The sequence below is a fragment of the Streptomyces sp. 3330 genome, assembly GCF_031456635.1.
GTDB lineage: Bacteria > Actinomycetota > Actinomycetes > Streptomycetales > Streptomycetaceae > Streptomyces.
Map to the genome: position 1 here is coordinate 1 of NZ_JAVDVA010000024.1, position 57,025 is coordinate 57,025.

Genomic DNA, 57,025 nt, shown 5'->3' on the forward strand with positions numbered 1-57,025 from the left:
GGGCGGCGCCGGGGGGGGGGGGCGGGGGGGGGGGGGGGGGGGGGCCCCCGGGGGGGGGGGGGGGGGGGGGGGGGGCGGGGGGGGGGGGGCCCCCCCCCCCCCCCCCGGCGCGGGGAGCCGACGCGGCCCCCTCGCCCACGGCATCGGGACATGACCGGCACGGGGCACGGGGCACGGGACACCGGGCAGGCTCGTGCTCCGGCGCCACACGTGGCCGAGGACCGGGCGCAGGCGCTCAGGTGCAGTCGAGCGCCGTCAGGTCCACCGCGTCGGCCATCGCCTGCATCCCCTTGTCGTTGGGGTGCAGATGGTCGCCGCCGTCGAAGAACGGCAGGATCCGCTCGGGGTCGTAGGGGCTGCGCAGGACGCGGTCGAAGTCGGTGACGGCGTCGAACCCGCCGCCGGTCCGGATGAACGCGTTGACCTCCTGGCGTTCCGACTCGGCGTCCGGGTCCCACTCCGACCAGCCCTCGAAGGGGCCCACGGTGGCGCCGACGACACACTTTCCGGCCGCGTGCGCCCGGCGGACGATCTCCCGGTATCCGGCGATCACGTCCCGCGCGGTCACCCCGGTGTGCGCCTTGATGTCGTTGACGCCCTCGAAGAGGAACACGGTGCGCACCCCCGGCTGGGACAGCACGTCCCGCTGGAGCCGGTTCAGCGCGCTCTGGCCGGCTCCGTCCGCGAGGACCTTGTTGCCGGAGATCCCCTCGTTGGCCACGCCCTTGACCTCGGTGTCCGCCCCTCGGAGCCGCCGCGCCAGGTAGTCGGGCCAGCGGCGGTCGAGGTCGGTGGTGGACTGCCAGCCGTCCGTGACGGAGTCGCCGAGCACGACCACCGCGCCCGTCGGCGCCTTCGGGCGGACGGAGACGGAGTCGAGGTAGAACCAGGATCCGGTCGTCGCGCTCCACCGGTCGCCGCTCTCCTGCGCGGCGTGGTCGCCCTGGGTGAGGTAGGAGGTCTGCATGGCCATCCCGTGACCGCTCGCCGGGCCCTGCGCGTCCGGCGAGTACAGGCTGACCACCAGGGCGGTCGCGGCCGGCAGCCGGCCGGGCAGCGCGTCGCTCAGCGCCGTGCCCCCGGCGGGGAGCGTGACGGAGGGCGCGCCGTCGAAGCTCAGCCGCCGGTTGCTGCCCGGGACCAGGGTCGCGCCCTCCCGCCGCACGCCCGCGTACACGCTGTCGAAGGTCACCGGCCGGTCGCCGAAGGCGTTCGTGAGCCTGATCCGCAGGTCGTCGCCGCCGACGCTGGTGCGGACGACGAGCCGGTAGCCGCGGTCCGCCACGCCCTCCCCCAGCCGGTCGGCGGAGGCCGCCCAGGTGACGACGTCCCCGGTGTCCGCCGCGCGGGCGACCGCCGGGAAGGCCTGCGGCAGGGCGGCCGCCGACAGGAAGGCGAGGACGGCGAGGAGCACGCGGACGGGCCTGCGGCGGGCGGTCACCGTCCGAAGCCCTTCAGCGTGACGGACTCCCCCGGCCGCAGGTCCACCGTCCGGGAGGTCTTCCCGTGGGCCACCGTCGTGGTCCGGCCGCCGACACTGCGCACCCGCGCCGAGGTGGGCGTGCCGTCGCGCCAGCGCAGGTCGACGACGAACCCGCCGCGCGCGGGCAGACCGGTGACATACCCGGAGGCGGCCCAGGCGTCGGGGAGCGCGGGCAGGAGTTCGAGGTGCCCGGGGCGGGAGTACAGGAGCATCTCCGTCATCGCCGCCGGGGTGCCGAAGTTGGCGTCGATCTGGAAGATGCCCCGGCCCTGTTCGACCTCGTAGATGTCGAACAGGTTGAAGGCGGTGCCGTTGGCGCCGCCGGTCGACGGACGCAGGTTGGTCGTGACCAGCTCGTACGCCTTCTCCGCCTGCTTCAGTCGGGCCCAGCACAGCGCCCGCCAGGCGTTCGCCCAGCCGAAGCTGTCCATGCCGCGCGCGGTGAGGAGGGCGGTGGCTCCGTCGACGATCTCCCGCGGGGTGGAGCCGTCGGGGCGGATGCGGTCGCCGGGGAACAGGCCGACGAGCGGGGAGAGGTGCCGGTGGGTGGTCTCCCCGAGGTTGTCGGGTGACATCCACTCCTCCAGCCACCCGGTCTTCGGGCTCACCTGCGGCAGGTACAGCCGTGCGCGCAGGCCGGCGACGGTGTCCGCGTAGGCGGCGTCCCTGTCCAGCTCCCCCGCCGCGGTCCGGTAGTGACCGAACAGCTCCCACACCAGCTCCTGGGCGTAGGTGATGCCCCGGGCGTCGAGCGGGCCGTGTTCGGGCGACCAGTCGCTGTCGGCGACGAGGACCTCACGCGTGCTGCCCGGCGGGGTCGTGGGCAGCAGCCGTGCCTCCCAGAACTCGCAGGCGCCCTTCAGCAGCGGGTAGATCTTCTCCAGGTGGGTGCGGGAGCCGGTGAACTCGTAGTGCTCCCAGAGGGTGTTGGCGAGCCAGGCGTTGCCCGCGGGGTGCCACCACCAGCCCATCCCGCCGTGCGGGTTGGTGGAGATCGCCACGGTCCAGCCGGCGTTCTTTCCGCTGGAGTTGCGGTAGCGGTTGCGCGGGTCGTCGAACAGGGACCGGGTGAGGGCGGTCCAGGAGGGCAGTTGGGCGAGGCAGTAGTCGGTGAGGGCGTCGAAGCACGGGGACAGGCCGGTGCGGTCCGCCATCCAGTAGTTCATCTGGAGGTTGATGTCGGTGTGGTAATCGCCCATCCAGTCCGGGTCGTTGCCGTCCAGCCACAGTCCCTGGAGGTTGAGGGGAAGGCTGCCCCGGGATCCGGAGATCATCAGGTAGCGGCCGAACTGGAGGTACGCGGCTTCGAGTTCGGGATCGGGTGTGCGGTCGCGGGCGCGAGCGGCGAGGCGCTCCCAGGTGTCGAGGGCGCGCTGTCGCGCGGTCGACGTGCCGAGCGAGAGGTCGAGTCGGCCGTAGAGGGCGCGGTAGTCGGCGACGTGGGTGCGCAGCAGGGTCCCGGCCGGGTGGGCGGCGGCCGCCCGGACCTTCGTACGGGCCAGCTTCTCGGGGTCGAGGGAGAGGTCGCGGTACTTCGCCCGGGCGTCGGGGACATAGTTGGTGCCGCCGCTGACGACCACCGTGAGCGCGGTGCAGCCGGAGAAGTCGACGCGTGCGCCGTTCACCCGCACCCGGCCGCCGGTTCCGCGCGCCGTGACGGCCGCCCCGTAGCGCAGCCCGCCGGGGAAGGAGCCGCCGAAGGACTCCGCGTCGCCACCGGTCTCGCCGTGCGTGCCGTCGAGGGTCACGGACCCGGTGTACCGGCCGCCGCCGCTCTGCGTGAAGTGCAGGACGATCGCGTCGTCGGGGCGGCTGGCGAAGATCTGCCGCCGGTAGGTCACCCCGGCGCGGACGTACGTCGTCGTGAGGAGGGCCTGGGAGAGGTCGAGGGCACGGCGGTAGTCGTCGACGGCGGACAGGTCGTGGTCGGGGACGTCCACGGTGAGCCGGGCCAGCAGGGTGAAGGAGCCGAAGTCGGCGCGGCCGTAGGGGAACTGGCCGTCGGCGTCCAGCCGGTCGTTGAGGCCGCCGGTCCACAGGGTCGCGTCGGTGATCAGCAGCAGCTCCCGGCCGGGGTCGTTGCTCGCGAGGGCGCCGAGACGGCCGTTGCCGACCGGCAGGCCCTGTTCGATCATCGAGCGCTCGTCGGCGGGGGCCCGCCACCAGAGCCGGTGCCGGGTGTCGTCGGTGGGCGGCGGCGCGTCGGTGGGCCGCACGGGCGCGGCGGAGGCGGTGAAGGCGGGCAGGCCGGCCAGGGTCGCGGCGGTGAGACCCGCGGCGAGGAGGGCGCGTCTGCCGGGGTGCGTCGGGCGGGGGTTCATGGCGGCTCCGGAGGTCGGAGGGGGCCCGGCCGCGGTGCCGGGCCCCCGGGTGTCGTCAGGGGGTCTTCGGCACGTCGATCCGGTCGATGTCCGGCGCGTAGCCCGAACCGCTGTCGAAGGTGACCGTGTTGGCGCCCGCCTTCAGCGTCACGGGCACATGGACGCGGGCGACGGTCCCCCAGTCGCCGGTGGCGGGGAAGGTGTGGCGGGTGGCGCCGCCGCCGTTGGCGGAGACCGCGGCGGTCCGGGCGTCACCGCTGATGTACGCGACCTCGATCTGATAGGTGCCCGGCTTGTCGACGACGACGTCGGTGAAGGTCAGCGCGCCGCCGAGGTAGAGGTTGCCGACCTTGCGGTCGCCGGAGCAGGTGGAGCAGTCGGCCACGGAGGCGTTGCCCGCGAGGGTGTTGGCCGGGGCCTCGGCCTCGTGGCCGGTGCGTTCGACCGCGCCGCCGCGCGGGGTGACGGTGAACAGGCGGGAGCCGTGGGCGGGCAGTGCCTGGGTGATCCGGTTCCGGTAGGTGCCGAGGTCCTCGTGGTTCCACAGGTCCCGGACGGCCGCCTTGCCGGTGAAGCCGAGCGTCGTCCAGTCGGCGCCGACCGAGGCCGGCGCGTCGGCCAGGTTGAACAGGGCGACGGTGTAGGTGCCGTCGGGGTTCCGTGCCGCCCACACGCGCTGGGGATCGGACGGGGTGACCGGGTGCGCGGGCGGCGCGGCACCCTGGTTGACGGCGATGACCTCCCGGTTGGTCAGCAGGGACAGGCCGTAGGAGTCCAGGCGGGTGAGGTCGTCGCCGGTGTAGAGCGGTGACTTGGCGATGGCCCACAGGGTGGCGTAGGTCTGCCGTTCGGCCTTGGTCAGGCCGTCCATGGCGCCGTTGCCGACGTCGAGCGAGTCGAGGTCGTTCCAGCCTCCGGGGCCGGCGTGGCGGGCCCAGGCGGGGAGGTCGTCGAAGCGGTCGTCGACGGAGTTCTCCCACGAGACCAGCGTGTTGCAGTAGCACTCGACGTCCGTGTCGATGCGCCAGCCGTCGGAGTACTTCTTCCAGTCGGCGGCGTGTCCGATGTCGAGGGACCAGGACACCTCGAGGTGGATCGGGCGTCCGGTGGCGGCGATCGCCTTCTGCCAGGAGGCCACGTCGGCAACGTTGTCGTAGTTCTCGCCGCTCTTGAAGGAACCGGGGCCGACGCCGTCCAGCTTGAGGAAGTCGTAGCCCCAGTCGGCGAACATCCGCGCCTGGGAGTCGATGTACTTCTGCGCGCAGGGGTCGGAGAAGTCGATCTTGTAGGCGCTGTCCCAGCCGTTGGTGGTGCGCAGGTCGTCGTGGACGATGTCGGCCGTGGTGCAGCCTTCGGCGTTCCAGATCGGGGCCTTGCCGTCGGCGTAGGCCTCCTTCTCCAGGCCTACGGGGAGGTAGATCCCCGCCTTGAGGCCCTTGGCGTGCACGTGGTCGGCGACGGCCTTCATGCCCCGGGGGAAGCGCCGCGGGTCGGCCTTCTGCCGGGCGTACCCGTCGAACCCCGGCTTCCAGGCCTGGTCGCGCCACCAGCCGGCGTCGATGTTGACGTACTCGTAGCCGTACTTCTTGAGTTTCGCGGCCAGTGCGTCGGTCTGCTTCAGGACGTTGGCCTCGGTGAGGTAGCTGTAGTCGCCGTCGGGGTTGAGACCCGGGTACTTGGAGGACTGCATGCTCCAACTCGACCAGCCCATGTACGGCTTGGCGGCCGGCTCCGGCGCGGCGGTCTCGGCCGTCTCGGCGTGCGCGGCGGGGACGGCGGTGGCGGTGCCCACGGCGAGCGCCAGGACGACGGCGGCTCTCAGGGCGCGTGCGGGCAGGGCGGAGTGCGAGGGTGACCGCATGGGTCTGACCTCCAGGGGTGGGGGTGGGGCGGGGTTCGGCGGAGCGGCTCGGGTCGGCCCGGTTCACGCCCCCGCGCCGACGGCAGGCTCGCTGCCGAACCGCGCCGGAGCGGGCGGGGACGCTGCTCGTGCGGTCAGTTCGGCTCGGTGATGAAGGACTGGATGGCGGTCGCCGCGGCGCCGCGGGCCCACTCCTCGAAGGGCAGTGGGCGGGTCTGCAGGTCGCACTGCGCGGCCGAGCCGAAGGCGGCCGCCGCGAAGGCGCCGCGGATCTGGTCGGCGAAGAGGTCGTAGGCGGCCAGGCCCTCACCGGAGATGAGGACGCGTTCCGGGCCGAGCAGGTTGGCCACGGTGGCGATGCCGCGGCCGATCGCGTCCCCGGCCCGTGCGTAGGCCTCGCGGGCGTGGACGTCGCCCCGGCGGGCGAGGCCGACGGCCTCGGCGGTGTCGGTGACCTCGACGCCGGTCCGCTCGCGGATCCGGGTGAGGATCGCCGGGTCCGCGGCGATCGCCTCGACGCAGCCGCGGTTGCCGCAGTGGCAGAGCGGTCCGTCCGGGTCGACGGTGACATGGCCGATCTCGCCCGCCACTCCGTGCGCTCCGGCGACCACCCGGCCGTGGACCACGAGGCCGCAGCCGACGCCCGCGCCGACGGTCACCACGGCGAAGTTCGACAGACCCACGCCGGCGCCGAACCACTGCTCGGCGACGGTGAGGGCCCGTACGTCGTTGTCGACGGTGACCGGCAGACCGGTGACGGCGGAGGCGAGTTCGGCGAGCGGCACGTCACGCCAGTCCAGGAACGGCGAGTAGCGCACCACGCCCGCAGCGCGGTCCACGTCGCCGGAGACGGCGACGCCCAGCCCCATGACGCGTACGCCGTAGCCGTCCGCCTCGGTCAGCAGTTCCCGCACGACCTCCGCGGTCGACGCCAGGACCGCCCGGGCGGCACGGTCGCTCAGCGGTGCCCGGCGGGCGAGCAGGATCCGGCAGCGCAGGTCCGTGAGCACCGCGAAGACCGCGTCTCCGGTGAGCTTGAGTCCGAGGAACAGCGCGCGGCCCCCGTCGACCCGCACCAGGTTCGCGGGTCGGCCGAGGGCCGTGCGGGCCTCCGTGTCCGCGTCCTCCACCAGGTACCCCGACTCGATCAGCGGCCGGACCGCCTTGGTGACGGCCGCCGCCGACAGTCCGGCGCGCCGGGCCAGTTCCAGGCGGGTGAGCGGGCCCCGGGACAGGACGGTGGTGAAGATCTGCGAAGCGGCCGGTGTTGCGGCGGGGAACGTCTCGGCGGGGTGCGCGGCGAAGGACGAGGGCATGGCCGGGAACCTAGGGCCCTTATTTTCCACTGTCAATGAAAGAAGCAGGAATCAGCTGAAGGTCCCCTGTGAGCCCTGAGTTCCTTGCAAAAGACCTACGACGCCTAGGTATTGACGTGTGATCGAAGCCGATCATCCCCTAAAGGCTCCGCCGCAGTCAGCGTCGCGTCCGCAGACGGGCCAACAGGCCGCGCGCCTGGGCCCGACGGCGCGGGTCGGCCGCCGCACGCCGAGCCTGCTCCATCGTGCGCCGCCCCTGCGGGCTCCTGCTGAACTCCTTGATGCGCTGAATGACGCCCATCTTCGTCCTCCCCTTGTCTGTCGGCTCGCCTGCCGGCGTAGCCGTCGGCGTGCTGTGTCCGCTGTCGTGCGGTTACCCCCGAACGCGCCGTTCAGGCGGGCCGGCCGGGCGGACCGGCCGCGTCCCCGTCTGCCGTCCGCTCACGCCGCGCGTCCCCGGGCCGCCGTCGTCCGCACCGGCACGGCCGCGGGACGGGCGGCCGGGGTGCGCGCGCCCGCGCTCTGGGTGCGGGCGGCGCGGACCCGGTAGGTGGTCTTCGTCGGGTCCGTGACGGGCTCGCCGACCGTGATCCGGCCGGCCGCGTACAGCTCGTCGCACTCGGTGGCGGACAGGGCGACGTAGCAGCCGCCCCGGCCGCTGTCGGCGTCCAGCGGCCGCCAGTAGCCGTACACACGGCGTCCGCCGGCGTGCTCGGTGACGAACACGGGGGTGCGCGGGTCGGAGATGATGCGCAGCACATCGACCCCGGCGCGGCCCGGCGACACCCCGGCGCGACCTGACGACACAGCGGGGCGGGCCGGCGTCACACCGGGGCGACCCGTCGACACACCGGGGCGGGCCGGGCGTCCGTCGCGGACCGTACCGCCGTCGTCCGGGCGGGCGGGGCGCGGGGCGGGACGCGTCGCCGGGCGGGGCTTCTCCTCGCGGCCGAGCGGAAGCGGGCCGCGCTGACGCGGCACGCCCGCCGCCGTGCCGATCGTGCCCGCCGCGCCGGGTGCCTCCTCGTGCCGACGCCACCAGGGGTGCGCGTCGGAACGGACGTCGAGGATCTGCGGCTGGACGGCGGTGGGCGGCATGATCGGTGACCTTTCCTCGGCGGGGACATGAGACCGACTACCCGGTTGAGGCGAAGTTGATCTCATGTGGGGCATCCTTCATGACGGCACTGACAACGGGTGGGTTCACCGGCGGCGCGACCTGCCCTCCCTGCGGTTGGCCTTCGGCGATACGGGCACTCGGCGAGCCATGTGTCAGCGACTGCGGGAGGTGCACGGTGGCGGTGAGGCATCGGCTGGTCAAGGCGAGTCCGCAGACGGTGTGGGACGTCCTCGCCGACGGTGACCGCTACGCGGAATGGGTGGTGGGCACGTCGTCGACCCACGAGAGGACGGGCGAGTGGCCCCACGTGGACGCCAAGATCTCCTACCAGATCCGGGTAGGGCCCGTCACCTTGTCCAACGAGACGGTCGTACGGCGTTGCCGGGAGCCGGACGTGCTGGAGCTGGAGGCGCGGGCGGGGGCGTTGGGAACGGCCAGGATCGCGTTCGAGCTGCGGCCGTGGGGCCGCCACTGTCTGGTGATCCTGGACGAGCATCCGCTGCAGGGCGTCGGCGGACTGCTGCACAACGCCGCCGTGGAGGCGGTGACCCAGATCCGCCACCGGGCCATGCTCGGCCGGCTGGCGAAGGTGTGCGAGGCCGAGCCCGAGGCCGGACGCTCCGAGGGCGCCCGCGCGACGCCGGCCGCGGCGCGCCCGCAAGCCGGGGGAGGCGGCCGTGCCTGACGCCGTAGTCATCGGCGCCGGACCCAACGGGCTGGTGGCGGCGAACCTGCTGGCGGACGCGGGCTGGAGTGTGGCTGTCCTCGAGGAGCAGCCGGAGCCGGGCGGCGCGGTGCGGCACGACCGCTCGGTGGATCCCGAGTTCGTCAGCGACCTCTTCAGCTCCTTCTACCCGCTGGCCGTCGCCTCCCCGGTCCTGTCGGGGCTGCGGCTGCACGAGCACGGTCTGCGCTGGAGCCACGCGCCCAGCGTCGTGGCCCACCCCCTCACCGACGGCGGCTGCGCGGTCCTCGATCGCAGGGTCGAGGTCACCGCGCGCTCCCTGGACGCCTTCCACGCCGGGGACGGAGCCGCCTGGCGCCGCCTGCACGAGGTGTGGGAGCAGCTTCGCCCGGACATCCTCGAAGCGCTGTTCACCCCGTTCCCGCCGGTGCGGGCCACGGCCCGGCTGGCGGTCCGGCTGCGCGCCGCGGGCGGCCTGCGCATGGCCAGGACGCTGGCCCTGCCGGTGCGGCGACTGGGCGAGGAGGAGTTCGCGGGCGAGGGAGGCCGGCTGCTCCTGGCCGGCAACGCGCTGCACGCCGATCTCGCTCCGGAGGCCGCGGGCAGCGGCGGCTTCGGCTGGCTGATGGCCATGCTCGGCCAGTCCTACGGCTTTCCCGTGCCGGCCGGCGGCTCCGGCGCCCTCACCGAGGCCCTGGTCCGGCGGCTGCGCGCCCGTGGCGGCGAGCTGCACTGCGGACGGCGGGTCAGCCGGATCGAGGTCCGGGACGGGCGGGCCGTGGGGGTGCGCACCGCCGACGGCGAGCGGGTCGCCGCGGACCGCGCGGTGCTGGCCGACGTCTCCGTCCCCGCCCTGTACGGCACGCTGCTGGAGCCGGCACACCTGCCCTCCCAGCTGCTGGCCGACCTGGAGCGCTTCCAGTGGGACTTCGCGACCTTCAAGGTCGACTGGGCGCTGAACGGGCCGGTGCCCTGGCAGGCGGAGGCGGCGCGCCGGGCCGGGACCGTGCACCTGGCCGACGGCGCGACCGAGCTCACGCGGTTCGCGGCCCAGATCGCCATGGGCCAGGTCCCCGACCGTCCCTTCGCGCTGTTCGGGCAGATGACGACCGCCGACCCGGGGCGCTCCCCCGCCGGCACCGAGTCCGCCTGGGCCTACACCCACGTGCCCCAGCGGGTGGACGGCGACGCGGGCGACGAGGGGCTCATGGGCTCCTGGGACGCGAGCGAGCAGGAACTGATGGCCGACCGGGTCGAACGCCAGGTCGAGCGGTTCGCTCCCGGCTTCCGCTCCCTGATCCGCGCCCGCCGCGTCCTCGCCCCGCCGACGCTCCAGTCCCTCGACGCCAATCTGCACGGCGGCGCGATCAACGGCGGGACCACCGCGCTGCACCAGCAGCTCCTCTTCCGGCCGCTGCCCGGCAGCGGGCGCCCGGAGACCCCGGTGCGCGGCCTGTTCCTGGCCTCCGCCGGCGCGCATCCCGGCGGCGGCGTCCACGGCGCGCCGGGCGCCAACGCCGCCCGCGCCGCACTGCGCCGGCACCGCCCGCCCGGCGGGACGCTCGTGCAGCGGGTGCTCGCCCGCCGGGACCGCACCGGCACGAAACAGCCGTCCACGGGCTGACCCGCGCCGTCCCCGCCGCTCGGCCGAGCACCCCCGAAGACGGAGAACCCGAGGAACGGAGCACGCCGTGCACGACAGTCACCTCGAAGGCCGCACCGCCGTGGTCACGGGAGCCGCCCGCGGAGTGGGAGCGGCACTGGCCCGGGAGCTAGCCCGGCGCGGTGCCCGGCTGGCGCTGATCGGCCATGAGGGGGCGGCGCTGCGGTCCGTGGCCGCGTCGCTGCCCACGCCCGCGATGGCCGTCGAGGCCGACGTCACCGACGGGGAGGCGCTGGAGAGGGCGGCCGAGGCGGTCCGGACGCGGCTGGGGCCTCCGTCGGTCGTCGTCGCGAACGCGGGCATCGCGGAGGCGGGCCCGTTCGCCTCCGCGGACATGGCCTCCTGGCGGCGGGTGGTCGACGTCAACGTCACGGGCAGCGCCCTGACGGCACGGGCCTTCCTGCCGGACCTGACGGAGTCGGCGGGCTACTACCTCCAGATCGCCTCGCTGGCCTCGATCGGGGCCGCTCCGCTGATGAGCGCCTACTGCGCCTCGAAGGCCGGTGTGGAGGCCTTCGCGCACACCCTGGGGGCCGAGACGGCGCACCACGGCGTGGCCGTCGGCATCGCGTATCTGAACTGGACCGACACCGACATGATCCGGGACGGCGACCGGCACGGGGTGCTGCGTGAGCTGCGTGCCCGGATGCCGCCGCCCGCACGGCGCGTCCTCCCTCCGGAGTTCGTGGCGACCCGCCTCGCCACCGCCGTGGAGCGCCGCCGCACCGCCGTCTACGTGCCGGCCTCGCTGCGCCTCGTCCAGGTGGCGCGGGCCGCGGTGCCGTCCCTGGTGCTGCGCCGGACCCGCCGCGCGCTGCCCCGCCTGGAGGCCTCGGAGCCGTTGCGCCCCACCGGGCTGCTCGGCGCCGGCGGCCGGGCCGACGAGGCGGCGGCCGCGCGGCGGGGACACCCGCCCGACGGCCGCTGAGGGCCGGGACCGTCTACGCCTCCCTCGCCTCGCGGGCCCATTCCCCGACGACCGGCACACACGTCTCGGCGAAGTACCCGTAGTCGTCGGGGGTGTTGTACACATGGGCGGACAGCCGGAGGTAGCCGCGTCCGTCGAAGCTGGTGAACGCGGCCTCCACGCCCAGTTCGGCGGTCGCGCGGTCGCGCAGGGCGTCCGCGGCGATCCGGCTCGTGCCCAGGCCCTCGGGCAGGCGGACCAGCCGCATCCCGGGAACGGGCATGCCGACGTCGACGGGGTCGGCCGGGGCCCCGATCCGGGCGAAGGCCTCCGCGACGACACGGGCGCCGTGGTCCGCCAGTTCGTCCATGTACCGGCGGGCCGTGTCCCAGCCCCAGGTGTCGTCGATGAAGTCCAGCGCGGCGGGGGCGGCCAGGAAGCCGGTCGCGTCGAGCGTGCCCTGGTGGTCGAAGCGGTCGGGGAAGGGTTCCGCCGCGCCCCAGGAGTCGATCAACGGATGGAGGTCCGCGCGCAGCGGTCCGCGGGCGACGAGCGCCGCCGAGCCACGCGGGGCACAGCCCCATTTGTGGAGGTTGCCGACCCAGGCGTCGCAGACCAGGCCGTTCAGGGGCGCGGCCAGCAGTCCGGGGGCGTGCGCCCCGTCGACGAGCAGCGTGATCCCGCGCCGCGCGGCCTCGGCTCCGACGCGTCCGACGGGCATCAGCCGGGCCGTCGCCGAGGTGATCTGGTCCAGGACGATCAGGGCGACACGGTCGTCCACCTGCGCCATGACCGCCCGGTACGCCTGCTCGGCGTCGGCCGCCAGCGGCACCCGGGCCGTGCGCACTTCGGTCCCCCAGCGACGGGCCAGCCGCTGCGCGCCCATGGTGACGGCGCCGTAGCCGTGGTCGGTGACCACGATGTCCCCGCCGGGCCGGGCGGCCAGGGCCGCGTAGACGACGCTGGCCCCGGCGCTGGCGTTCGGCACGAGCGCCAGGTCCTTCGCGTCGGTCCGCAGCCGGGCGGCCACGGCGGCGCGGGCCTCGGCGAGCCGGCCCGGCAGCGACGGGAACCACGCCACCGGGGCACGTTCCATCTCCGCCCGCAGGGCGTTCTGCCGCTCCTGCGCCACCCGTGGGACGGCGCCGAACGAGCCGTGGTTGAGGTGCCTCAGCTCGGGGCCGAGGGTCCAGGCCGCCAGCGCGGGCCGCCCGTCGGGCAGCGTCAACGGTCGGGGCACGGTGACGACTTCGCCCTCGTTCACGGCTCTCCTCGGATCGTCCCTGGTCGGGTGCCCCGCGAGCGCCGGGCGGGCCCACGATACCCAGGACGGACCGGGGCCCGGACGGACGTCCTCGACGGCCTCGAAGCTCGGATCCTCGGACTTCCGCGGTTTCGCGGTTCAAAGCGTCGGAGCCTCAGAGCGTCAGCACCGCAGAGCGGCAGAACCGTAAGGCTTCGGAGGCTCAGAGGCTCAGAGGCTCAGAGGCTCACGAGAAGAACGACCGCTGGGCGGGCAGGCCGGGTGTGAAGGAGGACGGGGCGCTCATGACCCGGTCCAGGTCTCGCTTGATGCGTTCGGCCTCGCCCTTCACCTGGGCGGGCACGTCGCCGCGTTCGATGATGAGGCGGTGGTAGATCGGGGTGTCGTCGAAGACGGGGATCACCGAGGGGGCTCTGCTTTCGTGGACGGTCGGGCAGGCCGACGCGGCAGGACTTGCTTCGGACACGGCCGACGATCCGACGGAGCGAACCGGCGCTTTTGTGACGTCCCCTGACGGTTCGACAGCCGAACCGCCGGTGGTGACGTCATCGTATTGTCCCCGATGGCCCGGGTGCGGGTGACATGGGGGCCCGGGAGCGGTGGCGGAGGCCGGCGGAGAGGCGCCCCGCGAGAGCGCCGAAACCGCCCCGGCCGCTCCCCGGTCGCGCCGGCCCGGCTCCCCGGCCGTGGGCGTGCGCTCCGCCCGCTGTCACCACGTCAGGGGGCCGTCCGCAGCGCAGGCCTCGCCGGCGAGGCCCTCGACGACCCCCTCGGGCCGCAGGAGTTGGGCGACGATCGCGGCGGTGGCACGATGCCAGTCGGCGCAGCGCCGGAGCATGGCGTGGTCACCGCCGCGGACGAGGACGATCCCCGCCTGCGCCGCGGCCCGCCGGGCCCGCCGGACGTAGTCGGCGGACTCCCCCGGATCGGTCACCCGGTCACGGTCCCCGTGCAGCACGACGATCCGCTTCCCGCCGAGATGGCCGACGGGTTCGCCGGGCGGGCACCACGGCGCCAGCGCGAGAACACCGCGCACCGCCGGGTCGGCCGCCGCCCGGAGCGCCGCCCGGCCCCCCATCGAGTGGCCCACCAGGGTCACGGGCACGTCGCCTGCCGTCCGGCGCAGTTCTTCGAGGGCCCGTACGGTGTCGTGCACGGGATCGGCGGTCGTGTTCCAGCCCCGGTAGCGGTAGCGCACCTCGCCGACCAGCACGTCCTCGCGGTCCGTCGCGGCGACGGCAGCCCGCAGGACGGGACGCATCCGCAGGGCGGCCAGGTGCCTGCCCCGTGACGCCTCCCGGCTGTGCTCCCGGCCGCCGTGCAGGACCAGGACCGCGGCGCCCGGCGAGCCGGCCGGCCGTCGCCGGACCACCAGCGCGGACGCGCTCCCCGCCCCGCCTTCCGCGCCTGCGCCCGTTTCCCCGACCGTTCCTTCGCCCGCTTCCTCGCGCACTGCCCCTCGCCGCCTCTCTCACCGCACACCCGGATCCCTACGACGGTCACGGGTTCACTCCGCCACGAACTCCGGCTCCCACGGCCGCGGGCCCGCCGCGTCCTGCCAGCGCCCGAGATCCTCGCCGTCCACACACACGATGCCGCATTGCCGCGCGTACTCGACGGCGGGCCCGGTGAAGTCGCCCGTGGTGACGACGGCCGCGAACTCGGCCCCGTGCACGGCGAAACACGTCCCGCCGAAGCGCTGCATGTCCTGCGAGCCGACGCGGTTGGTGTCGCAGTACCGCTTGCACTGGATGACCAGCACCCGTCCGTCCGGCGTCCTCGCCACGACGTCGGCGCCCAGATCACCGGCCCCGCCGACGACCTCGACCTCGGTGCAGCCGTCGCGCCGGCACAGCTCGGCTATCGCCTCCTCGAACTCGTAGGGGTCCAGCTCCTCGTACTCGATCTCCTCGGTGACGGCCGGCTCGTCGTCGAGGGGGTGCTCGGTGATCTGCCCGAGCGGCCGATCGAGCGGGATCGTCGGCTCCACGTCGAGACTCCCGCCGACGAAGTCCGCCCGGGACACGGCCGGACCGGAGGCGACGGCCGGCGGCGCGGTCTCGAGGGCGTCGACCACCGTCTCGGTGGCCTCCTCCAGGGACTTCGCGGCGCGGCGCGCGAGCCTGGCCGCCGAGAACCGGCGCCGTCCGCGACGGCCGGCCACGACACTGGCGGCACAGACGAGCACGAGCGAGACGGCCCAGCCGGGACGCTGCTGCGCGGCGGCCGTCGCGGTGCGGGCGACCGTGCCGAGCAGGGTCAGCAGGATGGCGAGCAGGACGAAGTACACGGCCGTGGAACGAAGTTCGAACCGACGCGGACTGCGCGCGGGCTGCGGAACGTGCGGCGGTACGGCCATGGCGGGTGCGTCCTCCCGGGTACGACAGCGAAGATCATCCAGCGTGTGCCCAGGCCGGGGCGGTTCTATCGGGAGAGATGCGCACCCGCGCGCGGGAACCGGACGCGCGACCGGCTCAGTCCTCGGCGAAGGCGAGCAGCGGGAGTTCGGCGGAGTCGCTCAGTTCGGCCCAGACCGTCTTGCCGCGGCGGGCGTGGCGCGTTCCCCACCGCTCGGCGAGCTGGGCCACCAGGAGCAGCCCTCGGCCGCCCTCGTCGAAGACGCGGGCCCGGCGCAGGTGAGGGGTGGTGCTGCTGCCGTCGGAGACCTCGCACAGCAGGGCCCGGTCATGGATCAGGCGCAGCCGGACGGGGGGCCGGCCGTAGCGGATGGCGTTGGTGACGAGTTCGCTGACGATCAGCTCGGCGGTGAAGCCGAGTTGTTCGAGGCCCCAGTCGCTCAGTTGCCGCGACACCTCCGAGCGGGCCCGGGCGACGGCGGCGGGTTCGGCGGCCAGCTCCCAGGTCGCGACCTGACCTGCGCCCAGGGCGTGGGTGCGGGCCAGGAGCAGGGCCACGTCGTCGTCCGGCCGGGTCGGCAGCAGGGCCTCCACGACGTGGTCACAGACCGCCTCCAGCGAGGGTGCGGGCTGGGCGAGGGCTTGACGCAGCCGGGCGAGGCCCGCGTCGACGTCATGGTCACGGGACTCGACCAGGCCGTCGGTGTAGAGGGCGAGGAGGCTGCCTTCGGGGAGTTCCAGCTCCATCGCCTCGAACGGCAGACCGCCCAGGCCGAGCGGCGGGCCGGGCGGCAGTTCCAGGATCTCGGGCGTCCCGTCCGGGGTCACCAGGGCGGGTGGCACATGGCCCGCGCGCGCCAGGGCGAAGCGTCGCGAGACGGGGTCGTACACGGCGTACAGGCAGGTGGCGCCCGTGTCTCCGGCGGCCTCGCCGTCGACGTCGTCGGCGCTCTCCCCGGCCAGCCGCAGGACGATGTCGTCGAGGTGCGTGAGAAGTTCGTCGGGCGGCAGATCGATGTCGGCCAGCGTGCGTACGGCGGTGCGCAGCCGGCCCATGGTGGCGGCGGCGTGGATGCCGTGGCCGACCACGTCGCCCACCACGAGGGCGACCCGGGCGCCGGACAGCGGGATGACGTCGTACCAGTCGCCGCCCACGCCGACCCGGTCGCCCGCGGGCAGGTAGCGGTAGGCGACCTCGACCGCGGACAGCCGCGGCGCACCGCGCGGGAGCAGGCTGCGCTGGAGGGTGAGGGCGGTGGCGCGGACATGGCTGTAGCGGCGGGCGTTGTCGACGGCCACGGCCGCCCGGGCGGCGATCTCCTGGGCCAGGAGCAGGTCCTCGTCGTCGTAGCGGCGCGGGTTGTGGTTCCGGCAGAACCGGGCGATGCCCAGCGTGGTGCCGCGGGCACGCAGCGGCACGATCAGCGTGGAGTGGACGTGCGGGGCGTCGGCGGCCGCGTCGCCGTGGTGCTTGGCGGGCCGCCCGGTGACCAGGGCGCGGGCCTCGGGCGACCCTTCCGGACAGACCCGGAGCTGCTGCGCCTCGGCGAGGGACTGCTGCCCGTCGTCGGTCACCGACGCCCGCGCGGTCCTGCGCAGCAGGAGGGGGCCGTCGCCGGGGAACTCCTGGCCCTGCAGCGCGGCCTCCAGCAGGTCGACGGTGACCAGGTCGGCGAAGTGCTCGACGGCGTGATCGGCCAGCTCCTGCGTGGTGCGGACGATGTCCAGGGTGGTGCCGATGCGCATTCCCGCCTCGTTCACCATCGACAGCCGCCACTGCAGGCGGCGGTCCCGCTCCTCCTGGAACGCGACGACGCCCTGTTCCGAGGTGCGGTCCACGTACGCGGCCGCCGCCGCGATGACCTGCCGGGTGGCCGCGCTGATCAGCTCCGGGTCGTCGGAGTACCGGGGCATCTCCGCGAGCAGCCGGTCGAGGACGACGGTCTGCGCGAGCCGGAAGGCCCGCAGCATCGAGCCGAGCGGGATGCCGTGCCGGGCCAGCCGGCGCGCCCGTTCCTCGTCCGCCGGCGGCGGTGCGATCCGGCCCGGCGCGATGGCGTGCTCGAGGCCGAACAGCCCGGCGGCGACGTGGTCGGCGACGTTCTCCGCCACCATGCGCGCGATGTCGGGGTCGTCCCACAGCTCGGGAAGCTCCCGCCGCAGGTCACGCTCCACCTCGGCGGTCAGCTCGTCCGCTCGGGACCCGAGCTCGCGCACGACACGGGACACGAGACCGGCAGCCGTCAGATCCACAAGGACGACGTTACGCCGTTCGGGCCCGCAGGCCTCGTCGGGAGGCGCCCCGCCCGGGTGCCCGCACCGGACGCCGCCGCTTTGTGCGGCACGGCGCGCACCGCCGTGCCGGTCGGACGGACCGGCCTGACGCCCGGGTCTGACTCGCGGGTCCGGTGGGCGGGCCGACGTACGGGCCTGCCGTACGGGTCTGCCGTACGACGAGTCCGGCTCACCGGGGCGTGACCCCGGGGCCCCCTCCCCCGCACCGGGGAGGCGTCCGCGCCGACCGTCAGCAGGATGACCGGCCGGGGCAGGGTCATGAAGACGGCGGATCCCGCGCCCCCAGTATCCGAGCCCGGGGCGGGAGGCGGACAGGCGGCCGCGCACGTTCCCTCAGGTGGCGCCCCGGCGGGTGGTTCAGCCCGCGCCGTAGCCGAGTTGGCGCCTCATGTACGGGGTCATGAGGGTCTTCGCCTTCGCCAGCACCGAGGTGCGCCCGCCCAGTACGGCGCTCTCGCCGCCCGGCACGGGCAGCACGGTCAGCCCGTCGGCGGCCCCGAAGGGCACGATCAGCGGGGTGCGCCGGACCGGCCGGTAGAGGCGGGGCTCCCGGCGGTGCTTGCCGGAACTCCTCAGGTGGACGCGGATGTTGTGCGCGGCGAGGTCGGCCTGGGCCAGCGCGGCGGGGGTGATCTTGAGTTCGGTGGCGTCGTTCACGTCGCCGACCGCGAACACGTCCGGGCGTCCCTCGACCCTGAGCCTGCGGTCGACCTTGACATGCCCGGCCGCGTTCAGCCAGTCACCGTGTCCGGCCAGCCGCAGCCAGAGCGTGTTGGGCGTGGTGCCCGTCGCCCAGAAGGACAGGTCCGCCTCGATGACGTTGCCGCGCGCGTCGCGATAGGTGCCGAAGTCGTTCCCGGGCGACATGAACGAGTCGAGGCGCACCTCCACGTCGTGCGACTCCAGCCAGGCCAGCGCCCGGCGTCCGGCCCGCGCACCGCCCGCCGAGTTCAGCAGCGAAGCCCCCGCGTGAGCGAGGGTGACCCGGGCGTCCGGCCGGGCCAGGCGTATCTCGGCGCCGAGTTCGACTCCGGAGGGGCCGCCGCCGACGACCAGAACGTGTGCGGCGGCGGCGACCTTGCGCTGGTGGCCGGCGAAGGACGTGATCGCCTCCTCGGCGGTGGTGCCGGTGAAGCGGGCCGGTTCGGGGTAGTCGGCGCCGGTGGCGATCACGACGACGTCGTAGGGCAGCCGTTCGCCCGTCGCCAGGACGACCTGCCGTCCGGCCGTGTCGATACGGACCGCCTTGCCCACCACGACCCGGCCGTCGCGCAGCAGCCGGTCGTACGGGATGAAGGGGGTGACCGACCACTCGGGGCGGACGCCGGCGCGGAGCGAGGCGATGCGGTGGAAGAACACCTCTTTGCGGTCCACCAGCGTGACCCGGGCCGTCGCGTCGAGTCGTCTCGCCAGCCGCACGCCCGCGTAACCTCCGCCGATCACCACTATGTCGCCGTCACGCACACGCGTCTCCTGTGCAGGGGGATGCGAGCGGCCCGCCGTGGAGGGGCTTCCTCGGCCGCTCGGAGTTGGCGACGAGCGTAGCGCTTGAACTTTTAAGTTCACGTGGAGTCGTGTGCAGCTGTGTGGACGTTCGGTGAAACCGGGTCACCGTGCAACCGGATCACCGTGAAGCCGGGTCACCGTGAAACCGGGCGGCCGCTGTGGGGCCGAGCGGCCGGGCCGGTTCAGGTGGCTCGCGGCCAGGCACGCAGCAGCGTGGCGATCCGCGCGGCGGTGCAGGCGGGGTCCCGCAGCAGGTCGCGCAGGGCCACCGCGTCCTCGCGGGTGGGCTTGACCGGAATGCCGGAGGCTTCCAGGTACATCACGCCCGTGGCCGCTGCGACGGCCATGTTGGACCGCTCGAGCCAGCGGCAGCGGCCGAGGACGTGCACCAGTGCGGCGGCGCGGGCGTACGGGCCGTCGTACACGGCCTGCTCGAGCAGCTCGGCGCGGTGGCAGGCGACCGCCGCCACCGGCACCCCGTAGTCCTCGGGGGCGGGGTCGGCCGCGCCGGCGATCTCGGCGACCTGGAGGATCCAGGGGACGTCGATGTGCAGTTCCATCAGGCGGCGTGCGCTCCGGGGACGCGCCGGCCGGCGTCCTCCGCCTCGTCGAAGACGGCCTGGTGTTCGTCCAGGAAGCGCCGCGCCGCGTCCAGGCCGCGCTGCCGCAGCCCGTCGGCGTCCTCGCGGACGAGGGCGGCGATGTACTCGCCGAGCGGCAGGCCGCGGTCCTTGGCCCGGGCCCTGGCCAGCTCCGCGATCTCGTCGTCGACGCGCGCACCCAACTGTGTCTTCGCCATACATTGACGGTAACAGCTGTTACCACCACACGGCAGCCCCTTCGCTCCGGAACACAGGCGTACACAGCAGTGCAGTGCGCAGGAGTTCACCCCGCGCGGTCACACCGCCTGGTCCGTCTGGTCCGCCTGGTCCCCCGACAGCCGCCCGGGAAGGGCGGGTCGGGGGACCGACGCGTGGGCGGCGAGGACGGCCGGCTTGCGGATCAGGAGCAGCGCCGCGTCGTCGTGCAGCCGTCCGCCGACGTGCGCCAGCAGTTCGTCGTGGACCGCCCCGACCGTGCGCGCCGGATCGTCGCAGAGGTGGCGCGCGAAACCCTCGACGAGCGGGTAGAACTCGCGGTCGCGGTCCCGGGCCTCGATGACACCGTCCGTGTAGAGCAGCAGTTGGTCGCCGTCGGCGAAGGGCAGCACCTGGAGGCTCGGGGTCTGGTCGGAGAGGGCGCGCAGCCCGAGCGGCGGGGCGGGATGCGTGGCCTCCACCGCGGTGACGCTCCGGGTGGCGCTCACCAGCAGCGGTGGCGCGTGCCCGCAGTTCACCACCTCCAGCTGGCCGGAGCGCGGGTAGCCGGCGACCACGGCGGTGACGAAGTCGTCGCTGCCGAGGTTGCGCGCGAGGCTCCGCTCGATCCTGTCGACGACGGCGAGCAACTCGGGTTCGTCGTAGGCGGCCTCCCGGAAGACGCCGAGGACGAGTGCGGCGGTCCCCACGGCGGGCAGCCCCTTGCCGCGCACGTCTCCGACGATCAGCCGCACGCCGTACGGGGTGGGCACCAGCGCGTAGAGATCACCGCCGATCCGGGCCTCCGCGGCCGCGGCGCTGTAACGGACCGCGACCTCGAACGGGCCGACGGTGGCCGGCACCGGCCTGAGCAGCGCGTGCTGGGCGGCCTCCGCGACCGACCGGACGGCCGCGAGGACCCGCTCGCGACGCTTGCGCAGCGCGCCGGCCAGGACACTCGCCAGGGTGACGGCCACCAGGGCGGCCAGGACGGCCGCCAGTTCACGGCCCGGGGCGCCGTCGCGGACACCGATCGTCGCGCCGATCACCGCGGCGAGGACGCCGACGCAGACGACACCGCGCGGGCCGCTGGTGCTGGCGGCCAGCGCGGGTCCGGCCGCCAGCAGGGGCAGCCAGATCATCCCCACTCCGCCGAAGAGGTCGACGAGCATGATGGCGAAGAGGATCGCGACGGGCAGGAGGGGTCCTGCCACTCGGTACCTGAACAGCCGTGTCGGGCAGTGATCGCCGCCATGGTTGCGCGCATGACTCATGCTTCGTCCGCAGTCCTCACCTGTGGGTGCACGGGGGCACTTCGGAAATGTCTGTTTCCTCTAGGAGACGGGTTCGGCCCCACCGGCCATAAGGATCAGATTTTCAGATAGTGAACGATCACATGGCGAGGGAAAGACCCCTGGTCACGCGGCTCGCGGTAGGGAGCAGTCGGGCCCGCACCTGATCGAGCCGGGACAGCCGGTCGACCGGCAGCGAGACGCCGAGCGAGCCGAGGGTGTCGCCGCTGTAGACGGGCACGGCGACACAGACCGTGCCGAGGGTGTACTCCTCCAGGTCCGTCACGGCCGGGGCCACCGGCGAGGAGTCGAGTTGCCGGAGCAGCTCGGAAGCGCTGGTGATGGTCCTGGGGGTGAGATCGGCGAGGTGGTGGCGGGAGAGGTACTCCTTGCGGGCCTCCTCGTCCAGCTCCCGCAGCACCGACTTGCCGAGCGCGGTGGCGTGTCCCGCGTCCTCGAACCCGACCCACAGGTCCACGCGGGGCGCCCGGGGGCCGTCGACGATCTCGGCGACCCGGATCTCCCCGTCCTCGTAGAAGGTGAGGTAGGCGGCGGAGGTGAGCTCGTCCCGCAGGGCGGCGAGGGCGGGACGGATCCGGCTGAGCAGCGCCTGGGCGCGGCCCGCCGTGTGCAGCGTCTGCAGCCGGTCCCCCAGGATGAATCCGCCGTCCTGGAGTTTGCGCAGGTACCCGTCGTTCACGAGGGTCCGCAGCAGGTGGTAGGCGGTGGCCAGGGGCAGGCCGGTCTCACGTGCCAGCTGTTTCGCCGGCGCGCCGTTCTCGTGCGCGCTCGCCGCCTCCAGCAGGCGGAAGGCCCGCTGCACGGAGGTGATGAGCGTGGGGCCGTCCTGCGCACCCATAGCACCAGCGTGCGCCAGACGCCCCGCCCGGGCAAGGCGCGCCGGCCTAGCCCGCTCCGCCGGGGGCCGCGGCCGTGCCCAGCAGGGCCGACAGCTGCGGCGAGTAGGTGGCGTGCAGGACGAGCGCGGCGCTGCCCACCACCGCCGCGTCCGTGCCGAGCCAGGACGCCTCGACCTCGACGACGCGGACGTGCCGGGACAGGGGTCTGCTGGCCAGCGCGGCGGCGACGACCTCGACGTAGCGGGACTCGACGTGCTGGATGCCGTGGCCGCCGAGGACGATCAGGTCGACGTCGAGGAAGTTCGCGATGTCGACCGCGACCGAGGCGACGTGCTCCGCGGTCTCGTCGATGACGGCCGCCGCCACCGGGTCCCCGGCCGCCGCGGCCACCCCGATGGCGGCGTGGTCGACCGCCTCGGGACGCTCGGCGAACACCCGGGCCAGCGCACTGTCCGGATGCGGTCCCGCGGCGAGCCTGCGGTGCACCTCGGCGACGATCGCCGTGGGGTTCACGAGCCGCTCCAGACAGCCCCGGTTGCCGCAGTAGCACTCCGGCCCCTCGGGCAGTACGGAGGAGTGCCCGAACTCGCCCGCGTTGAGTGAACCGCCCCGGTACACCTGGTGGTTGAGGATGAGGCCACCGCCGACGCCGGTGCCGAAGAAGAAGTAGGCGAAGTCCGCCACGCCCTTTCCCTTGCCCGACCAGCGTTCGCCGACCGCGGCGGCGGTGGCGTCGTTGTCGAGCGTCACCGGCAGGCCGGTCGCCTCGCTCAGCATGTGCTGCACCGGCACCCGCGTCCAGCGGGCGAGCTGGGGCGCGCCGACGATGGCGCCGGACTCGAGGTCGATCGGCCCGGGGGTGGCGAGGCCGAGCCCGAGGACCTTGCTCCGGGCGACGCCCGTCTCGGCCAGCACGTCGGCGACCAGTTCCGCCATGTCCTTGATGACCTGGGCGGGGTCGGTGCCCGGGTCCGTGGGGCGCTTCTTGACGACCAGCGGCCGGCCGAGCAGGTCGACCACGGTGCAGCTGAGTTCCACGGGATCGAAGTGGAGTCCGACCGCGTTGCCCGCCTCGGCGTTGATGCGCAGGGTGGTGCGCGGCTTCCCGCCGCTGGACACCCTGCTCGCGCCGTCCTCCCGCACGATGCCCTCGTCGAGCAGGCGCCGCACGATGCCCGAGACCGTCTGCGGGGTGAGGCCCGTGTGCTGGGCGATCTCGACCCGGCTGATGCCGTCGGCGAGCTGGATCTGGTCCAGGACGACGGCCCGGTTGTATCGCCCGACCTTGGGAAGGTTCGTTCCTGCCTGCCGCACGCACGGTCCTCTCTCGATTACCCCTACAACCTATCTCTCGCGGCCCATTGACTTAGTAAAACAAATGGATTTAGTGTCCGGTCCCGCAGACGAAATCTCGGACACGAAGGCACAGGGCAGTGCCATCGGAGGCAAGTTGATGTCCATGCAATGCCGCAGGCCCGAAGGCTCGGGTGCGCCTCGGCGCGTGCCCGGCGGTGGGGAGCGCCGCTCATGACGCCCACCGCCCCGACCCTGCTGGAGATGCGGTCGATCACCAAGACCTTCCCCGGCGTGACCGCTCTCGCCGACGTCAGTCTCGTCGTGCGGGAGGGCGAGATCCACGCCATCTGCGGCGAGAACGGCGCCGGCAAGTCCACCCTCATGAAGGTGCTCAGCGGGGTGCACCCGCACGGCAGCTACACCGGCGACATCGTCTACCGCGGCGAGCATGTCCGGTTCCACGACATCCGGGCCAGCGAGCAGGCCGGTATCGCGATCATCCACCAGGAACTGGCCCTGGTCCCCGGCATGTCGATCACCGAGAACCTCTTCCTCGGGAACGAACCGCGCCGCCGCGGCGCCATCGACTGGAAGACGGCCCAGCGCCGCGCCCTGGAGCTGATGACGCGGGTGGGACTCCGGGAGGACCCCGACACCCTGATCAAGGACATCGGCGTCGGCAAGCAGCAACTCGTCGAGATCGCCAAGGCGTTCGCGAAGGACGTCAAGCTGCTGATCCTCGACGAGCCCACCGCGGCCCTCAACGAGGACGACTCGCAGCACCTGCTCGACCTGCTGCGCGGCTTCCGCGAGCGGGGCATCACCTCGATCATCATCTCGCACAAGCTGAACGAGATCGAGGCGGTGGCCGACACCATCACGATCCTGCGTGACGGGCGCACCATCGAGAGCCTCGACGTGCGGGCCGACGGCGTCAACGAGGACCGCATCGTGCGGGGCATGGTCGGCCGGGAGCTCGACAGCCGCTTCCCCGACCGCACGCCCGACATCGGCGAGGTCTTCTTCGAGGTCCGCGACTGGACGGTACGGCACCCGACCTCGGACGAGCGGATGGTGTGCAAGGGCTCGTCGTTCCATGTGCGCCGCGGGGAGATCGTCGGCTTCGCGGGGCTCATGGGCGCCGGCCGCACCGAACTCGCGATGAGTCTGTTCGGCCGCTCCTACGGCACCTGGCTGTCGGGGCGGGTCTTCAAGGACGGCGAGGAGATCCGGCTGAAGACCGTGTCGGACGCCATCCGGCACGGACTGGCCTACGTCAGCGAGGACCGCAAGTCGATCGGCCTCAACCTGCTCGACGACATCAAGACCTCGATGGTGGCCGCGAAGCTGTCGAAGATCGCCCGGCGGCGGGTCATCGACCCGGTGCGCGAGCACCGGGTCGCCGAGGAGTACCGCCGCAGCCTGCGGATCAAGACGCCCAGCGTCGACGAGGGCGTCGTCAAGCTCTCCGGCGGCAACCAGCAGAAGGTCGTCCTGGCGAAGTGGATGTTCACCGACCCGGACCTGCTGATCCTCGACGAGCCGACCCGTGGCATCGACGTGGGCGCCAAGTTCGAGATCTACGGGATCATCCAGCGGCTCGTCGCCCAGGGCAAGGGAGTCGTCGTCATCTCCTCCGAGCTGCCCGAGCTGATCGGCCTGTGCGACCGCATCTACACGGTGTTCGAGGGCACCATCACCGGCGATGTGGCGCGTGCCGACGCCGATCCGGAACTCCTGATGAAGCAGATGACCGCTACCAAGAAGAGCCCCACTCCATGAGCCGTATATCCGACCTTCAGAAGAACCTCTTCGGAGGCACGACCTCCAACGCCCGTCAGTTCGGCATGATCTCCACGCTGGTGGCGATCGTCCTGCTGTTCCAGATCTGGACCGACGGCCTGACGCTCACGTCCGGCAACCTCATCGCGGTCGTGAGCCAGTACTCCTACATCCTGATCCTGGCCATCGGGATGCTGATGGTGATCGTGGCCGGGCACATCGACCTGTCGGTCGGCTCCGTCGCCGCGTTCACCGGGATCGTCGTCGCCAAGGCGATGCAGGAGTACGACCTGCCGTGGCCCCTCGGCATCGCGCTCGGCCTGCTCGTCGGCGCCGCGATCGGCGCCTGGCAGGGCTTCTGGGTCGCCTACATCGGCGTGCCGGCCTTCATCGTGACCCTGGCCGGGATGCTGCTGTTCCGCGGCGGCAACCAGTACATCGGCAACGCCGACACGGTCCCGGTGCCCGAGGGCTTCCGCAAGATCGGCGCGGGCTTCCTGCCCGAGGTCGGCCCGGACACCGGGTACAACAACCTGACGCTGCTGCTCGGCGCGGCCGCCTGCGCGGGCGTGCTGTGGCGGGAGTGGCGGGCGCGCCGGACCCGCCACGAGATGCAGGCCGACCTGGCACCGCTGTGGGTCACGGGCATCCGCCTGGCCGTCATGTTCGGCGTGATCGTCTTCGCGACCCTGCGCTTCGCGGGCGGCCGGATCGGCACCAGCCTGCCGATCTCCGGGATCATCCTGATCGTCCTGGTCCTCGCGTACTCGCACTACACCCGCAATACGATCGGCGGCCGCCACATCTACGCCGTCGGCGGCAACGCGCGGGCGGCCGAACTGTCCGGTGTGAAGCTCAAGCGGGTCAACTTCCTCGTCATGATGAACATGTCGGTGCTGGCCGCGCTGGCCGGCATGATCTTCGTCGCCCGGTCCTCGGCCTCCGGTCCGCAGGACGGCCTGAGCTGGGAACTGGACGCCATCGCGGCCGTGTTCATCGGCGGCGCGGCGGTCTCCGGCGGCCTGGGCACCGTCAGCGGCTCGATCGTCGGCGGTCTGGTCATGGCACTGCTCAACAACGGCCTCCAACTGGAGGGCGTCGGGTCCGACATGGTCCAGATCATCAAGGGGCTGGTCCTCCTGCTCGCCGTCGCCTTCGACGTCTACAACAAGCGCCAGGGACGCTTCTCGGTCATCGGCGCCCTGACCCGCCCGTTCCGGCGGGACGACCCGGCGGCGCCGGCTCCACCGGCGGCTCCCGACGCCGACAAGACCAAGGTCGCGGGCTGACCGCACGGCCCGCACCTCCCCCGCCGCGCTCGACGGCACGCATCACTCCGGCAACCAGCACCGTACGAAGGGCCAACTCCACCATGCGCACACTCGTCATCAGAAGCATCGCCGCCGTCGGCGCCGCCGCCCTGCTCACCCTGGGCACGGCCTGCTCCAACGAACGTGAGGGCTCCACCGGCAGCGACAGCGCCGACGCCAAGGGCTTCGCGAAGGACTCCCTGATCGGCGTCGCCCTGCCCGCCAAGACCTCGGAGAACTGGGTGCTCGCCGGTGACCTGTTCACCGACGGGCTGAAGGACTCCGGCTTCAAGGCCGACGTCCAGTACGCGGGCGCCTCGACCACCGTCGCCGACCAGCAGGCGCAGATCTCCTCCATGGTCACCAAGGGCGCGAAGGTCATCGTGATCGGCGCGACCGACGCCTCACAGCTCGCGACCCAGGTGAAGCAGGCCAAGGAGGAGGGCGCCACCGTCATCGCCTACGACCGCCTCATCACCAACACCCCCGACGTCGACTACTACATCGCCTTCGACAACTTCAAGGTCGGCCAGCTCCAGGGCCAGGCGCTGATCGACGGCATGAAGGCGAAGAAGCCGAAGGGTCCCTGGACGATCGAGCTGTTCTCCGGGTCGCCGGACGACAACAACTCCAAGGTCTTCTTCGACGGCGCCATGGAGGTGCTGAAGCCCTTGATCGACAAGGGCGACATCGTTGTCGGCTCGGGGCAGACGGACATCAAGCAGACGGCGACCCAGGGCTGGAAGGCCGAGAACGCCCAGCAGCGCATGGACTCGCTGCTGACCTCGGCCTACGGCGGCAAGAAGACCCTCGACGGCGTCCTGTCCCCCAACGACACGCTCGCCCGCGCGATCCTCACCTCGGTCAAGGGCGCCGGCAAGGCGGTCCCGGTCGTCACCGGTCAGGACTCCGAGGTCGAGTCGGTGAAGTCGATCATGGCCGGTGAGCAGTACTCGACCATCAACAAGGACACCCGCAAGCTCGTCGCGGAGACCGTCAACATGGTCAAGGCCCTCCAGAAGGGCGACAAGCCGACCATCAACGACACCAAGTCCTACGACAACGGCAAGAAGGTCGTCCCGTCCTACCTGCTGCCGCCGGTCATCGTGACCAAGGAGAACGCGGCCGAGGCCTACGCGAACGACCCCAAGCTGGCGGCGCTCACCAAGTAGCACACAAGGAGCACGAACCGCGCGGCACCGGCCGAGTGGCACCGACCACCGTTCTCGCCCGCCCCGAAAGGCTCTCCGGGGCGGGCGAGAACGGTCATGCGCCCGGCGCCGGGTCGCAGCGGGCGCCGGCGCCCGCCTCCCGCGCGGCCGCCAGGCAGGCGAGCACCAGCGGCCTGCTGTCGTCCCGGGCGGCGGCCACCGCCAGCCGCGACGGGGAAATACCCCGGACCGGTACGGCGATCACCTTGTCCCGCACGACCAGCGGGGCGTTGCCGGTGGCCAGCAGCGCGATCCCCTGGCCGCCGGACACCGCCTCATGGGTCTCCTCGGCGCTGGCCACCACCCCGCCGACGCGCGGCGGACGGCCCCCTCGGGCGTCGAGGGCGAGCCAGTAGTCCCGCAACGGGCCGGCCTCCTCGGGGAGAGCGAGGAAGGGCTCGTCCAGCAGGTCGGCGAAGTCCACCATGCTCTCGGCGTCGGACGCGGCCCGCGCCGCCAGAGGATGCCCGCGCGGCAACGCGACCAGCCGCGGCTCGCGGGCCACCACGGCGTACCGGTAGCGGTCCTCGTCCGGCAACGGCAGCCAGACGAAGGCCACGTCGCTGGACCCGTCCGCCAACCCGGCGCTGGGATCGGCCCAGTTGACCTGACGCAGGACGGGTCGCGCGTCCGGACAGCGGGCCAGCAGGCGGGTCCGCAGGGCGGGCAGCAGTCCGCGGCCCGGGCTGGTGGACATGCCGATCACCAGAGTGCGCCGCTCGGCGCTCACCGTCTCCCGCACCGCCTCCTCCGCCGCGCGCCAGGCGGCCAGCACCTCGTGCGCGTGCGGCAGCAGGGCCTCCCCCACGGCGGTCAACCGCACCGTCCGCCGGTCCCGTTCGAACAGGACCACGCCCAGTTGCCTCTCCAGCATCCGAATCTGTTTGCTCAGCGCGGGCTGGGAGACGAACAGCCGCTCGGCGGCCCGGGTGAAGCTCAGCTCCTCGGCGACCGCGGTGAAGTAGCGCAGATCGCGTCCATGGACGTCCATGACTCATGGCTATCACAGCGGGTCTTGGACGCCGTCCCGGCGCCCGGCGAAGGATGGGAGCCGCCGGACGGGGAGCCCGGACGGCGGTGGACGAGGGAGACGAAGATGAGCGAGAACGCCAAGGTCTGGCTGGTCACCGGCGCGAGCAGCGGTTTCGGGCGGGCCATCGCGCAGGCCGCGGTCGCCGCCGGCGACACGGTGATCGGCACGGCCCGCCGGGTCGAGGCGCTGGACGACCTGGTCGCCGCGCACCCGGACCGTGTGGAGGCGATCAGGCTGGACGTCACCGACGGCGAGCGCGTCGACGCGGTGGCCGCCGACGTCCTCGCCCGGTACGGGAGGGTGGACGTGGTGGTGAACAACGCCGGCCGCACCCAGGTCGGGGCGTTCGAGGAGACCACCGACCAGGAGCTGCGCGATCTGTTCGAGCTGCACGTGTTCGGCCCGGCGCGGCTGACCCGGGCGCTGCTGCCGCAGATGCGGGAACGGGGCGACGGAGCCGTCGTGAACATCAGCAGCTTCGGCGGCCAGCTGTCCTTCGCCGGATTCTCCGCGTACAGCGCGACCAAGGCGGCGCTGGAGCAGCTGTCGGAGGGCCTGGCCGACGAGGTGGCCCCGTTCGGCATCAAGGTGCTGATCGTGGAGCCCGGGGCGTTCCGCACCAACCTGTTCGGCAAGGGCGCGGCCTACTTCTCCGCGGAGAACCCGGCGTACGCGGAGAAGGTCGGCGCGACCCGGCGGCTGGTGCGGGGCGGCGACGGTGATCAGCCCGGCGACCCGGCGAAGGCCGCTGCGGCGATCCGGCAGGCGCTGGACGCCGAGAACACCCCGCTCCGGCTCGCCCTCGGCGGCGACGCGGTCGACTTCCTGACCCGCCACCTGGACTCCGTCCGGGCCGAGCTCGCCGCGTGGGAGAAGGTCTCCCGGGGGACGGACTTCGACACGGAGTGACCGCCCGTCCGGCCGGCCCGGCGGCACCGCCCGCCGGGCCGGCCGGACGTCCGTCGGGGTGCGGGGCCGCCGAGGGCGTCGCGCGCCCCGGGGAGCTGGTCGGACCGCCGGACCGGCCGACGGAGGGCACCGCCCGGGCACCGGCCCCCCTTGCCCGGCACGCATACGATATTGCCCATGACGCAAGAACCCGGTGAGCTGGAGAGCCTGGTCCGCAAACGGATCCGCGCGCTGCGCCTGGCCCAGGGCTGGTCCCTGGAGGAGCTGGCGGCCCGCGCCCAGGTCAGCCAGTCCACGCTCAGCCGCATCGAGAACGGCAGGCGCCGCCTGGCCCTGGACCAGCTCGTGACCCTCGCCCGCGCCCTGGAGACCTCCCTGGACCAGCTCGTCGAGACCGCCGCGGACGACGTCGTCTCCAACCCGATGATCGACGCGGCCCACGGGACGATGCGCTGGCCCCTCAAGGCGGAGCCCGGCGTGACGGTGATACGTCAGCGCATGACGGACCCGCCGCCCGACCATCCCTCGCGCATGCGCGCCCACCCGGGCCGCGAATGGCTCGTCGTCCTCTCCGGCACCGCGATCCTGCTGCTGGGCAACCGGCGCTTCCGGGTCGAGACCCACCAGGCGGCGGAGTTCCCCACGATGCTCCCGCACGCCATCGGCGCGGAGGGCGGGCCGTGCGAGGTCCTGGGCATCTTCGACCGCGACGCCCGCCGCGGCCACCAGCGCGGCGACGGCGCCGGAAAAGCGGACCGCCCCTCGCCGTGACCGCCTTCTTGCCTCTCGCGCAATCCGGACGACGATCGCCTTGCGCATTCCGCAACGGGCACCGCCACCCGCCGTCCGCCCGCTTAGCGTGAGCGCATGAATCCCCCTTCCCCGCACCCGGGCCACCCTGCCGCGCACAGCCGACTTCACGAGCAGGAGCAGGTGAACCGGCAGGACCACGAGCACGACCACCCTCACGACCACGAGCACGACCAGTCGGAGATCCTCGACCTGGACGCGGAAGTGCTCGCCGAGCACATCGCGTCCATCACCGCCTGGCTGCCCGTCGCGAGCAGCCCCTCCCGGATCGTGGACCTGGGCTGCGGGACCGGCGCGGGCACCCTCGCTCTGCTGGAGCGCTTCCCCGAGGCCCAGGTGACGGCCGTCGACGTCTCGGACGCGCACCTGGACCGCCTGCGGGAGAAGGCCGCCGCAGCCGGAGCGGCCGACCGCGTGCGGGTCGTGCGGGCGGACCTGGACGCCCCGGCGTGGCCCGGGCTCGGCACGCCGGAGCTGGTCTGGGCCTCGGCCTCCCTGCACCACATGGCCGACCCGGCCCGTGCCCTGCGCCAGGTCCACGACCTGCTCGCGCCTTACGGACTGTTCGCTGTCGTCGAACTGGCCGGCTTCCCCCGGTTCCTGCCCGGGAACGCCCCGCAGGACGCTCCGGGTCTGGAGGAGCGCTGTCACGCCGCGCTCGACCGCCACCACGCCGAGCGGCTCCCCCACCGCGGTGCCGACTGGGGCGCCGCGCTGGCGGAGGCCGGTTTCACCGTCGAGGACGAACGCACCGTCACCGTCGACATCGGCCCGCCCCACGGCGACGCGGTCGGTCGCTACGCGCTGAGCAGCCTGCGCCGGATGCGCGGCGGGGTCGCGGACCTCCTGACGGCGGGGGATCTGACCGCCTTCGACCGGCTGCTCGACCCCGACGGCCCACACGGCGTCCTGCACCGCACCGATCTGCGCGTGCGGACCGAACGCACGGTGTGGGCCGCCCGCAGCCTCCAGCGGCCGGTGCCCGTCTCACCTCACGGGTAGCTCACCAGGTTGGCCACGTTGGTGCCGGAGTTGGACGGTCCGCCCCGGTCGTTGATGACGTGCCGGATGGTTCCGGTTCCGCCGAGCGAGACCGTCACCATGTTCTGGAAGCGCACGTTCGGGTTGGCCGGGACTTCGAAGGCGTGCTCGGCCGTGACGCTCGGGTTGACGTTGAAGTAGCAGTAGCTGCCGAGTCCGTAGGCCTGGTGGCTGGTGACCGAGTTCGCGACCTTGTAGGCGGCGTAGCCCTGGGTGGAACCGTTCATCCAGGCGGCCTGGTTGGGCGGGTCGTAGGGCATCTCGTTCTGATAGAAGTACGTCCGTCCGCCGTTGCCGTTCCAGAGGGTCTGGTGCTTCTGGTAGTGCTCGACGAACAGGCCGTACATGGTGACGTCGTCGCCGTTGACCACGAGGCCGGTGTCGGCCGTGTTGGTGGTCCAGCCCACCCCGCTGCCGTGGTCGGCCCGCCAGATCCACATGTGGTCGCCGATGACGTCGTCGCTGTTGACGACGAGGCTGGTGGTCGCCTTGCCCACGGCGGCCCCGCCGACCCGGAAGTACACGTCGTGCAGGGAGGTGGGGTTCGCGGTGTGGTCGGCGGCGGCACCGGCCGGGCCGATCTCCACAAGCGTCTGCGAGTTGGTGGTACCCGCGTCGAACAGGACGCCGGCGACCTTCACTCCGTCGACGTCGGCGACGGTCATGGCGGTGACGCCGTTGTCCGGGACGAAGGTGGCCAGGCCGAGCCCGAGCACCACGGTGTCGGGGCGGGTCACCCGCAGGGTCTGGTTCAGGTGGTACACACCCGGGGTGACCAGCAGGTTCTTGCCCGCGTCGAGAGCGGCGTTGATCTGTGCGGCGGTCGCGCCCGGCTTGACGACGAAGAACTGGTCGATACCGAGCGAGCTGCCCGCGGCGGTCCCGTTCGCCCAGGTGGTGGCCGAGGAGTTGGCCCGCAGGGACGGGACGAACACCTTGTAGGCGCCCGCGGAGTCCACGTACAGGAAGGGCTTCTCCCGCACGGTGGGAGTCTGAGCGACTGTGGTGTAGGGCGGGTTGGGGAAGCTGTTGCCGGGTACGCCCTGGCTGCCGACGAAGACCATGTTCCAGTTGGAGCCCGTCCAGCTGCCCAGTTGGGAGTTGCGGGTCAGCCACTGCTGCTGGGTGCCGGACCGCACCTGGCCGTCGATCTTGCTGTCCGCCATGAACCCGCCGCTGGACCAGCCCCCGTCGCTCAGCTCCAGGTTGCCGCGGACGTGCATACGGCGGTAGCCGGACGCCTGCGAGACCGCCCAACGGTCGGTGCCGCCGGTCGGGTTGACCGACAGGTTCTCGGCGCCGCGCCAGAAGTTCTGGGTGGCGTTCTGCGGCGGGAACCAGTCGGCCTCCACGTGCACGGCGCCGTTGATGGTGACCGAGTCGGGCGACTGTCCGAGTCCCAGGACCTGGGTGTAGAAACCGACGTTGACGTCGTTGCTGTACGTGCCGGGCTTGAACATGACCGCGTAGCGCTGGGAGCCGAACTGGTTCGTCTCCTGTTGCTGGAAGATCGAGTTCAGCCGGCTCTGGATGGTGGACGACGGCATCGACGGGTCGAAGACGACGACGTTGGGGCCGAGGTCGACGTCTCCGGGGGCGGTACTCACCGGTGCGACCTGGAAACGCTGGGCGGCCGTGCCGTTGCACGTGTACTGCACCAGCTGGACGCTGTCGGCCGTCGAGGCGGACGGGACGTCGAGGCACTTGCCGCTGTTGCGGTTGACGAAGTGGTAGGCGCCGCCGCCCTCGTCGACCGCCTGCCACTGCTGGTTGGCGCCGCCGCCGTACGTCCACAGGTGCACGGCGGCGTTGTCGGCGGTGGACACGTCGCTCACGTCCACGACCTGCTGGGCGTCGTTGCGGTTGCCGATCCGCACGAAGCCGTCGCTGGTCGCCGTGAAACTCCACTGCTGGGCGGTGCTGTTGTTGCAGGTGTACTGCTGTACGGCGGTGCCGTTCACGGTCGCGGCGGACCGGGCGTCCAGGCATTTGCCGCTGCCGGAGTTCACCACCGTGGACCAGCCGGTCGGCAGGGCGGTGGCCGCGTCGGTCGCGGCCCGGGAGGGCTGGGCGCCGGTGAAGAGCGAGAGGGCCGTGGCCGCGGCCACGGAGGCCGCGACCCAGGGGCCGGCGAGGGATGGTCGGGGAATGCGGAGCACGTCTTCTCCTGTGCCGCCCGAAGCGGCGTGAGGGGGGATCCGGGGAAGGGCCGGTCGGCCGGGTGGGGTGCGCGCGGGCCGGTCAGCCGGCGTACTGCGCGAAGACCCGGGTGAAGTCCCAGGGCTGCTGGGAGACGCCCGAGCAGGTGTCGGCGCCGCCGCCGGTGCAGGGCCGGTCGCGGTTGACCGACCAGAAGGTCAGCCGGGCCAGGTGACGCTGCTGGGCGTAGGCCAGGATGGTCCTGAAGTCGGCGACGGTCACCGTCTCGCTGTTGTCGGTGATGCCGTTCATCGAGGAGATGCCGGTGTGCCGGTAGGCCTGGTCGTCCGAGTAGCCGTACGCGTTCTTCACCGCGGTCTTGAGTCCCTCGGCGGCCCGGACGGTGAGCTGGCCCATGTTCTGGCCCGCGCCGCCGAAGTCGAACGGCATGATCGTCCAGCTGTCCACGGTGAGACCGGACGCGGCGGCCCTGCCGATCAGGCTGCTGTCGGGGCCGTTCTGTCCGGTGCCGAAGGTGATGTACACCTTGATCCCGGGGTTGTCGGCCTTGACGGTCTTCAACGCGTCGACCGTGCGCTGCTGCACGGTCGGGCTGTCGTACGCCGCCGCCTCGATGTCGATGTCGATCGCCTTGAGCCCGTAGGCGTTGATCACCTTCTGGTAGGCGGCGGCCAGTTCGCCCGCGCTGCCGCAGGAGCTCTCCAGCTTGTTGCCGCTCCAGCCGCCGAAGGACGGGATCACGTCACCGCCGGCTCCCCGGACGGTGGTGACGGTCTGCTGGTCGACTCCCCCGGTCAGCGGACGGCTGCCGTCCCACTGCGGGTTGCAGTAGCCGTTGCTGAGGACGAAGGCGAGCGTGAACCACTTGACGCCGGTCGCGTTCATCACGGTGGTGGGGCTGGGCGGGCTGCCCCAGCCGTTGTAGAGGTACGGCGCGACGGCCATGGCCCCCGGTCCGGGCGCCGGCTCTCCCCCGCCGGCGGGCGCCGTCCACTTCTGGTTGGCGGATCCGGTGCAGGTCCAGATCTGCAGCCGGGTGCCGTTGGCCGAACTGTTGCCGGTCGCGTCCAGGCACTTGTCCGCCTGCGGATTGACGATGTCCCGCGCGGCGGTGACGGTCCACTGCTGGGCCGCGCTGCCGTTGCAGTCCCACAGCTGCGTCGGGGTCCCGTCCGCGGTGCCGCCCGAGGCGACGTCCAGGCACTTGCCGAGCGCGCGGATCGTGCCGTCGGCCCCCACCGTCCACTGCTGGGCGGCGGTGCCGTTGCAGTCGTACAGCTGCACCGCCGTGCCGTTGGCCGTGGCGGCGCCCGCGATGTCGACGCACTTGCCGCCGAGGCCGGTGATCTGCCCGGCGGCGGCCGCGGCGCCGCTCGCCGGTGTGCCGTCGAGGCCGGTGAGCAGGGCGGCCGCGGCCGCCGCGCCCAACGCGCCGCGTACCGCGCGGCGGTGCGGGAAGCTCCGGGTCATCGGGTCACCGTCCATTTCTGCTGCGCGGCGCCGGTACAGGTCCAGATCTGCAGCCGGGTGCCGTTGGCCGAGCTGCCGCCCGTGGCGTCCAGGCATTTGTTCGCCTGCGGATTGACGATGTCCCGGGCGGCGGGGACGGCCCATTGCTGGGCGGCGGTGCCGTTGCAGTCCCACAGCTGGACGGGGGTGCCGTCCGCCGTGCCGCCCGAGGCGACGTCCAGGCACTTGCCGAGCGCGCGGATCGTGCCGTCGGCCCCCACCGTCCACTGCTGGGCGGCGGTGCCGTTGCAGTCGTACAGCTGCACCGCCGTGCCGTTGGCGCTGTTGGCCCCGGCCACGTCCACGCACTTGCCGGCGAGGCCCGTGATGGGTCCGCTGCCGCCCGGCTGGGCGGTGTCCGTGCTCACGCGGACGTAGTCGACCAGGAGTTGCTGGGGGAAGACCGTGCTGCCGTCGGGGTCTCCGGGCCAGTAGCCGCCGACCGCGAGGTTGAGGATCAGGAAGAAGGGCTTGTCGAAGACCCACTGCCGTCCGCCGAGGTCGGCGGGGGTGCGCCGCTGGTAGACGGTGCCGTCGACGGACCAGGTGATCGCGTTCGGGCTCCAGTCGACGGCGAAGGTGTGATAGGCGTCGGCGAACGCCTGTCCGCCGGGCAGGGTGTACCCGGCGCCGATGCCACCGGAGCCCGAGTAGCCGGGACCGTGCAGGGTGCCGTGGACGGTGGACGGCTCGAAGCCCACGTTCTCCATGACGTCGATCTCGCCGGAGGCGGGCCAGCCGACCTGGCCGATGTCGTTGCCCAGCATCCAGAACGCGGGCCACATGCCCTGCCCGCGCGGGACCTTCATCCGGGCTTCGACCCGGCCGTACGTCGTGGTGAACCGGCCGGCCGTGTTCAGCCGGGCGGAGGTGTACTCGCACCGGCCGTACCAGCACTGGTAGTTGCCCGGGTTCTCCCGGCGCGCGGTGATCACCAGATGGCCCTGGCCGTCCAGAGCGGCATTGCGGTTGCCCGCGGTGTAGTACTGCCGCTCGTGGTTGTTGACGTTGTCACCGGTCTCGATCTGCCACCGGGAACCGTCCACGGCGGAACCGGCGGGTCCGTCGAACTCCTCGGAGAACGTGACGGCGGCCGCCCGGGGCGCCGCGACGGTGCGGGCGGCGGGTTCCGCCCCGGTCGGAGACACGCCCAGCGCCGGTCCGGTGGACAGCGACGCGAAGGCGAGGAGCGCGGCCAGCGACAACAACGGGCGCCGGAGCAGGCGCGGAGAGGCCATGGCTCTCCCTTCCTGGCACATCACGGACAGTCACGACATGGTCATGACATCCGTGGGCGCGGCCGGGCGGCTCGCCGCAGACCGCGCCGAATGGGTGGGGGGTGCGAACCAGCCTTGGCAGGGGCTTAGTTCATTACGTGATTTAAGAAGTGAGTAATGACCCTGTCAAGAGTTTGGTCTGGACCAGATTCGGGAGCCGGCACTGGGAGGCCGGATCCGGAAGGTCCGCGCCCGGGACCGAGCACGTCCGGGCCGAGCCCGGACGCCGCGGAGGGGGCGGTTCGGCGCAGGGGAAGCGCGCGAACGGGGCCGAGCACCCGCACCCCTCGCGCCGCACCGCCGCAGTCACCAGGGGTGCGGGCAGATCAGCGGGCCGAGGGCGTGGTGCGGCGGTAGCCCGGGTGGCCGTAGACCATGTGCTCACGCATGGCCAGCACGACAGCACGAGCCGACTCCGGAGCACCCGACTTGACCACTTCACTGACTGACTTCCGCGGCGATGCGCAGACCGGACACGTTGCCGGGTCGACCGGCCCGGGGCGGGGCGCACGCAGATCAAGCAGCGCCAGCATTGCCGGGGCCGTCACGCCGGGCACTCCACATGCCGGTATTGGACAGCGGGACCAGCCGACGCAATTCGACGCACCCCATCAAGACTCTTGACCGAACGTCGGCAACTCGCGCACTTCGAACCGGACGGCGCGTAGGTCACGTATTCCGTCTGTCGCGCGTCGGTATCCGCTGCGCTTTGGCTCGCCACAGTTGCTGTCTCCTCGGTCGGGAATACGGCTCCACCCTCCGGCCGGAATGGATCTCCAACAAGGGGCCCATGTGAGCCAGGCGTGGGCCACCCTCGGGGCATGAGCAGCGGTAGCGGGGCCCACATCAAAAGAGAGCGGGAAAGGCTCGGCTGGAGTCAGTCCCGGTTAGCGCGGGAGGTCTGCCGGGCCGCTGCTGTCGCCGGTGAGCCGATCACCCGGCACGAGGTGAGCCGGTGGGAGCGTGGAGCCCGCACGCCGCGCGAGTGGTCGCCTTTCCTCGCTGCCACTCTCAAGGTCCCCGTAGAAACCCTTACAGCGCCACGGACGGCCGCTGAACCGCCGCCCCCCCCCCCCCCCCCGGCTCGCCGACTTCCTGCCCGTCGAGGACCCTCTAGAGCCGCTACGCGGCCGTACGGGGGCCGTATCGGGACCGCACAGGTTGCTGATCTAGTGCAGCGGGTGCACGGCCTACGACTCGCCGACGACTACATGGCCGGGGACGACTTGTTGCGGCCAGCACTGCGGGAGCTTCGCAAGGCTGTTCGAATGTTCCGTGGACAATCGTACACCGAAATGACCGGCCGTCAACTCCTCATACGGATTAGCGAGTTGGCGCAGATCGCCGGTTGGATCGCGTCGGATGCTGGCCAGCACAGCGAGGCGGAGCGTATCTATCGGCTCGGGCTGAGCGCGGCCACGCAGGCCGAGCATCGGACCCTTGCCGGGAAGCTCGCCGGGAGCCTCGCTTACCAACTGAGCAATGTCGGAAGGAAAGTTGAGGGGCTAGACCTTGCCCGGGCCGCCCTCGACGGGGCCGGGCAGGACACACCGCCAAAGGCTCGCGCGCTGTATCTCGACCGGGTGGCATGGGCCCACACGAAAGCGGGCGGTGCCGAGAATGCGCAGGCAGCAGTGCGAGCCCTCGGGGAGGCAAGCCAGACACTCAGCGAGGACAGCGAGGGGGCCGAGAATCCCGTCTGGACTTACTGGGTCAACGCTGGCGAACTCCAAGTTATGGAGGCTCGCGTAATGACCGAACTCTGCCGACCGCTTCGCACTGTTCCACTGCTCCGTGATGCGCTCGGCCGGTACGACGCCACGCACACCCGCGAATCGGCGCTCTACAGTTCGTGGTTGGCCGTTGCGATGGCGGCGAACCCGAGGAATCAGCGGCCGTTGCCGAACGGATCATCTCCCTATCGGCGGACGTCGCGAGCGAGCGCACAGCGGAACGGGACCGGGTCGTCCTCGCCCGACTCGCCGAGTATGCCGGCGCCCCCGAGGTGCGGGCAGTACTGGACAGCACGGCGGCATAGCGACTCACGACCCGAGAACACTCCTGGCTGATCACTGGGCAAAGGCAAAAACGTTCCAGAGCAGGGCACTTGTGCGGCAAGGGGCGGGTCCGGTAGGTCTGTGCAGGTGAACTCCACCGCTAAGCCTCCCTCCGAGGACGACAAACCCCCCTCTGCCGCCGAGAAAGCGAAGAACCTGATCAAGAAGCACAAGAAGAAGATCATCACTGTCGGCGGCACGGTCCTCGTCGTCGCAACCGGCGTGCTCATCCATCTCGCCAAGAGTCAGCACAGCGGCGACGCCGTCGAAACCTGGTCGCCGTTCCCCGGCCCCGCATCCGAGGAGCAGGAAGGCGAAGCGCAGTGCGTTGAATGCGAGACAAGCTTTGACGTCGCAGAGGCGCGAACTCAATACCAGTCGGAGCCCGGAGCGGGAGAGGGCGAGTATGACGACCTGCACGGCGGGGAATGGTGCGCAGAATGCGCTGTAGCGCGAGCAGAAGGGCTTGAAAACCAGGGTCGTGCAATCTTCATGATGAATGGGGATGAAGACTACGACGATGATTTTGTGCAAAAGTGGTTGTGAGGGACTAGGCGGAATTTAGGGCCTTCAGCCGGTCCCCAACCCTTACCGAAGATTCCTCAGAAACGCCAAAAGCCCCGCACCGGCCACCAGAGAGGCAGCAGGTACGGGGCAAGCGCCTAGGAACGTTCCTAAGAGGTCGAGCGGGTGTGTCCGGTCGCGCGCATGAAGCACCGGGCGGGAGCTTGAGGTAAACCGCATACAAGGGTCCACGGCCAGAATCTCTCCTTCGGTTCCGCAAATAGCACAACCCCCAGACCGGGCGGCAAGCACTTCCTCATACTCGCGAGCATTAATGCCGTACCGCGGTCTTGGTCGTACGGCCCTCCCACTCGGCGGCGTATCCGGCGAGTCGCGGGTCACGCAGGATGCGAAGCACAGTCGTGGATCCCCAAGAGGGGGCGTCGGTCGGTTCGGACACTGCGCGCTTACGTCGGGCTGCGAGTCGCTTAGAGCCGTCCTCTGCAAGCGCGCCAATCTTTGTGGGAGCGCCGGTTTCGTTCAGCTTCCGAGCGATGCCAGCGGCGGATAGACCATCGGCCGCCCACTGCGCCATGTCTCGGACTACCGGTGCTTCAACGAGGTCGGGAACCAGCTTTACGACGGTGAGCTCTCCTCGCTGCTCACGCTCGCTGCGAAAGCCGTATGGCGCGATACCCGACACGTGGGAGCCTGCCGCGCGCAGCGTCTCTTTCGTCGCCGTCACGTACGCCGACTTGAGGTCGGATTCCTGCTGTGCCAGTGCGGCGATGAGACCGAAGATGGCGACGCCCATGGGGGTGGACGTGTCCAGGTACGGCTCCTCGACACTGACCAGTCGGACGCCGTGGCGGGAGAGCTCCTCGTTGATCCGCATGGCTTCCAGCGCACCCTGTCGGGTGAGCCGGGACAGCGAGAAGACGACCACCACGTCTACGTGGCCACCACGAACGGCGGCCATCAGTTCCTCGAACTCGGGGCGGGTGACGTTCGGGTCCCAGCCGGACTTGCCGACGTCGGCAAAGTGTCCGGCGATCTCCCAACCCTTGGCCGTGATCAGGGCCTCACACTTTGTCTTCTGTGCCTCAGGGGACGACTTACTGTCGTCTTCCCGCTTCTTCGACTGGCGGATGTAAGAAACTGCTCGCACGTGGTCCAAGTTACGGACCCCAGACTTGAAAGGTGTCATGTGCCTAGTGTGGTCAAGATCAACGTACTGACCGTCCCGGCGGAACAGCGGGAGACCCTCGAGAAGCGGTTCGCCGCACGAGCCCACGCCGTCGAGAACTCCGACGGCTTCGAGTGGTTCGAGCTGCTCCGCCCGGTCGAGGGCACCGACACCTACCTCGTCTACACGCGCTGGCGTGACGAGGAGTCGTTCAAGGCCTGGATGGAGGGCCCCATGAAGTCCGCCCACCGGGGCGGCACGGAGGGGGAGCGCCCCAAGCCCGCGGCCTCGGGCTCCACCCTCTGGTCCTTCGAGGTGGTGCAGCAGACAGCGCCGAAGAGCGAGTAGCCGCCCCCGGGGCGGGGGGCCGCCGCGCCGTCCACCCGCCGCCCCCGGCGGTCCCCGCACCCGCCGGCCCCGGCCGTCGCCCGCACCGGACACTCCCCGTGCCGGACGGCCGCCCCGGACGGCGGCGGGGCGTGCCCGTCCGTCGCGGGACGTTCCGGGCCCCTCAGGACGTCAGGCCGCTCGCCGTCAGCGCGGGCTCGGGGAAGGTGACGCCGGTCAGTTCCTCGGACACGGTCCACAGCCGCACCGCCGCCGCCGGGTCACTGGCCGCCGCGGAGCGGCCGACCAGGGTCGGGGCGCCGCGCATCTCGAAGAGGCCGTCGGGGCCGACGTAGCTCGCGCCGGGCAGGTCCCGGACCGCGGCGTACAGGGTGGGCAGTGCGCCGGCCCGGCTGTCCTGGGCGATGAGCCGGTTGCCCAGCCGCATGGCGAGGCGCCGCAGGAGGCTGGCGTCGTGCCCCTGGAGGTTGGTGGCGGCCCAGCCGGGGTGGGCCGCCACGGCGCGTACGGTCGAGCCCGCCTCGCCGAGCCGCCGCTGGAGTTCGAGGGTGAACAGCAGGTTGGCGAGCTTGGACTGGCTGTAGGCCGTCATGGGGGCGTATTCGCCGCTCAGGTCGAGGTTCTCGAAGTGGATACGGGGACGGCCCGGCATCCGGTGGGCCCCGGACGACAGGACCACCACGCGATCGGTGACGTGCGGCAGCAGCAGGTTGGTCAGGGCGAAGTGGCCCAGGTGGTTGGTGCCGAACTGCGTCTCGAAACCGTCTTTGGTGCGGGCCTCGGGGACGTTCATGACGCCTGCGTTGTTGATGAGCAGATCCAGTTCGCCGCGCCAGCCGGCGGCGAACTCGCGGACCGAGGAGAGGGCGGCCAGGTCGAGCCGGCGCACCTCCACGCTGCCCGGCACGGTCGCGGCCGCCGCCTCGCCGCGCCGCGGGTCCCGCACCGCGAGGACCACGTGGGCGCCGGCGCGGGCCAGCGCCTCGACGGTGGCGAGGCCGAGCCCGCTGTTGGCGCCGGTCACCACTGCGGTGCGGCCGGTCTGGTCGGGGATGTCGGTGGTGTTCCAGGGCTGGGTGGTCTTCATGTCCTTTGCCATGAGCCCAATGTATGCGCTGATTACAATGTTGGCAACGATAACAATGTGGGCGCTGCTCACCCCGGGCTAGGGTGAGGGCATGAAAAGCCGCCCCTACCACCACGGAGACCTCCCTGCGGAGCTGCTCGCACGCGCCGAGCAGACCTTGCGCGAGAGGGGATCGGGAGCACTGTCCCTCAGGGAACTGGCCCGTGACATCGGCGTGAGCCCCGCGGCGCCCAGCCGCCACTTCAAGACCAAGCAGGCGTTGCTGGACGCCCTGGCGCTGACCGGCTTCCAGCGGCTGGCCGCCGTCATCTCGACCGCCCAGGAAGGCGCGGGCGAGTCGTTCGCGGAACGTCTGGACGCCGCGGCCCGGGCCTATGTCGGTTTCGCCGTGACCAACCCCGCGCTGCTCGACCTGATGTTCTCGGCCAAGCACAGCCCGGAGGCCTCCGAGGCGCTGGGCGCGACGGCCCACGCGTGGTCCGACCAGCTTCTCGAGCTGATCCGCGACGGGCAGCGCCGGGGCGAGGTGCGGCAGGGCGAGCTGGAGCGCGTCGCCCTGCCGATCTTCGCGGCGCTGCACGGCTATGCCGGGCTCACCGTGAGCGGGCTGCTGCCCGCGGAGATCACCGGGCCCGGCCTGGACGACGTGATCGCGTCCGTCCTGCGCGGCTGCGAGCCGGAGTAGGGCAGCTCGCGAGCCGCACGGGGCGGGGCCGCACCCACCGGGGTGGCGGGGGCGACGGGGCCGTACGGCAGGGGGCGCAAAGCCGGGGCGATCAGGGGCGGCCGCCCGGGACCGACAGCCCCGGGGCGGGCGGGTTCTCAGGCGACCGGCTCGCCGATGCCCAGGAGGTTGCCCTCGCTGTCCCGGAACCAGACCGCGCGTTCGCCCCGTACGCCCTTGCTCGGGTAGTTGCCGTCGATCTCGGCGACGCCGTCCTTCGTCCTGAGCCCGGGCACGTCGACCTCCTCGAACACCACGCCCCGCCGCTCGAGCTCGGCCACGACCGCGTCGAGGTCCTCGACCTCCCACCCCATCTGGGTGAAGGTGCCGGGCGAGGCTCCCGTCGGAGCGAACAGGGCGAATTCCGTCCCTCCGCATCGGTACAGCAGCCCGCCGGGCCGTGCGTCGACGGGTTCCGGGCCCAGCCGCCCGGCGTAGAAGCGCCGCGCCCGGTCCAGGTCCCGGGCGGGAAGCCTGGTCGCCACGCGTCCCCGGGCCAGAAGATTCCTGTCGTCTGCGTTCATGATTCCACTGTCACCCCGGCGCGCGCCGAACGGCGGGCGACGGCCGGCTCATGACGGTCGTCCGCCGAACTGCCAGTCGTGGACCTCGACGTCGGCAAACCGGTCCGGGGCCAGGACGGCGCGCGCCGAGTCCGGGTCCGGGGCGCGTAGCAGCGCGGCGGCGCCCACCCGGGTGACGCCGTCGTCGGACAGCAGCGGCCCGTAGGCGATCAGTTCGTCCCGGTCGGGCGGCGCGCCGGGGCCGTCGCCCGATTCCGGGCCGAGGCCGATCACCAGGTACCGGCGTCCGCCGTGGCGGCCACCGGGGAAGTCCCACATGGTGCGTCCCAGCGTGTTGTGCCACCGGCGCACCAGCACGTCCCGGTAGACACCGGCCTGGTAGTTGGGCTCGTCGAAGGCGAAGGCGCGGGCGGCGGCGGCATCCGGGAGGTCGAGGATGTGCACGCTGCCGGTGGGCGTGTCTCCTTCGGCGGCGAAGGTCGGGCCCCGGGCGATCATCTGCGCCGCGTACCGGTCCATGTAAGACCAGTGTTTCTCCAGCAGTTCGTCGCGCAGGGCGGCTGAGGCGGGCCGGTCACGGTGGTAGCAGAAGAACTCCATACCTGCAGACCCTTCCCAAGTCCGCCCGGTATCTCAAGTTCCTTTCGGCGAGGGCGACCGCGGGCGGATTTCCCGGGGGCCTCGCCGGTCCGCCGGCCCCGGAAGGGACCCGCTCCGTCCGCCCGGCCGCGCCCGCGCCGACGGTCTCTCACCCTCGTCCGGCAACTCGGATTCGTGACCGATAAGTTGACGCGCCATCATATAGTTGCGACGGCGCGCGGTGCTTCCCCTGTCCCCCGCCGCGCGGCCGGACGCCCACGGGAAAGGCACGACCCTGCGGAACCAACCGCGCAGCGGCACCGACGACGTCTCCGCAGCCCTGACCTCGCCCCGTCGGTCGGTGTTCTCCCCCGCCGCCGACGTCATCGGCTCGGAACTCGATCTGCTGATGACCGGCAGCCACGTCGTGCACGCGCTGACCCCCGGATTCTGCGACGCGGCCGGCGTGTACCTGCTGGAGCGGTGGCGCGTCGAGGAGAACGCGCACGCCGGCGTGGACGCGCCCCGGATCGAGGCACGCCGGACGGCGCTGCGTGTCGGGCCGGACGCGCGGGAGGACTGGGAGGGCATGCTGCCGGTCGGCGAGATGATCGCCTTTCCCCAGGACACGCCGTACGTCCGCGCGCTCGCGACCGGGCAGGCGCAGCTGCTCGACGCGGTGGATCCGCACACGGCCGAGCGGCTCATCGCCTCCGGGGACGGCGAGTCCCGCGTCTGCGACCTCCTGGACGTGGCGGCGTTCCTCGTGGTGCCGCTGCGGCTGCGGGACCTGGCGATCGGCTTCGTCACCTGCACCCGTGGGCCGGGGCGTGTGCCGTTCGGCCCGGCGGACGTGGCCGCCGTGGAGGCGCTGGCCGCGCGGGCCGCCGTGGCCCTCGACAACGCGCGCCGCTACGAGCGCGAGCGACGGACCTCGCTGGCCATCCGCAACAGCCTGCCGCCGGGCACGGCCCCGGAGTTCGGCGGCTGCCGCACCGCGCACGGCTGTCTGCCCGCGGGCCGCGACAACCTCGTCGGCGGGGACTGGTTCGACGTGCTGAAGCGGCCGGGCGACCGGGTGAGCCTGATCGTCGGGGACGCGATGGGGCACGGTCCGGAGTCCGCCGTCGCGATGATCCAGCTGCGCACCGCCGTCCGTACCCTGGCGGCCCTCGACCTCCCCGCGGCCGACCTCATAGGACGGCTCGACACCCTCGCCGGCGACTCCCCCGGAGTCCCCTTCGCGACCTGCATATACGCCGAGTGGGACGCCCGGCGGCGCACCTGCACCCTGGTGGGCGCGGGCCATCCTCCCCCGTTGCTGCGCGGCCCGGACGGCCGCACGGCGCCGGTCAGACTGACCGGGGCGGGCCTGCCTCTCGGGCTCGGGGCGGGCAGCTACGAGGAGACCGTGCTGAGCGTGCCGGATCCCGCCCTGCTGGTGCTCTACAGCGACGGTCTGGTCGAGTCCCGCGACGCCGACATCGACCAGGAGATCAGCCGCCTCGCCCGCACCGTGGACGCGGCGGCCGCCATCGAACCCGGGGACGGCGGCGGGCAGGACGCGCTGCCGTCCCTGTGCCGCCGGCTCCTGCACGCCCCCTCCGGGGCGGCCGGAGCCGACGACCGCACCCTGCTGCTGGCCGAACTGACGCCTGCCGGGTGCTGAGTCGCCGGGGCCGGCCGTCGGGTGCCGGGTTCGCGGGCCGCTCAGCCCGTCATGGTCAGCCAGACCGCGTTGCCGCCGGTGAGCCTCGACCGGCCGACCCCCCAGGTCTCGGCGAGCTGCTCCACGAGGAAGAGGCCGCGCCCGCCCTCGTCGTCCGGTCCGGGCTCGCGGCGGGGCAGCCCCCGTCCCGTACGGTCGTGATCGTGCACCTCAAGGCGCAGGCGGGCGTTCGTGACGAGTCCCACGCCGCACAGGAACCGGGTGCCGAGCGTGTGCCGTACGGCATTGGTTGCCAGCTCGGACACGAGCAGGACGGCGTCCGCGCACAGCTCGCCCGGCAGCCGCCAGGCGGTCAGCCGGGCGCTCAGGGAACGGCGGGCCAGCGAGACGCTGGAGCGGTGCGCCGGGAGTTCGATCCAGTGCGTCCGGTCGGGGCTCCAAGTGTCCAGGGGCTGGGGTGAGGACGTCGTGTGGGGGGACACGGTGGTCGCCTTCCGTGGGGGGCAGCAGCCTGAGGCGGGGAACGGTGAGCAACGGACCTACGGGTGAGGGGTGTTCCGTAGGGATCCGGTACCGCGAACGCCCGAGCGGCCCAACACCGGCGGGGATGGCAGGGGTTGTCGGGGGAACACTCGAGTGGGGCAACACGGTTCACACAAGTAACTATGCTCGCAACGAAGTTCAAGCTGCAACCGACTGCCTGATAATTTCAGCGCGTCGGTATCGGTCCGGCTGCTCCGGCAGGCCGCCGTCGGACCCGCGACGGTGACGGCTCCTCAGGAGGTAGGGCGTGGGCGAAGGCCGTTCGGGCACGGGCAGCACCAGCGCGCCCACCGTGCTGCGCATGATCCTCGGCCGGCGGCTCCGGGAACGGCGCCTGAACGCGGGTGCCACGTTGGAGGACGCGGCCCGGGCGCTGCGGGTGAAGCCCCTGACCGTGCGGCGTCTGGAGAAGGCGGAGGTCGCCCTCAAGCCGCTCTACGTGGAGATCCTGCTGGAGTGCTACGGGGCCGGCCGGCAGGAGATCGACGAGTTCGTCACCCTCGCCGAACGGGCCAACGCGCCCGGCTGGTGGCATCCGTACCGTGATGTGCTGCCGAACTGGTTCAGCGGGTATGTGAGCCTGGAGAGCGGGGCCCGCACCCTGCGCACCTACGAACCCCACTACGTCACGGGGCTGCTCCAGACCCCTCGGTACGCGCGCGCGGTGCTGGGCGGAGGGTTCCCGGGCGAGCCCGACGCGGACCTGCGGCGCCGGGTGGACCTGCGGCTGCGCCGGCAGAGCCTGCTGACCGGGGACGCCGCCCCCACGCTGTGGGTGGTGCTGGAGGAGGCCGTGCTGCACCGGGTGGTCGGCGGCCCCGAGGTGATGCGGGAACAGATGGACCGGCTCCTGGAGGTCTCGGAACTGGACCATGTGAGCGTCGACGTCGTGCCGTTCACGGCCGGCGCCCACCTGGGCGCGTGCGCCCCGTTCACCTATTTCCGGTTCGAGGAGCCCGAGCTGCCCGACATCGTCTACACCGAGATCCTCTCCGGAGCCGTCTACCTGGACCAGCGCTCCGACGTCGCGGCGCATCTGGAGGCGCACAACCGCATGTCCCTGCTGACCTCGGACACGACGAGCAGGGCGCTCCTGACCCGTATGCGCGAGGAGTACTCATGACCGGCACCGACGGCTTCGAGGGCATGACGGGCACGGACGGGCCGGTCGGTCGCGTCTACAACGGCATGCCCGCGTCCGACCTCGGCGAGCAGGGCTGGGAGTCTCCGTGGAGCGGGCCCAACGGGGGCCAGTGCGTGCAGACGAAGCGGCTCGCCGACGGCCGCGTGGCGCTGCGGCAGTCGACGGATCCCGCCGGTCCCGCGCTCATCTACACCTCCGAGGAGATCGCCGCGTTCGTCGCGGGCGTCAAACGGGGTCTCGCCGACCATCTCGCGGCCGGCTGAACCCGAGCACCACGGGCAGGAACCGGCCGCCCCCTCCCCACCCGGCCGCGGCCCCGCCCGCCACCCCCCACGCACACCACCGAAAGGCACCGGCCACGCAATGACCAGCTCGAACGCCCCACGGGACATCGACACCAGCAGGCCGCACTCCGCCCGGATGTACGACTACTACCTCGGTGGAAAGGACCACTTCGACGTCGACGCACAGGCGGCCGAGACCGTCGCGGCGGTCTACCCGGGCATCTTCGTCTGCGCCCGGGAGAACCGGGCCTTCATGCACCGCGCCACCCGGGTACTCGCCCGGGAGCACGGCATCCGCCAGTGGCTGGACATCGGCACCGGCATCCCCACCGAGCCGAACCTGCACCAGGTCGCGCAGTCCGTGGTCCCCGAGGCGCGGGTCGTCTACGCCGACAACGACCCCCTCGTCCTCAAGTACGCCGAACGTCTCATGCGCAGCACGCCCCAGGGACGCACGACCTATCTCGAGGCAGACGTCAACGACGCCGACGCGCTGCTGGGCGCGCCCGCGCTCGCCGAGGTGCTGGATCTGGACCGGCCCGTGGCCCTGTCGCTCAACGCCCTCATGCACTTCGTCACCGACGCCCAGGATCCGTACGGCATCGTCGGCCGCCTGCTGGCCGCGCTTCCCTCCGGCAGCGCGCTGGCCCTGAGCCACTGCACGCCCGACTTCGACCCGGCCACCTGGCATAAGGTCACCGACATCTACACGGGCGCGGGCACCCCGGTCCGGTTCCGCTCGCGTGAGGACGTCGCCCGCTTCTTCGACGGGCTGGAGCTCCTCGACCCCGGCGTCACGGTCGGTCACCGCTGGCGCCCGGACGCCGCCGTCGAGGCCACGGACGCCGAGGTCAGCCTCTGGACGGGCGTCGGCGTCAAGCCGTAGCCGACGCCACGGGCCGGGCCCGGCGCGGGCCCGGCCCCGCGGGTCAGTGTTCGCGGGCGGGAAGGCGGTCCAGGCCCGTCTCGCGCAGGATGCGGTCGACGGTCCGCCGGAGCGTGCTGTCGGCGCCGATGACCGTCTCCACGCAGCCCGGAAGCAGATCGAGCTCCCGGTACCAGGCACGCAGGTCCTCCTCGCCGACCTCATGGGCGATCGGCTTGGTGGCGTGGCGCAGCAGGGTCTCGGCGAGCGGCACATGGAGGTAGTAGCCGTGGGTCGGGCCGCGGTGGTCCGTGCGCAGCCGTTCGAGCATGGCCGCGTACCGGTCGGCGTAGAGGATGCCTTCGAGGAGGACGTGGTAGCCGGCGTCCAGGGCGTAGCGGGCGACGGCCTCGATCAGCCCGATGTTCGCCGCGCCGGGCCGGTCGTGCTCGCGCAGCACGACCCGGCGGAGGTTGTCCTGCCCGACCAGGGCCAGACCCCGGCCGAACCGCTCGCGGAGACCGGCCGCCACCGCCGACTTGCCCGAGGCGCTGTTGCCGCGCAGCACGACCAACCGGGTCTCCGGGGTGCCCACCATCACGGCGGCCACGCTACCGGCACGGCTCACCTCCCACCCCGGCGAAGCGCCGCGACGCGCCGCCGAAGAGCCGGCGGCTTCACCATCCTTACGCACAGGGCGAGTTGCCGGGCATCCTGAAGATGTGCAAGGACACGCCGGACGGGTTCGGCCGGGCCGCCCGACAGGGGCCCGTGGACCCGGAGTTTCACACCCGTGCACTGTTCGAACCGACCGAAAATGTGAACGGGTGTACGTACCAGGGTCGTTGGGACGTAAGTTGTGGCTCGAACTGCCCACGCCTCGGCCGAAAGACGGACGCCCCTCATGACCGACCACGTGACCACGCCCGGATCAGCGGCACATCAGAAGATCGACACCTCGGTGCCGCACTCGGCCCGCATCTGGAACTACTGGCTGGGCGGGAAGGACAACTACCCCGTCGACGAGCAGGCGGGTGACGCGTACACCGCGGTGTTCCCCGGCATCGTCACCATCGCCCGCAGCAGCCGCGCCTTCCTGCGCCGCAACATCACCTACCTGGTCTCCGAGGCGGGCGTACGGCAGTTCCTGGACGTCGGAACCGGTCTGCCGACCGCCGACAACACCCACGAGGTCGCCCAGCGGCTCGCCCCCGAGACCCGGATCGTCTACGTCGACAACGACCCGCTGGTCCTGGCGCACGCCCGCGCCCTGCTCTACTCCACCCCGGAAGGCGCGACCTCCTATGTCGACGCCAACGTGCTGGACCCCGAGCGCATCCTGGCGCGCGCCGCCGAGACCCTGGACTTCAGCCGCCCCACCGCGCTCATCCTCAGCAACATCCTGGGTCACGTCGCCGACCACGACCGGGCCCGGTCCATCGTCACGACCCTGATGGCGGCACTGCCGTCCGGCAGCTACCTCTCCGTCAACGACGGTTCGCGGGGCATCGACCCGGTCTTCGAAGAGGCCCAGGACGCCTACAACGAGACCGGGGCCGTCCCGTACAACCTGCGCACCGTCGACCAGATCACGGCGTACTTCGACGGCCTGGAGCTCCTGGAGCCCGGAGTCGTCTCGGTCCCCCTCTGGCGCCCGGAGGCCACCTCCCCGGCCCCCGAGGTCATCGCCGAACACGGCGGCCTCGGCCGCAAGCCGTAGCCCCATCGGCGCAGCCGTCCTCCTGGCCGGACGGGCGGCGTCCCGCCTGCGCCGTCGCCGCTCCGCCGCACCCGCCGTCACGGCCGGTGCGGCGGAGTCTCAGCAACACCGAACACGGGGTGCAGGCGGATGCGCAGTGGCCGCGGATGCGCGGCCGGCGGATGGCACCGGATCCGATCGCGACGCGGCTGCGGGTGAGCCACACCCTGATCGTCACCGAGACGGGGCTCCAGTCCCTGCCGGAGACACGCCGCCGCGGGGAGGTGTGCCGACCGGTGCACTCCCTCCCGGGAAGTCCACCCCCCATCGGAGGGTGAACGCGCTCACGGCACCGATGACCGGCCCCGGGGCCTGTCCGATGGCTCGTGTGAGCTGGTCATCAGCCACCCACCGGGATGGGGCGGACCATGCTGCCGAGGCACCGAGAAACCCTGACCAGCGGTACGGGTTCAGCTCCACGCGTCCGGTCCGGCTGATCAGCGGCTACGTCCTACGGGTGGCCGGGAACAACTCGGCCACACCCAGGAGGAAGCCGCAGACCTCCCCCGGGTCGGCGCGGACACGATCGCAGGATGGGAGACCGGTCGCCGGCCGCTCACCGCCGTGCCTGTCGGACAGATGCTTACCCTCAGGCACCGGCTGAGGCAGCTCCTCCACCGCTCCCCCGCTCCTTCATGCCTTGGAACGCGCCCTTGAGGCGGACGTCCTTCTCGCCGGCGTCCTGGAAGAGGACCGGCCGGCGGAGGAGAACCCCCTGGGGCGCCATGGTCATGCGGCGCGAGCCGGCCGAGGTGCTGGCGTGGCCCCTCAACGGCGTCGCCCCGCGCCAGATTCGCGCCCCCTCGAGGCCGACCGGATCATTGCGCAGAGCAAGGACGTCAGTACGCCGCCACCGCCGGGCCGACTGCGCAGGATCCCGCTGGGGGCTCCTGGAGAACTCGCAGCCGCAGGGTCGATCTGTACGCCGTGATCCGTCAGGATCACCGGTCGGGCATGTCGAAGCGGGCCGTTGCCAGGGCCAGGAGTTCGGTGGCGGTGCTGCTGCCGTCGACCGGTACGGGCGTGTTCATCAGCCAGGCGGCGGTGTCAGGCTCCGTCGCGGGAGGAACGATGAGCAGCGTGCGAAACCCGTCACGATAGGAGCAGAGCGTGATCTCATGCTGTTCGTGATCGGACACGAACCAGCCCGCGGTCACGAAGTGCCCGCGGACGGGAATCTGGTGCGGGATCTCGGGCCACAGCCCGATCCCCAGAATGACCCTGGTGATGCTGCCCACCCCGTCCATCGCTTCCACCAGAGCGGGAAGTTCAGCGACGAGACTGCGGGAGTACGGCCACCAGGCTCCGTCGAATCCACCCGGGACGGCTGCGTACGGCGCCAGCGAAAGCCGGACCGGCAGCGATGGAGAAGAGCCCACCACGGTGAGCGGGAAATGATCGGCAGTCGGTTCCATGACGTGAACCTGCCTCCAGGTCCGGTCTGAACCGGCCCGGCCTTGATGTCCACCGAAAACAGCACCAGCACGGCACCGGCGCAATATTCCCGGTGACTTCAGCCTACTCCCACGGGCTCCGCCCCGTCCGGCCCGCACACCCCAATCGGGTACGCGACCACGGCAGCACCGGTCGGGAAGACGACAGACGCTGGAATGTCCCTGGCCAGGGGCTGCGAGCGCCGGGCCAGGGACACACAGATGACCGTCTCCCCCAAGAAGGCTCTGCCACCCTGAGCCGTGTCCAGGGTGTCCAACGGGTCAGGTGCTTCAAGAGCATCCCGCGCTCCTGCGCAGCACCGCTGGGGTCCTCTCCATGGATACGCCTTCCGCCATCGCACAGTGAGGGCCGACAGGGCACACCCTGGTACTACCCGGCTTGTTTCGCCGCCTTTTCCCGCCTCGGGCAGCTCCCCAGGAGCCGCAGTCGGCGTACGAGCGGTCCGGGACGTGGATCGTGGTCGAGCGCGGCGAATACGACTCCTGCTGGAGGCGCTCGTGCGCAAGTCAACGCGGGCGGCAGCGCCCGGAACACCGATCTCGCCAGGTAGCGCGGACAGGTGGTCGGGACGGGTCGGCCGACCGGCCCGTCGGGCAGGGAAGAGCGGGCGGGATGCCTGCTGGGTCGCGGTGTTCAAGTTGTCGCGGTCCGCCATGTAGGGGCTGCGACTGGTGCGGGGACGGGTGAAGCGGGCTCCCCGAGTCGCAGCAGCGTGGTCTCTCCTTCGTGGAGCACGTCATCGACCGTCAGTCGGACGATGTGGGTCAGCGGTTGCGCGTAGAGCAGGACGATGGCGCCGGCAAGACGGAGGCGCATCGGTGTCTCGGGGTCGGTCAGGAGCCGGCCGAGTACGTCCAGTTGCTCGTCCTCGCTCAGCGTGGCCCGCCGGGAGACCTTCATCGTGGGGATGGAGAGGGCGCGTCGGCAGCGGCGGCTCTGCATTGCCCAACTGAGGAAGGCTCGCAGGCGGGTGCGGCTGTGCTCGGTGTTCCCGACCCACCAGGCGTCTAGGTGATCCGCCGGAGGCCCTTGCGCAGGGCCGTGCATGTGCGACGGGTGTCACGGGCATCACCCTTTCTTTCGTCTCGAACCCCGGGGCGGGGCAGTTGAGTGGCGGGTGATCAGCTTCACGGGAAGGGTCTTCGGCTGGTCACCACGGACGGCGGCCCCATTGATCAGGCGGAGTACGTCGCGCACCGCGATGTGTCCTTCGGCGCGCAGTGGTGCCGCCACTGTGGTCAGGCCCGGCTGCACCAGGTCGGAGACGAAGATGTCGTCGAACCCGATGACGCTGATGTCGTCCGGGACGCGCACTCCGGCGGCCTGCAAGCCCCGCATCAGCCCGATGGCCACCTGGTCGTTGTAGGCGACGACCGCGCCGGCGCCGCCGCGCAGGATCTCCTCGACGGCCTGGGCACCCCCTGCGACCGTCGGCGGGACGGGGCCGGAGCGCTGGATGCGAAGGCCGGTGGCCGCCGCCTCCCGCAGGCCCCGCCAACGCATCCCGTCGACCCAGGAGGACTCCGGCCCCGCGAGGTAGGCCACGGTCCGGTGGCCGAGCCCGGCCAGGTGGTCCACAGCCAGCCGGGCACCGTGCGGGTTGTCGGTGACGATGCTCGACACGTCGGCGATGTCGCGGTTGAGCACGACCGTGGGCCGCTGCTTGGCGATCACCCGGATAGCCGAGTCCGACATGCGGGTACTGGCCAGCACTATCCCTTCGACGCTCGGTACCGCGCGTTCGATGTTCCGCCGTTCGATCCGGTCGTCCTCCTGGGCGTCGATCAGCAGGATGCTGTAGTCCTCCTCCGCGGCGGCCGCTTCCGCGCCGCGGATGATCTCGGCGTAGAAGGGATTGGTGACGTCGGAGGTCACCAGCGCGAGCATCGAGGTCCGGCCTGTGGGCAGCGCCCTGGCCAGGTAGTTGGTGCGGTAGCCCAGCTCAGCCGCGATGGTCCGGATGCGGTCGGCCGTCTCGGCGTTGACCCGTCCGGGGCGGGAGAAGGCGCGGGACACGGTGGAGGCCGCGACACCCGCGGCCCGCGCGACGTCGTAGATCGTCGGCGGGCGGATGCGGCCCCGGGTGCCGCCTTCGCCGTCATCAGGCGAATCAGGGGTCTCTGCCATGGGTGTCGTCTCCGCTCGTCGGGCTGGACTGCGGCAACTGGTGGCAACCGCTTGCCAGACAGAATTTCGCAGCAGCTTAATGTCTCGGTATCCACCTCGAAACGCTGGCATCGTCGCCGCGCAGCCTAGGAGCCCCCATGCTTCCTCCCCGGGACACCTCGACGCGAGAACGCAGGTCTCTCAACGGCCTGTGGGCCTTCCGCCTCGATCCGGAAGGCACCGGGCGCCAAGCGGGCTGGTGGCGCTCCCGGCTGCCCCAGGCCCGGGAGATGCCGGTACCCGCCAGCTACAACGACGTCGTTCCGGACATCACCGTACGTGATCATGTAGGCGATGCCTGGTACCAGACCATGGTGCGGGTCCCGGCCGGCTGGTCGGGACAGCGCATCGTGCTCCGCTTCGACGCCGCCACCCACCGGGCCGCGGTCTGGGTGAACGACGCCCTGGTGGCCGAGCACGAGGGGGGTTACACGCCCTTCGAAGCCGACATCACCGCCTTGGCGGCCCCGGGGGCCGAGGTCCGCGTGACCGTGGTCGTGAACAACGAGCTGACCTGGACCTCCGTGCCGCCCGGTCATGTCGAGGAGACGGCGCGGGGCCGCCGCCAGCACTACTTCCACGACTTCTTCAACTACGCCGGCCTGCACCGTTCGGTCTGGTTGTGCTCCACCCCGGCCACGTGGATCGGCGGGATCACCGTCGACACCGGCCTTGAGGGCACCACCGGCACGGTCGGCTACGCGGTGCGCCGCGGGGACGGCCGGGACGGCTGTGCGCGGGTCGTGCTGCGGGACGCGGAAGGCATCGAGGTTGCCTCCGCGGACGGCGCGCAGGGTGTGCTGCGGGTGCCGGACGTCCACCCCTGGGCGCCCGGCGACGGCTACCTCTACGCCCTGGAAGCCCGGCTCCTCGACGACGGCGGTCAGGTGGCCGACTCCTACGTGCTGCCGGTCGGTGTGCGGACCGTGGAAGTGCGCGGCACCCAGTTCCTGATCAACGGCGAGCCGTTCCACTTCAAGGGCTTCGGCAAGCACGAGGACGCGCCGGTACGGGGCAAGGGCCACGACGACGCGCTCATGGTCCACGACTTCGAGCTGATGGAATGGATCGGCGCCAACTCATTCCGCACCGCCCACTACCCGTACGCCGAGGAGGTCTTGGAGTACGCGGACCGGCACGGCGTCGTCGTCATCGACGAGACGGCGGCCGTCGGCATGAACCTCAAGCTGCCCGCGATCGCCGGGCACGGGCCGGCCCGGACCACCTACACCAGCGAGACCATCGGCCCGGACACCCGGCGCACCCATCTGCGCGCCGTCCGCGAGCTGATCGAACGGGACCGCAACCACCCGAGCGTCGTCCTGTGGAGCATCGCCAACGAACCGGAGTCGGCGGTGCCCGCCGCCCGGGACTACTTCGCTCCGCTGTTCGAGGAAGCGCGCAGGCTCGACCCGACCCGTCCGGTGGGCTTCGCCAACGTCATGCACGACCCGGCGCGCGCCTGCCTGGTCTCCGAGCTGGCCGACGTCGTCATGATCAACCGGTACTACGGCTGGTACGTCCACGCCGGAGACCTGGCCGCCGCCGAGACCGCTCTGGAGGCCGAGCTGAACGACTGGGCGGATCTGCACCGCAAACCGGTGATCGTCACCGAGTACGGCGTCGACACCCTGCCGGGGCTGCACACGGTGCTGGACGTGCCGTGGTCCGAGGAGTACCAGGAGCGGTTCCTCGCCATGTACCACCGGGTGTTCGACCGGGTCGACGCCGTTGTCGGCGAGCACATCTGGAACTTCGCCGACTTCGCCACCCGCCCCGAGACGGGCCGGGTCGACGGCAACCGCAAGGGCCTGTTCACCCGCGACCGGCGTCCGAAGAGCGCCGCGTTCTCCGTGCGACGCCGTTGGAGGAACGATGTCTGAGACGCAAGCCCGCCGAAGGCCGGAGAGCGGGGCACTGAGCGCCGGTCCGACGGACCGCCTGAGCTTCCTCCGAGTTTTCGGCTACGGCGCGGGCGACGCGGGGAACAACGTCGCCTTCCAGTTCTCCGCGATGTTCCTGCTCCTGTACTACACCGATGTGGTCGGGCTGAGCCCGGCGGCGGTGGGCACGATGTTCCTGGTGATCCGTGCCTGGGACGCGGTCGCCGACCTCGTGGCCGGCCGCCTGGTGGACCGGGTGCAGACCCGCTGGGGCAAGTTCCGCCCGTTCATCCTGTTCGGCTCCCTGCCCCTGCTGCTCCTCAACGTGGCCCTCTTCCACGTCCCGCACATGTCCTCCGGCCTCCAGTTGCTCTACGCCTACGTCACGTACGCGCTGATCGGTCTGGCCTACAGCCTTGTCAACATCCCCTACGGCGCGCTGGCCACCGTGATGACCCAGGCGCCCGACCAGCGGACCCGGCTCAGCGCGGCCCGCGGCATGGGCGCCGTCACGGTGATCATCGCCCTGGGCGCACTCGTCGGCTCCCAGCTCGGCAAGGTCGACATGCAGAGCCTGTTCTCTACGCTGACCTGGTGCTTCGTACCGCTCGGCATGGCGTTCTACCTGTTGACCTTCTGCACCGCCCGGGAGACGGTACGACGCGACCGGCCGCAGGTGTCTCTGCGGCAGACCCTGTCCGTGCTGCGGGTCAACCGCCCACTGCTGCTGCTGTCGCTCAGCACACTGGTCTTCCTCACCGGCTATTCGACGATGATCGGCATCGCGGCCTACTACGCCCGTGACGTGCTCGGCGACTCCAGCCTCTACCTGGTGCTCAACCTGTGCAGCGCGGCCACCCTGCTGCTGATCGTGCCACTGGGACCGCGACTGGTGCGCCGGTTCGGCAAGAAGTCCCTGTTCTCCTGGGGTGCCGGGCTGGCCTGCGTCGGCGGTCTCGGAGTGGTGCTGGCCCCGGCCGCGCCGGTTGCCCTGCCTGTAGTGGCCTGGGTGGCCATGAACCTGGGCCTGAACATGCTCAACACGCTGACGATGAGCTTCGAGGCGGACGCCGTGGAGTACGGGCAGTGGCGCACCGGCCACCGGGCGGAGGGAGCCACATACGCAGTGTTCTCCTTCACCCGCAAGATCGGCCAGGCGCTGGCCGGCGCGGCGCTCGGGTACCTCCTCGCCTTCGGCGGCTACTCCGGCACCACCGCGGTGCAGTCCGACGGCGCGCTGACCTCGATCCGACTGGCCGCCGGCGTGGTGCCCGCTCTCTGTGCCCTGGTGGCGGCTCTGGTGATGCGGTGGTACCCGCTCAGCGACGCCCGTTTCCGGGAGATCCTCGCGGATCTGGCCGAACGGGAGCGCACGGCCACGTCCACCGGTCCCACGGACAAACCCAGCACGGCCTGACGCGACCAACACCATGGCGGCGGCGGCTCGGCGGCCCCCGCACACTCGACACCCGGGCATCGCCCGCCGCTGCCCGGGCACGCACCGCGCAGGAACGAAGGAGAGCACGCATGACAGTCGTGGAGAACGCGCGTCTCACGGGAGCCGACGCCCTGGCGGCCGACCGGGTGGGCGCTCTGCTGCCCAGCACCGGGAGACTGGCCGTGGCCTTCTCCGGCGGGGTGGACTCCTCCGTCCTGCTGGCGCTCGCGGTGCGCGCGCTGGGCGCCGACCGGGTCGCCGCCGTGCTGGGCGTTTCCCCCAGCCTCGCCGCCGACGAACGCGCCGGGGCCCACCGGGTCGCTGCGCACATCGGCGCCGAGGTGGTGGAGGTCGTCACCCATGAGGGAGAACTGCCGGCCTACCGGGCCAACGGCCCCGACCGCTGCTTCCACTGCAAGAACGAACTGTTCACCCGGATCTCCGACGAGGTCGCCGCGGCACACGGGCTGACCGCCGTCGCGTACGGCGAAAACGCCGACGATGTCCGGCGTCCCGACCGGCCCGGCAGCCGCGCCGCCGTCCTGCACGGGGTGCTGCGGCCGCTGGCCGACGCCGGCCTCGGCAAGGAGGCGGTCCGGCGGATCGCCCGCGCCCTGGAGCTCCCGTGCGCCGACAAGCCCGCCGCGCCCTGCCTGGCCTCCCGCGTCCCGCACCACGAGGAGGTGTCGCCACGGAAACTGGCCCAGATCGAGCATGCCGAAGCGTCCCTGCGCCGGCTCGGCTT

General features: G+C 72.0%; 50 protein-coding genes (1 of these 50 cut by a window edge). 20 read left to right on the forward strand and 30 right to left on the reverse strand.

Annotation, left to right across the window (positions count from 1 at the left end; translation table 11 throughout):
- Window positions 1-235: 235 nt before the first annotated feature.
- The 6 genes from J2X68_RS31515 to J2X68_RS31540 form a co-directional block, all read right to left on the reverse strand.
- Window positions 236-1,441, reverse strand: coding sequence for an SGNH/GDSL hydrolase family protein (locus J2X68_RS31515; protein WP_310436007.1), 1,206 nt, complete (start codon window positions 1,439-1,441; stop codon window positions 236-238).
- On the reverse strand, window positions 1,438-3,804 hold the full coding sequence (locus tag J2X68_RS31520; RefSeq protein ID WP_310436008.1) for a glycosyl hydrolase family 95 catalytic domain-containing protein: 2,367 nt from the start codon (window positions 3,802-3,804) through the stop codon (window positions 1,438-1,440). Before J2X68_RS31520 ends, J2X68_RS31515 begins: the two co-directional genes overlap by 4 nt.
- Window positions 3,805-3,859: 55 nt before the next feature.
- Window positions 3,860-5,665, reverse strand: coding sequence for a CBM35 domain-containing protein (locus tag J2X68_RS31525; protein WP_310436009.1), 1,806 nt, complete (start codon window positions 5,663-5,665; stop codon window positions 3,860-3,862).
- Between the two features lie 134 nt (window positions 5,666-5,799).
- Window positions 5,800-6,981, reverse strand: coding sequence for an ROK family transcriptional regulator (locus J2X68_RS31530; RefSeq protein ID WP_310436010.1), 1,182 nt, complete (start codon window positions 6,979-6,981; stop codon window positions 5,800-5,802).
- Window positions 6,982-7,138: 157 nt separating this feature from the next.
- Window positions 7,139-7,282, reverse strand: a complete 144-nt coding sequence (locus tag J2X68_RS31535; protein WP_310436011.1) for a hypothetical protein — start codon at window positions 7,280-7,282, stop codon at window positions 7,139-7,141.
- 140 nt (window positions 7,283-7,422) lie between these two features.
- Entirely contained in the window at window positions 7,423-8,079 is a 657-nt protein-coding gene (locus tag J2X68_RS31540; RefSeq protein ID WP_310436012.1) for a cell envelope biogenesis protein OmpA, read from the reverse strand.
- 197 nt (window positions 8,080-8,276) lie between these two features.
- Between J2X68_RS31540 and J2X68_RS31545 the strand changes: the two genes are divergently transcribed.
- The 3 genes from J2X68_RS31545 to J2X68_RS31555 all read left to right on the forward strand — a co-directional run bounded on the left by J2X68_RS31545 (window position 8,277) and on the right by J2X68_RS31555 (window position 11,377).
- Window positions 8,277-8,786: an SRPBCC family protein gene (locus J2X68_RS31545; protein ID WP_310436013.1), complete on the forward strand. Its 510-nt coding sequence runs from the start codon at window positions 8,277-8,279 to the stop codon at window positions 8,784-8,786.
- The gene (locus J2X68_RS31550; protein WP_310436014.1) at window positions 8,779-10,410 is read left to right on the forward strand and encodes an NAD(P)/FAD-dependent oxidoreductase; all 1,632 of its coding nucleotides are present in this window, start codon (window positions 8,779-8,781) and stop codon (window positions 10,408-10,410) included. The genes J2X68_RS31545 and J2X68_RS31550 overlap by 8 nt, the downstream gene beginning before the upstream one ends.
- Before the next feature lie 67 nt (window positions 10,411-10,477).
- Window positions 10,478-11,377, forward strand: coding sequence for an SDR family oxidoreductase (locus J2X68_RS31555; RefSeq protein WP_310436015.1), 900 nt, complete (start codon window positions 10,478-10,480; stop codon window positions 11,375-11,377).
- A 13-nt stretch (window positions 11,378-11,390) separates the two neighbouring features.
- Here the strand turns inward: J2X68_RS31555 and J2X68_RS31560 are convergent, their stop codons facing one another.
- The 11 genes from J2X68_RS31560 to J2X68_RS31610 all read right to left on the reverse strand — a co-directional run bounded on the left by J2X68_RS31560 (window position 11,391) and on the right by J2X68_RS31610 (window position 23,041).
- Window positions 11,391-12,620, reverse strand: coding sequence for an aminotransferase class V-fold PLP-dependent enzyme (locus tag J2X68_RS31560; protein ID WP_310436016.1), 1,230 nt, complete (start codon window positions 12,618-12,620; stop codon window positions 11,391-11,393).
- A gap of 226 nt (window positions 12,621-12,846) precedes the next feature.
- Complete coding sequence (locus J2X68_RS31565; RefSeq protein WP_310436017.1) at window positions 12,847-13,086, reverse strand: hypothetical protein; 240 nt, start codon at window positions 13,084-13,086, stop codon at window positions 12,847-12,849.
- Window positions 13,087-13,329: 243 nt separating this feature from the next.
- A complete protein-coding gene (locus tag J2X68_RS31570; RefSeq protein ID WP_310436122.1) occupies window positions 13,330-13,995 on the reverse strand; it encodes an alpha/beta fold hydrolase in 666 nt (221 codons plus the stop codon).
- A 132-nt stretch (window positions 13,996-14,127) separates the two neighbouring features.
- Window positions 14,128-14,979, reverse strand: coding sequence for a restriction endonuclease (locus J2X68_RS31575; protein WP_310436018.1), 852 nt, complete (start codon window positions 14,977-14,979; stop codon window positions 14,128-14,130).
- Window positions 14,980-15,094: 115 nt separating this feature from the next.
- Complete coding sequence (locus J2X68_RS31580) at window positions 15,095-17,230, reverse strand: SpoIIE family protein phosphatase (RefSeq protein WP_310436019.1); 2,136 nt, start codon at window positions 17,228-17,230, stop codon at window positions 15,095-15,097.
- Between the two features lie 399 nt (window positions 17,231-17,629).
- The gene (locus J2X68_RS31585; RefSeq protein WP_310436020.1) at window positions 17,630-18,736 is read right to left on the reverse strand and encodes an FAD-dependent oxidoreductase; all 1,107 of its coding nucleotides are present in this window, start codon (window positions 18,734-18,736) and stop codon (window positions 17,630-17,632) included.
- A 224-nt stretch (window positions 18,737-18,960) separates the two neighbouring features.
- Entirely contained in the window at window positions 18,961-19,338 is a 378-nt protein-coding gene (locus tag J2X68_RS31590; RefSeq protein ID WP_310436021.1) for a fic family toxin-antitoxin system, toxin component, read from the reverse strand.
- A complete protein-coding gene (locus tag J2X68_RS31595; protein WP_267021922.1) occupies window positions 19,338-19,577 on the reverse strand; it encodes a hypothetical protein in 240 nt (79 codons plus the stop codon). The genes J2X68_RS31590 and J2X68_RS31595 overlap by 1 nt, the downstream gene beginning before the upstream one ends.
- 99 nt (window positions 19,578-19,676) lie before the next feature.
- Entirely contained in the window at window positions 19,677-20,747 is a 1,071-nt protein-coding gene (locus tag J2X68_RS31600; RefSeq protein WP_310436123.1) for a PP2C family protein-serine/threonine phosphatase, read from the reverse strand.
- Window positions 20,748-20,967: 220 nt separating this feature from the next.
- A complete protein-coding gene (locus J2X68_RS31605) occupies window positions 20,968-21,726 on the reverse strand; it encodes an IclR family transcriptional regulator C-terminal domain-containing protein (protein ID WP_310436022.1) in 759 nt (252 codons plus the stop codon).
- Between the two features lie 46 nt (window positions 21,727-21,772).
- Window positions 21,773-23,041 carry an ROK family transcriptional regulator gene (locus J2X68_RS31610; protein ID WP_310436023.1) on the reverse strand — a complete coding sequence of 423 codons (1,269 nt, stop codon included), beginning with the start codon at window positions 23,039-23,041 and terminating at the stop codon, window positions 21,773-21,775.
- 213 nt (window positions 23,042-23,254) lie between these two features.
- On the opposite strand from J2X68_RS31610, the gene mmsA reads away from it, so the two are divergent.
- The 3 genes from mmsA (at window position 23,255) to J2X68_RS31625 (ending at window position 27,287) form a co-directional block, all read left to right on the forward strand.
- A complete protein-coding gene (gene mmsA / locus J2X68_RS31615; RefSeq protein ID WP_310436024.1) occupies window positions 23,255-24,805 on the forward strand; it encodes a multiple monosaccharide ABC transporter ATP-binding protein in 1,551 nt (516 codons plus the stop codon).
- Window positions 24,802-26,094, forward strand: coding sequence for a multiple monosaccharide ABC transporter permease (gene mmsB / locus J2X68_RS31620; protein WP_310436025.1), 1,293 nt, complete (start codon window positions 24,802-24,804; stop codon window positions 26,092-26,094). Before mmsA ends, mmsB begins: the two co-directional genes overlap by 4 nt.
- A gap of 83 nt (window positions 26,095-26,177) precedes the next feature.
- On the forward strand, window positions 26,178-27,287 hold the full coding sequence (locus J2X68_RS31625; protein WP_310436026.1) for a substrate-binding domain-containing protein: 1,110 nt from the start codon (window positions 26,178-26,180) through the stop codon (window positions 27,285-27,287).
- A 94-nt stretch (window positions 27,288-27,381) separates the two neighbouring features.
- Here the strand turns inward: J2X68_RS31625 and J2X68_RS31630 are convergent, their stop codons facing one another.
- Window positions 27,382-28,317 carry a LysR family transcriptional regulator gene (locus J2X68_RS31630; protein ID WP_310436027.1) on the reverse strand — a complete coding sequence of 312 codons (936 nt, stop codon included), beginning with the start codon at window positions 28,315-28,317 and terminating at the stop codon, window positions 27,382-27,384.
- Window positions 28,318-28,422: 105 nt separating this feature from the next.
- Here J2X68_RS31630 and J2X68_RS31635 point away from each other — a divergent pair, with 105 nt between their 5' ends.
- The 3 genes from J2X68_RS31635 to J2X68_RS31645 all read left to right on the forward strand — a co-directional run bounded on the left by J2X68_RS31635 (window position 28,423) and on the right by J2X68_RS31645 (window position 31,080).
- A complete protein-coding gene (locus tag J2X68_RS31635) occupies window positions 28,423-29,268 on the forward strand; it encodes an oxidoreductase (protein ID WP_310436028.1) in 846 nt (281 codons plus the stop codon).
- A gap of 177 nt (window positions 29,269-29,445) precedes the next feature.
- Window positions 29,446-30,039: an XRE family transcriptional regulator gene (locus tag J2X68_RS31640; protein ID WP_310436029.1), complete on the forward strand. Its 594-nt coding sequence runs from the start codon at window positions 29,446-29,448 to the stop codon at window positions 30,037-30,039.
- A gap of 96 nt (window positions 30,040-30,135) precedes the next feature.
- Window positions 30,136-31,080, forward strand: a complete 945-nt coding sequence (locus J2X68_RS31645; protein WP_310436030.1) for a class I SAM-dependent methyltransferase — start codon at window positions 30,136-30,138, stop codon at window positions 31,078-31,080.
- Here J2X68_RS31645 and J2X68_RS31650 read toward each other — a convergent pair.
- The 3 genes from J2X68_RS31650 to J2X68_RS31660 all read right to left on the reverse strand — a co-directional run bounded on the left by J2X68_RS31650 (window position 31,071) and on the right by J2X68_RS31660 (window position 36,026).
- The gene (locus J2X68_RS31650; protein ID WP_310436031.1) at window positions 31,071-33,278 is read right to left on the reverse strand and encodes an RICIN domain-containing protein; all 2,208 of its coding nucleotides are present in this window, start codon (window positions 33,276-33,278) and stop codon (window positions 31,071-31,073) included. The two genes, J2X68_RS31645 and J2X68_RS31650, sit on opposite strands and share 10 nt — an antisense overlap.
- Window positions 33,279-33,360: 82 nt before the next feature.
- Window positions 33,361-34,749: a ricin-type beta-trefoil lectin domain protein gene (locus J2X68_RS31655; RefSeq protein WP_399041310.1), complete on the reverse strand. Its 1,389-nt coding sequence runs from the start codon at window positions 34,747-34,749 to the stop codon at window positions 33,361-33,363.
- Window positions 34,746-36,026 (reverse strand): ricin-type beta-trefoil lectin domain protein, encoded by a 1,281-nt coding sequence (locus tag J2X68_RS31660; RefSeq protein WP_310436033.1) that lies wholly within the window; start codon window positions 36,024-36,026, stop codon window positions 34,746-34,748. The genes J2X68_RS31655 and J2X68_RS31660 overlap by 4 nt, the downstream gene beginning before the upstream one ends.
- A 2,183-nt stretch (window positions 36,027-38,209) precedes the next feature.
- Here J2X68_RS31660 and J2X68_RS31665 point away from each other — a divergent pair.
- Entirely contained in the window at window positions 38,210-38,668 is a 459-nt protein-coding gene (locus tag J2X68_RS31665) for a hypothetical protein (RefSeq protein WP_310436034.1), read from the forward strand.
- A gap of 289 nt (window positions 38,669-38,957) precedes the next feature.
- Here the strand turns inward: J2X68_RS31665 and J2X68_RS31670 are convergent, their stop codons facing one another.
- Window positions 38,958-39,833, reverse strand: a complete 876-nt coding sequence (locus J2X68_RS31670) for a recombinase family protein (RefSeq protein ID WP_310436035.1) — start codon at window positions 39,831-39,833, stop codon at window positions 38,958-38,960.
- On the opposite strand from J2X68_RS31670, the gene J2X68_RS31675 reads away from it, so the two are divergent.
- Entirely contained in the window at window positions 39,834-40,160 is a 327-nt protein-coding gene (locus J2X68_RS31675) for an antibiotic biosynthesis monooxygenase (RefSeq protein ID WP_310436036.1), read from the forward strand. It begins immediately after the preceding gene.
- 163 nt (window positions 40,161-40,323) lie between these two features.
- Here the strand turns inward: J2X68_RS31675 and J2X68_RS31680 are convergent, their stop codons facing one another.
- On the reverse strand, window positions 40,324-41,259 hold the full coding sequence (locus J2X68_RS31680; protein ID WP_310436037.1) for an oxidoreductase: 936 nt from the start codon (window positions 41,257-41,259) through the stop codon (window positions 40,324-40,326).
- Between the two features lie 79 nt (window positions 41,260-41,338).
- On the opposite strand from J2X68_RS31680, the gene J2X68_RS31685 reads away from it, so the two are divergent.
- Window positions 41,339-41,932, forward strand: a complete 594-nt coding sequence (locus tag J2X68_RS31685) for a TetR/AcrR family transcriptional regulator (protein ID WP_310436038.1) — start codon at window positions 41,339-41,341, stop codon at window positions 41,930-41,932.
- A 137-nt stretch (window positions 41,933-42,069) separates the two neighbouring features.
- Here the strand turns inward: J2X68_RS31685 and J2X68_RS31690 are convergent, their stop codons facing one another.
- Together J2X68_RS31690 and J2X68_RS31695 are read right to left on the reverse strand one after the other, a co-directional pair.
- Window positions 42,070-42,495 carry a VOC family protein gene (locus J2X68_RS31690; protein WP_310436039.1) on the reverse strand — a complete coding sequence of 142 codons (426 nt, stop codon included), beginning with the start codon at window positions 42,493-42,495 and terminating at the stop codon, window positions 42,070-42,072.
- 48 nt (window positions 42,496-42,543) lie between these two features.
- The gene (locus J2X68_RS31695; protein WP_310436040.1) at window positions 42,544-43,095 is read right to left on the reverse strand and encodes a YciI family protein; all 552 of its coding nucleotides are present in this window, start codon (window positions 43,093-43,095) and stop codon (window positions 42,544-42,546) included.
- Between the two features lie 220 nt (window positions 43,096-43,315).
- Between J2X68_RS31695 and J2X68_RS31700 the strand changes: the two genes are divergently transcribed.
- The gene (locus tag J2X68_RS31700; protein WP_310436041.1) at window positions 43,316-44,743 is read left to right on the forward strand and encodes a PP2C family protein-serine/threonine phosphatase; all 1,428 of its coding nucleotides are present in this window, start codon (window positions 43,316-43,318) and stop codon (window positions 44,741-44,743) included.
- Window positions 44,744-44,784: 41 nt separating this feature from the next.
- Here the strand turns inward: J2X68_RS31700 and J2X68_RS31705 are convergent, their stop codons facing one another.
- Window positions 44,785-45,225 carry an ATP-binding protein gene (locus tag J2X68_RS31705; RefSeq protein WP_310436042.1) on the reverse strand — a complete coding sequence of 147 codons (441 nt, stop codon included), beginning with the start codon at window positions 45,223-45,225 and terminating at the stop codon, window positions 44,785-44,787.
- A 308-nt stretch (window positions 45,226-45,533) separates the two neighbouring features.
- On the opposite strand from J2X68_RS31705, the gene J2X68_RS31710 reads away from it, so the two are divergent.
- From J2X68_RS31710 to J2X68_RS31720, 3 genes are all read left to right on the forward strand, one after another.
- The gene (locus J2X68_RS31710) at window positions 45,534-46,409 is read left to right on the forward strand and encodes a DUF5753 domain-containing protein (RefSeq protein WP_310436043.1); all 876 of its coding nucleotides are present in this window, start codon (window positions 45,534-45,536) and stop codon (window positions 46,407-46,409) included.
- Between the two features lie 23 nt (window positions 46,410-46,432).
- On the forward strand, window positions 46,433-46,693 hold the full coding sequence (locus J2X68_RS31715; protein ID WP_310436124.1) for a DUF397 domain-containing protein: 261 nt from the start codon (window positions 46,433-46,435) through the stop codon (window positions 46,691-46,693).
- A 100-nt stretch (window positions 46,694-46,793) separates the two neighbouring features.
- Window positions 46,794-47,600 (forward strand): SAM-dependent methyltransferase, encoded by an 807-nt coding sequence (locus J2X68_RS31720; RefSeq protein ID WP_310436044.1) that lies wholly within the window; start codon window positions 46,794-46,796, stop codon window positions 47,598-47,600.
- 43 nt (window positions 47,601-47,643) lie between these two features.
- On the opposite strand, the gene J2X68_RS31725 is transcribed toward J2X68_RS31720, so the two are convergent.
- Window positions 47,644-48,177: an AAA family ATPase gene (locus J2X68_RS31725; protein WP_310436125.1), complete on the reverse strand. Its 534-nt coding sequence runs from the start codon at window positions 48,175-48,177 to the stop codon at window positions 47,644-47,646.
- A 306-nt stretch (window positions 48,178-48,483) separates the two neighbouring features.
- On the opposite strand from J2X68_RS31725, the gene J2X68_RS31730 reads away from it, so the two are divergent.
- Window positions 48,484-49,299 carry an SAM-dependent methyltransferase gene (locus J2X68_RS31730; RefSeq protein WP_310436045.1) on the forward strand — a complete coding sequence of 272 codons (816 nt, stop codon included), beginning with the start codon at window positions 48,484-48,486 and terminating at the stop codon, window positions 49,297-49,299.
- Between the two features lie 980 nt (window positions 49,300-50,279).
- On the opposite strand, the gene J2X68_RS31735 is transcribed toward J2X68_RS31730, so the two are convergent.
- The 3 genes from J2X68_RS31735 to J2X68_RS31745 form a co-directional block, all read right to left on the reverse strand.
- Window positions 50,280-50,753, reverse strand: coding sequence for a DUF5994 family protein (locus J2X68_RS31735; RefSeq protein WP_310436046.1), 474 nt, complete (start codon window positions 50,751-50,753; stop codon window positions 50,280-50,282).
- 673 nt (window positions 50,754-51,426) lie between these two features.
- Window positions 51,427-51,735, reverse strand: coding sequence for a hypothetical protein (locus tag J2X68_RS31740; RefSeq protein WP_310436047.1), 309 nt, complete (start codon window positions 51,733-51,735; stop codon window positions 51,427-51,429).
- A gap of 126 nt (window positions 51,736-51,861) precedes the next feature.
- Window positions 51,862-52,920 carry a LacI family DNA-binding transcriptional regulator gene (locus J2X68_RS31745; protein ID WP_310436048.1) on the reverse strand — a complete coding sequence of 353 codons (1,059 nt, stop codon included), beginning with the start codon at window positions 52,918-52,920 and terminating at the stop codon, window positions 51,862-51,864.
- Window positions 52,921-53,057: 137 nt separating this feature from the next.
- Here J2X68_RS31745 and uidA point away from each other — a divergent pair, with 137 nt between their 5' ends.
- The 3 genes from uidA to larE all read left to right on the forward strand — a co-directional run.
- A complete protein-coding gene (uidA, locus tag J2X68_RS31750) occupies window positions 53,058-54,842 on the forward strand; it encodes a beta-glucuronidase (RefSeq protein ID WP_310436049.1) in 1,785 nt (594 codons plus the stop codon).
- Window positions 54,835-56,259, forward strand: coding sequence for a glycoside-pentoside-hexuronide (GPH):cation symporter (locus tag J2X68_RS31755; RefSeq protein WP_310436050.1), 1,425 nt, complete (start codon window positions 54,835-54,837; stop codon window positions 56,257-56,259). The genes uidA and J2X68_RS31755 overlap by 8 nt, the downstream gene beginning before the upstream one ends.
- A gap of 110 nt (window positions 56,260-56,369) precedes the next feature.
- Window positions 56,370-57,025, forward strand: partial view of an ATP-dependent sacrificial sulfur transferase LarE gene (gene larE, locus J2X68_RS31760; protein ID WP_310436051.1) — the 5' portion only. The gene runs 202 nt beyond the window's last position; the window shows 656 of its 858 coding nt (coding positions 1-656); the start codon lies at window positions 56,370-56,372; its stop codon lies off the right edge, out of view.

Coding starts and splice junctions, on each gene's coding strand:
- J2X68_RS31605 (WP_310436022.1), bottom strand. CDS start 21,726: ATGGGTGCGCAGGACGGCCCCACGCTCATCACCTCCGTGCAGCGGGCC.
- J2X68_RS31530 (WP_310436010.1), bottom strand. CDS start 6,981: ATGCCCTCGTCCTTCGCCGCGCACCCCGCCGAGACGTTCCCCGCCGCA.
- J2X68_RS31670 (WP_310436035.1), bottom strand. CDS start 39,833: ATGACACCTTTCAAGTCTGGGGTCCGTAACTTGGACCACGTGCGAGCA.
- J2X68_RS31540 (WP_310436012.1), bottom strand. CDS start 8,079: ATGCCGCCCACCGCCGTCCAGCCGCAGATCCTCGACGTCCGTTCCGAC.
- J2X68_RS31690 (WP_310436039.1), bottom strand. CDS start 42,495: ATGAACGCAGACGACAGGAATCTTCTGGCCCGGGGACGCGTGGCGACC.
- J2X68_RS31645 (WP_310436030.1), top strand. CDS start 30,136: ATGAATCCCCCTTCCCCGCACCCGGGCCACCCTGCCGCGCACAGCCGA.
- J2X68_RS31630 (WP_310436027.1), bottom strand. CDS start 28,317: ATGGACGTCCATGGACGCGATCTGCGCTACTTCACCGCGGTCGCCGAG.
- J2X68_RS31575 (WP_310436018.1), bottom strand. CDS start 14,979: ATGGCCGTACCGCCGCACGTTCCGCAGCCCGCGCGCAGTCCGCGTCGG.
- J2X68_RS31740 (WP_310436047.1), bottom strand. CDS start 51,735: ATGCAGAGCCGCCGCTGCCGACGCGCCCTCTCCATCCCCACGATGAAG.
- J2X68_RS31520 (WP_310436008.1), bottom strand. CDS start 3,804: ATGAACCCCCGCCCGACGCACCCCGGCAGACGCGCCCTCCTCGCCGCG.
- J2X68_RS31755 (WP_310436050.1), top strand. CDS start 54,835: ATGTCTGAGACGCAAGCCCGCCGAAGGCCGGAGAGCGGGGCACTGAGC.
- J2X68_RS31640 (WP_310436029.1), top strand. CDS start 29,446: ATGACGCAAGAACCCGGTGAGCTGGAGAGCCTGGTCCGCAAACGGATC.
- J2X68_RS31685 (WP_310436038.1), top strand. CDS start 41,339: ATGAAAAGCCGCCCCTACCACCACGGAGACCTCCCTGCGGAGCTGCTC.
- J2X68_RS31730 (WP_310436045.1), top strand. CDS start 48,484: ATGACCGACCACGTGACCACGCCCGGATCAGCGGCACATCAGAAGATC.
- J2X68_RS31590 (WP_310436021.1), bottom strand. CDS start 19,338: ATGGAACTGCACATCGACGTCCCCTGGATCCTCCAGGTCGCCGAGATC.
- J2X68_RS31625 (WP_310436026.1), top strand. CDS start 26,178: ATGCGCACACTCGTCATCAGAAGCATCGCCGCCGTCGGCGCCGCCGCC.
- uidA (WP_310436049.1), top strand. CDS start 53,058: ATGCTTCCTCCCCGGGACACCTCGACGCGAGAACGCAGGTCTCTCAAC.
- J2X68_RS31695 (WP_310436040.1), bottom strand. CDS start 43,095: ATGGAGTTCTTCTGCTACCACCGTGACCGGCCCGCCTCAGCCGCCCTG.
- J2X68_RS31725 (WP_310436125.1), bottom strand. CDS start 48,177: ATGGTGGGCACCCCGGAGACCCGGTTGGTCGTGCTGCGCGGCAACAGC.
- J2X68_RS31735 (WP_310436046.1), bottom strand. CDS start 50,753: ATGGAACCGACTGCCGATCATTTCCCGCTCACCGTGGTGGGCTCTTCT.
- J2X68_RS31680 (WP_310436037.1), bottom strand. CDS start 41,259: ATGGCAAAGGACATGAAGACCACCCAGCCCTGGAACACCACCGACATC.
- J2X68_RS31720 (WP_310436044.1), top strand. CDS start 46,794: ATGACCAGCTCGAACGCCCCACGGGACATCGACACCAGCAGGCCGCAC.
- J2X68_RS31745 (WP_310436048.1), bottom strand. CDS start 52,920: ATGGCAGAGACCCCTGATTCGCCTGATGACGGCGAAGGCGGCACCCGG.
- mmsA (WP_310436024.1), top strand. CDS start 23,255: ATGACGCCCACCGCCCCGACCCTGCTGGAGATGCGGTCGATCACCAAG.
- J2X68_RS31600 (WP_310436123.1), bottom strand. CDS start 20,747: ATGCTCGTCGACCTCTTCGGCGGAGTGGGGATGATCTGGCTGCCCCTG.
- J2X68_RS31595 (WP_267021922.1), bottom strand. CDS start 19,577: ATGGCGAAGACACAGTTGGGTGCGCGCGTCGACGACGAGATCGCGGAG.
- mmsB (WP_310436025.1), top strand. CDS start 24,802: ATGAGCCGTATATCCGACCTTCAGAAGAACCTCTTCGGAGGCACGACC.
- J2X68_RS31715 (WP_310436124.1), top strand. CDS start 46,433: ATGACGGGCACGGACGGGCCGGTCGGTCGCGTCTACAACGGCATGCCC.
- J2X68_RS31655 (WP_399041310.1), bottom strand. CDS start 34,749: ATGACCCGGAGCTTCCCGCACCGCCGCGCGGTACGCGGCGCGTTGGGC.
- J2X68_RS31635 (WP_310436028.1), top strand. CDS start 28,423: ATGAGCGAGAACGCCAAGGTCTGGCTGGTCACCGGCGCGAGCAGCGGT.
- J2X68_RS31660 (WP_310436033.1), bottom strand. CDS start 36,026: ATGGCCTCTCCGCGCCTGCTCCGGCGCCCGTTGTTGTCGCTGGCCGCG.
- J2X68_RS31535 (WP_310436011.1), bottom strand. CDS start 7,282: ATGGGCGTCATTCAGCGCATCAAGGAGTTCAGCAGGAGCCCGCAGGGG.
- J2X68_RS31525 (WP_310436009.1), bottom strand. CDS start 5,665: ATGCGGTCACCCTCGCACTCCGCCCTGCCCGCACGCGCCCTGAGAGCC.